Annotated in this window: 57 protein-coding genes and 1 tRNA gene (1 of these 58 cut by a window edge); 21 read left to right on the forward strand and 37 right to left on the reverse strand. The window is 62.9% G+C overall.

Features of this window, described 5'->3' with window-relative positions; translation table 11 throughout:
- Positions 1 to 608 precede the first annotated feature (608 nt).
- From C0Z19_RS20550 to C0Z19_RS20565, 4 genes are all read left to right on the forward strand, one after another.
- Complete coding sequence (locus C0Z19_RS20550) at positions 609 to 1,814, forward strand: DUF2863 family protein (protein WP_102611684.1); 1,206 nt, start codon at positions 609 to 611, stop codon at positions 1,812 to 1,814.
- Positions 1,815 to 2,001: 187 nt separating this feature from the next.
- Positions 2,002 to 2,847, forward strand: coding sequence for a helix-turn-helix transcriptional regulator (locus tag C0Z19_RS20555; RefSeq protein WP_102611685.1), 846 nt, complete (start codon positions 2,002 to 2,004; stop codon positions 2,845 to 2,847).
- A gap of 108 nt (positions 2,848 to 2,955) precedes the next feature.
- Positions 2,956 to 3,630, forward strand: coding sequence for an energy-coupling factor ABC transporter permease (locus C0Z19_RS20560; protein ID WP_102611686.1), 675 nt, complete (start codon positions 2,956 to 2,958; stop codon positions 3,628 to 3,630).
- A 222-nt stretch (positions 3,631 to 3,852) separates the two neighbouring features.
- Positions 3,853 to 4,434, forward strand: coding sequence for a BspC domain-containing protein (locus tag C0Z19_RS20565; RefSeq protein ID WP_102611687.1), 582 nt, complete (start codon positions 3,853 to 3,855; stop codon positions 4,432 to 4,434).
- Positions 4,435 to 4,507: 73 nt separating this feature from the next.
- Here the strand turns inward: C0Z19_RS20565 and C0Z19_RS20570 are convergent, their stop codons facing one another.
- Positions 4,508 to 5,665, reverse strand: coding sequence for a M14 family metallopeptidase (locus tag C0Z19_RS20570; protein WP_102611688.1), 1,158 nt, complete (start codon positions 5,663 to 5,665; stop codon positions 4,508 to 4,510).
- Between the two features lie 32 nt (positions 5,666 to 5,697).
- Positions 5,698 to 6,480, reverse strand: coding sequence for a peroxide stress protein YaaA (gene yaaA, locus C0Z19_RS20575; RefSeq protein ID WP_102611689.1), 783 nt, complete (start codon positions 6,478 to 6,480; stop codon positions 5,698 to 5,700).
- 81 nt (positions 6,481 to 6,561) lie between these two features.
- On the opposite strand from yaaA, the gene C0Z19_RS20580 reads away from it, so the two are divergent.
- The 7 genes from C0Z19_RS20580 (at position 6,562) to C0Z19_RS20610 (ending at position 13,226) form a co-directional block, all read left to right on the forward strand.
- The gene (locus C0Z19_RS20580; protein WP_425330272.1) at positions 6,562 to 7,071 is read left to right on the forward strand and encodes a putative toxin-antitoxin system toxin component, PIN family; all 510 of its coding nucleotides are present in this window, start codon (positions 6,562 to 6,564) and stop codon (positions 7,069 to 7,071) included.
- 19 nt (positions 7,072 to 7,090) lie between these two features.
- Complete coding sequence (locus tag C0Z19_RS20585; protein ID WP_102611691.1) at positions 7,091 to 8,269, forward strand: pyridoxal phosphate-dependent aminotransferase; 1,179 nt, start codon at positions 7,091 to 7,093, stop codon at positions 8,267 to 8,269.
- Positions 8,270 to 8,304: 35 nt separating this feature from the next.
- Entirely contained in the window at positions 8,305 to 9,093 is a 789-nt protein-coding gene (locus C0Z19_RS20590; RefSeq protein ID WP_102611692.1) for an oxepin-CoA hydrolase, alternative type, read from the forward strand.
- A gap of 8 nt (positions 9,094 to 9,101) precedes the next feature.
- Positions 9,102 to 9,818: a histidine phosphatase family protein gene (locus tag C0Z19_RS20595; protein ID WP_102611693.1), complete on the forward strand. Its 717-nt coding sequence runs from the start codon at positions 9,102 to 9,104 to the stop codon at positions 9,816 to 9,818.
- 86 nt (positions 9,819 to 9,904) lie between these two features.
- Positions 9,905 to 11,020, forward strand: coding sequence for a phosphotransferase (locus C0Z19_RS20600; protein ID WP_102611694.1), 1,116 nt, complete (start codon positions 9,905 to 9,907; stop codon positions 11,018 to 11,020).
- A 105-nt stretch (positions 11,021 to 11,125) separates the two neighbouring features.
- Complete coding sequence (locus tag C0Z19_RS20605) at positions 11,126 to 12,352, forward strand: acyl-CoA dehydrogenase family protein (protein WP_102611695.1); 1,227 nt, start codon at positions 11,126 to 11,128, stop codon at positions 12,350 to 12,352.
- A 181-nt stretch (positions 12,353 to 12,533) separates the two neighbouring features.
- Positions 12,534 to 13,226: a glutathione binding-like protein gene (locus C0Z19_RS20610; RefSeq protein ID WP_102611696.1), complete on the forward strand. Its 693-nt coding sequence runs from the start codon at positions 12,534 to 12,536 to the stop codon at positions 13,224 to 13,226.
- A 112-nt stretch (positions 13,227 to 13,338) separates the two neighbouring features.
- On the opposite strand, the gene C0Z19_RS20615 is transcribed toward C0Z19_RS20610, so the two are convergent.
- The 29 genes from C0Z19_RS20615 to C0Z19_RS20755 form a co-directional block, all read right to left on the reverse strand.
- Positions 13,339 to 14,406 carry a hypothetical protein gene (locus C0Z19_RS20615; protein WP_102611697.1) on the reverse strand — a complete coding sequence of 356 codons (1,068 nt, stop codon included), beginning with the start codon at positions 14,404 to 14,406 and terminating at the stop codon, positions 13,339 to 13,341.
- A gap of 390 nt (positions 14,407 to 14,796) precedes the next feature.
- Complete coding sequence (locus C0Z19_RS20620) at positions 14,797 to 15,291, reverse strand: MaoC family dehydratase (protein ID WP_425330271.1); 495 nt, start codon at positions 15,289 to 15,291, stop codon at positions 14,797 to 14,799.
- Complete coding sequence (locus C0Z19_RS20625) at positions 15,288 to 15,761, reverse strand: MaoC family dehydratase (protein ID WP_102611698.1); 474 nt, start codon at positions 15,759 to 15,761, stop codon at positions 15,288 to 15,290. Before C0Z19_RS20625 ends, C0Z19_RS20620 begins: the two co-directional genes overlap by 4 nt.
- Before the next feature lie 123 nt (positions 15,762 to 15,884).
- Positions 15,885 to 16,385 (reverse strand): DUF1178 family protein, encoded by a 501-nt coding sequence (locus C0Z19_RS20630; protein ID WP_102611699.1) that lies wholly within the window; start codon positions 16,383 to 16,385, stop codon positions 15,885 to 15,887.
- 89 nt (positions 16,386 to 16,474) lie between these two features.
- On the reverse strand, positions 16,475 to 17,107 hold the full coding sequence (locus C0Z19_RS20635) for an NUDIX domain-containing protein (protein WP_102611700.1): 633 nt from the start codon (positions 17,105 to 17,107) through the stop codon (positions 16,475 to 16,477).
- Between the two features lie 58 nt (positions 17,108 to 17,165).
- Complete coding sequence (locus C0Z19_RS20640) at positions 17,166 to 17,462, reverse strand: DUF2818 family protein (protein ID WP_102611701.1); 297 nt, start codon at positions 17,460 to 17,462, stop codon at positions 17,166 to 17,168.
- A gap of 7 nt (positions 17,463 to 17,469) precedes the next feature.
- Entirely contained in the window at positions 17,470 to 18,948 is a 1,479-nt protein-coding gene (nuoN, locus tag C0Z19_RS20645; RefSeq protein WP_102611702.1) for an NADH-quinone oxidoreductase subunit NuoN, read from the reverse strand.
- 24 nt (positions 18,949 to 18,972) lie between these two features.
- Positions 18,973 to 20,463 carry an NADH-quinone oxidoreductase subunit M gene (locus C0Z19_RS20650; RefSeq protein WP_102611703.1) on the reverse strand — a complete coding sequence of 497 codons (1,491 nt, stop codon included), beginning with the start codon at positions 20,461 to 20,463 and terminating at the stop codon, positions 18,973 to 18,975.
- A gap of 15 nt (positions 20,464 to 20,478) precedes the next feature.
- The gene (gene nuoL / locus C0Z19_RS20655; RefSeq protein WP_102611704.1) at positions 20,479 to 22,551 is read right to left on the reverse strand and encodes an NADH-quinone oxidoreductase subunit L; all 2,073 of its coding nucleotides are present in this window, start codon (positions 22,549 to 22,551) and stop codon (positions 20,479 to 20,481) included.
- A 17-nt stretch (positions 22,552 to 22,568) separates the two neighbouring features.
- Entirely contained in the window at positions 22,569 to 22,874 is a 306-nt protein-coding gene (gene nuoK, locus C0Z19_RS20660) for an NADH-quinone oxidoreductase subunit NuoK (protein WP_102611705.1), read from the reverse strand.
- 17 nt (positions 22,875 to 22,891) lie between these two features.
- Entirely contained in the window at positions 22,892 to 23,578 is a 687-nt protein-coding gene (locus C0Z19_RS20665) for an NADH-quinone oxidoreductase subunit J (protein ID WP_102611706.1), read from the reverse strand.
- Positions 23,579 to 23,711: 133 nt separating this feature from the next.
- A complete protein-coding gene (gene nuoI / locus C0Z19_RS20670; RefSeq protein ID WP_102611707.1) occupies positions 23,712 to 24,200 on the reverse strand; it encodes an NADH-quinone oxidoreductase subunit NuoI in 489 nt (162 codons plus the stop codon).
- A 12-nt stretch (positions 24,201 to 24,212) separates the two neighbouring features.
- Positions 24,213 to 25,277 (reverse strand): NADH-quinone oxidoreductase subunit NuoH, encoded by a 1,065-nt coding sequence (nuoH, locus tag C0Z19_RS20675; protein WP_102611708.1) that lies wholly within the window; start codon positions 25,275 to 25,277, stop codon positions 24,213 to 24,215.
- Positions 25,278 to 27,608, reverse strand: coding sequence for an NADH-quinone oxidoreductase subunit NuoG (gene nuoG, locus C0Z19_RS20680; RefSeq protein ID WP_102611709.1), 2,331 nt, complete (start codon positions 27,606 to 27,608; stop codon positions 25,278 to 25,280). It lies immediately after the preceding gene.
- Positions 27,609 to 27,743: 135 nt separating this feature from the next.
- Entirely contained in the window at positions 27,744 to 29,072 is a 1,329-nt protein-coding gene (nuoF, locus tag C0Z19_RS20685; protein ID WP_102611710.1) for an NADH-quinone oxidoreductase subunit NuoF, read from the reverse strand.
- Complete coding sequence (gene nuoE, locus C0Z19_RS20690) at positions 29,069 to 29,554, reverse strand: NADH-quinone oxidoreductase subunit NuoE (protein WP_102611711.1); 486 nt, start codon at positions 29,552 to 29,554, stop codon at positions 29,069 to 29,071. Before nuoE ends, nuoF begins: the two co-directional genes overlap by 4 nt.
- Before the next feature lie 122 nt (positions 29,555 to 29,676).
- Positions 29,677 to 30,930 (reverse strand): NADH-quinone oxidoreductase subunit D, encoded by a 1,254-nt coding sequence (locus tag C0Z19_RS20695; protein ID WP_102611712.1) that lies wholly within the window; start codon positions 30,928 to 30,930, stop codon positions 29,677 to 29,679.
- A gap of 9 nt (positions 30,931 to 30,939) precedes the next feature.
- The gene (locus tag C0Z19_RS20700; protein ID WP_102611713.1) at positions 30,940 to 31,542 is read right to left on the reverse strand and encodes an NADH-quinone oxidoreductase subunit C; all 603 of its coding nucleotides are present in this window, start codon (positions 31,540 to 31,542) and stop codon (positions 30,940 to 30,942) included.
- A gap of 19 nt (positions 31,543 to 31,561) precedes the next feature.
- The gene (locus C0Z19_RS20705; protein ID WP_006052903.1) at positions 31,562 to 32,041 is read right to left on the reverse strand and encodes a NuoB/complex I 20 kDa subunit family protein; all 480 of its coding nucleotides are present in this window, start codon (positions 32,039 to 32,041) and stop codon (positions 31,562 to 31,564) included.
- Between the two features lie 65 nt (positions 32,042 to 32,106).
- Positions 32,107 to 32,466: an NADH-quinone oxidoreductase subunit A gene (locus tag C0Z19_RS20710; RefSeq protein WP_102611714.1), complete on the reverse strand. Its 360-nt coding sequence runs from the start codon at positions 32,464 to 32,466 to the stop codon at positions 32,107 to 32,109.
- 171 nt (positions 32,467 to 32,637) lie between these two features.
- Positions 32,638 to 32,722, reverse strand: a tRNA-Leu gene (locus tag C0Z19_RS20715).
- Positions 32,723 to 32,838: 116 nt separating this feature from the next.
- On the reverse strand, positions 32,839 to 33,216 hold the full coding sequence (gene secG, locus C0Z19_RS20720) for a preprotein translocase subunit SecG (RefSeq protein WP_102611715.1): 378 nt from the start codon (positions 33,214 to 33,216) through the stop codon (positions 32,839 to 32,841).
- Between the two features lie 73 nt (positions 33,217 to 33,289).
- Positions 33,290 to 34,069: a triose-phosphate isomerase gene (tpiA, locus tag C0Z19_RS20725; RefSeq protein ID WP_102611773.1), complete on the reverse strand. Its 780-nt coding sequence runs from the start codon at positions 34,067 to 34,069 to the stop codon at positions 33,290 to 33,292.
- A gap of 355 nt (positions 34,070 to 34,424) precedes the next feature.
- Positions 34,425 to 34,637 carry a DUF1059 domain-containing protein gene (locus C0Z19_RS20730; protein ID WP_102611716.1) on the reverse strand — a complete coding sequence of 71 codons (213 nt, stop codon included), beginning with the start codon at positions 34,635 to 34,637 and terminating at the stop codon, positions 34,425 to 34,427.
- Between the two features lie 52 nt (positions 34,638 to 34,689).
- Positions 34,690 to 36,081 (reverse strand): FAD-binding oxidoreductase, encoded by a 1,392-nt coding sequence (locus C0Z19_RS20735; protein ID WP_102611717.1) that lies wholly within the window; start codon positions 36,079 to 36,081, stop codon positions 34,690 to 34,692.
- Between the two features lie 273 nt (positions 36,082 to 36,354).
- Positions 36,355 to 37,374, reverse strand: coding sequence for an NAD(P)H-quinone oxidoreductase (locus C0Z19_RS20740; RefSeq protein ID WP_102611718.1), 1,020 nt, complete (start codon positions 37,372 to 37,374; stop codon positions 36,355 to 36,357).
- A 127-nt stretch (positions 37,375 to 37,501) separates the two neighbouring features.
- Complete coding sequence (gene pnp, locus C0Z19_RS20745) at positions 37,502 to 39,652, reverse strand: polyribonucleotide nucleotidyltransferase (protein WP_102611719.1); 2,151 nt, start codon at positions 39,650 to 39,652, stop codon at positions 37,502 to 37,504.
- Positions 39,653 to 40,139: 487 nt separating this feature from the next.
- Positions 40,140 to 40,409, reverse strand: coding sequence for a 30S ribosomal protein S15 (gene rpsO / locus C0Z19_RS20750; RefSeq protein ID WP_102611720.1), 270 nt, complete (start codon positions 40,407 to 40,409; stop codon positions 40,140 to 40,142).
- A gap of 140 nt (positions 40,410 to 40,549) precedes the next feature.
- Positions 40,550 to 41,872 (reverse strand): branched-chain amino acid ABC transporter substrate-binding protein, encoded by a 1,323-nt coding sequence (locus C0Z19_RS20755; RefSeq protein ID WP_175084025.1) that lies wholly within the window; start codon positions 41,870 to 41,872, stop codon positions 40,550 to 40,552.
- 242 nt (positions 41,873 to 42,114) lie between these two features.
- Between C0Z19_RS20755 and C0Z19_RS20760 the strand changes: the two genes are divergently transcribed.
- Positions 42,115 to 42,621, forward strand: coding sequence for a hypothetical protein (locus tag C0Z19_RS20760; protein ID WP_102611721.1), 507 nt, complete (start codon positions 42,115 to 42,117; stop codon positions 42,619 to 42,621).
- A gap of 142 nt (positions 42,622 to 42,763) precedes the next feature.
- Here C0Z19_RS20760 and C0Z19_RS20765 read toward each other — a convergent pair whose 3' ends face one another.
- The 6 genes from C0Z19_RS20765 to C0Z19_RS20790 all read right to left on the reverse strand — a co-directional run bounded on the left by C0Z19_RS20765 (position 42,764) and on the right by C0Z19_RS20790 (position 49,828).
- Positions 42,764 to 44,308 (reverse strand): 2-isopropylmalate synthase, encoded by a 1,545-nt coding sequence (locus C0Z19_RS20765; RefSeq protein ID WP_102611722.1) that lies wholly within the window; start codon positions 44,306 to 44,308, stop codon positions 42,764 to 42,766.
- 334 nt (positions 44,309 to 44,642) lie between these two features.
- The gene (gene pssA / locus C0Z19_RS20770; RefSeq protein WP_102611723.1) at positions 44,643 to 45,530 is read right to left on the reverse strand and encodes a CDP-diacylglycerol--serine O-phosphatidyltransferase; all 888 of its coding nucleotides are present in this window, start codon (positions 45,528 to 45,530) and stop codon (positions 44,643 to 44,645) included.
- Positions 45,531 to 45,551: 21 nt separating this feature from the next.
- Positions 45,552 to 46,190, reverse strand: coding sequence for a phosphatidylserine decarboxylase (locus C0Z19_RS20775; RefSeq protein ID WP_102611724.1), 639 nt, complete (start codon positions 46,188 to 46,190; stop codon positions 45,552 to 45,554).
- A gap of 141 nt (positions 46,191 to 46,331) precedes the next feature.
- Positions 46,332 to 47,348, reverse strand: a complete 1,017-nt coding sequence (ilvC, locus tag C0Z19_RS20780; protein ID WP_102611775.1) for a ketol-acid reductoisomerase — start codon at positions 47,346 to 47,348, stop codon at positions 46,332 to 46,334.
- 94 nt (positions 47,349 to 47,442) lie between these two features.
- Positions 47,443 to 47,934, reverse strand: a complete 492-nt coding sequence (gene ilvN / locus C0Z19_RS20785) for an acetolactate synthase small subunit (RefSeq protein WP_102611725.1) — start codon at positions 47,932 to 47,934, stop codon at positions 47,443 to 47,445.
- A 130-nt stretch (positions 47,935 to 48,064) separates the two neighbouring features.
- Complete coding sequence (locus tag C0Z19_RS20790; protein ID WP_102611726.1) at positions 48,065 to 49,828, reverse strand: acetolactate synthase 3 catalytic subunit; 1,764 nt, start codon at positions 49,826 to 49,828, stop codon at positions 48,065 to 48,067.
- Positions 49,829 to 50,193: 365 nt separating this feature from the next.
- Here C0Z19_RS20790 and C0Z19_RS20795 point away from each other — a divergent pair, with 365 nt between their 5' ends.
- The 9 genes from C0Z19_RS20795 to C0Z19_RS20835 all read left to right on the forward strand — a co-directional run.
- Positions 50,194 to 50,757: an RNA polymerase sigma factor gene (locus C0Z19_RS20795; RefSeq protein ID WP_102611727.1), complete on the forward strand. Its 564-nt coding sequence runs from the start codon at positions 50,194 to 50,196 to the stop codon at positions 50,755 to 50,757.
- Positions 50,754 to 51,182: a DUF3619 family protein gene (locus C0Z19_RS20800; RefSeq protein ID WP_102611728.1), complete on the forward strand. Its 429-nt coding sequence runs from the start codon at positions 50,754 to 50,756 to the stop codon at positions 51,180 to 51,182. Before C0Z19_RS20795 ends, C0Z19_RS20800 begins: the two co-directional genes overlap by 4 nt.
- A gap of 21 nt (positions 51,183 to 51,203) precedes the next feature.
- Complete coding sequence (locus C0Z19_RS20805; RefSeq protein ID WP_102611729.1) at positions 51,204 to 51,980, forward strand: DUF3106 domain-containing protein; 777 nt, start codon at positions 51,204 to 51,206, stop codon at positions 51,978 to 51,980.
- Positions 51,981 to 52,011: 31 nt separating this feature from the next.
- The gene (locus C0Z19_RS20810) at positions 52,012 to 52,563 is read left to right on the forward strand and encodes an RDD family protein (protein ID WP_102611730.1); all 552 of its coding nucleotides are present in this window, start codon (positions 52,012 to 52,014) and stop codon (positions 52,561 to 52,563) included.
- 143 nt (positions 52,564 to 52,706) lie between these two features.
- Positions 52,707 to 53,645 (forward strand): UDP-2,3-diacylglucosamine diphosphatase, encoded by a 939-nt coding sequence (locus C0Z19_RS20815; RefSeq protein WP_102611731.1) that lies wholly within the window; start codon positions 52,707 to 52,709, stop codon positions 53,643 to 53,645.
- 34 nt (positions 53,646 to 53,679) lie between these two features.
- Positions 53,680 to 54,711 carry a glycosyltransferase family 4 protein gene (locus tag C0Z19_RS20820; protein WP_102611732.1) on the forward strand — a complete coding sequence of 344 codons (1,032 nt, stop codon included), beginning with the start codon at positions 53,680 to 53,682 and terminating at the stop codon, positions 54,709 to 54,711.
- Positions 54,708 to 55,205 (forward strand): diacylglycerol kinase, encoded by a 498-nt coding sequence (locus C0Z19_RS20825; RefSeq protein WP_102611733.1) that lies wholly within the window; start codon positions 54,708 to 54,710, stop codon positions 55,203 to 55,205. The genes C0Z19_RS20820 and C0Z19_RS20825 overlap by 4 nt, the downstream gene beginning before the upstream one ends.
- Positions 55,206 to 55,448: 243 nt before the next feature.
- A complete protein-coding gene (locus C0Z19_RS20830) occupies positions 55,449 to 56,177 on the forward strand; it encodes a TetR/AcrR family transcriptional regulator (protein WP_102611734.1) in 729 nt (242 codons plus the stop codon).
- A protein-coding gene (locus C0Z19_RS20835; RefSeq protein WP_102611735.1) for an LOG family protein crosses the window boundary here: on the forward strand, positions 56,174 to 56,308 show its beginning. Its footprint extends 450 nt past the window's final position; 135 of the gene's 585 nt are visible here — the first part of the coding sequence; its start codon is at positions 56,174 to 56,176; its stop codon lies beyond the right edge, outside the window. The genes C0Z19_RS20830 and C0Z19_RS20835 overlap by 4 nt, the downstream gene beginning before the upstream one ends.

A 56,308-nucleotide genomic window follows, 5' to 3' on the forward strand; every position in this document is an offset into this window, starting at 1 on the left:
CCCTACCTCAATACTAGTGTGAGACTTGATACTTTCGCTATCGGCCAGATCCGAAGACCCAACCTCGCGTTCGCTATCAAGCGCCCACACTTATCGGCTGTAAATTTTTAAAGATCGCGTCGCTTGACCGCCGGCAGCACCTGAAGAATCTTCCCTTCCGGCACCGCCCGTCTTGCGTTGCTGCGTCAGCAGCAGAGAAACGAGATTATGCAGAGTGTTTCGCATCGCGTCAACTGTTTTTTAGCGTCGCCTGCATCTGACTGCTATCAAAACATTGCCACCGAAGCCTCGCGCAAACCGCCGCGCAACAAGCCCCCTGCTTCCTTCCCGCTTCGTTCCAACTTCTTCGCGCCGTCACCAGCACTGCGCGAAAGGGCGCAATTCTAGGCGCGTTCCGCCAACGCCGCAAGCGGAAATTTTGCCGTCGCGGATTCATCGCTCCTCAATACAAACAGGACGACAAATAACGCGATCGAATGTCTCGCCACCCCCCGCTGTCGCACGACCTCATCGGCCGCGCCCGCGGCAACGACGCAGCTCGACTTCCTGTGTAGCGGATGCGACTAGAATGGAGGGTTCATCGAATCCAACCAACCAAGTCAGCCCCTATGCGCTCGCGAATCGCCAAACGCCTTCCTCCCGATGCCGACAAACTCGTCGGCCTTTCCCTCGCACTGTTCGCGTCGGGCAGCCGCATCGAAGACCGCTTCTGGGAAGCCAAGCTCGACACCCTACTCGCGAAAATCGTCCGCAACGGCAATCAGACGACGCTCGACGCGGCGTTGGACCATCTGCAGCAAAATCATCCCGACGCATACGGTGCGCTCGCCGATATGGCCGAAACGCATAGCGAGTCTTTTGTCATCGAGCACGAGGGGACGCCCTACGAAGCGCTGCTGATCGCAGCGCCCGTATTGGCATGGACGCGCTACATGATTCCCTCGGGCCCCCTCAAGGCAGATGCCGTCGACGCGCTGCGCGCTCATCTGCATGCACACGTGCTGGCCGGCGGCACGCGCGTGGCGCTGGCGCCGTTCCTCTACAGCATCGATCAATTGCCGCGGCACCACGTCGAAACGTATCGTGTCGCGCAGCAGCTGATCCAAGCTGCCGTCACGGGCGCCGCGGCGAAGATGAGTTTTGGCGATCTGCCCGAAACCTCGCCGATTCTCGCCGATCCTCGCTTCCTGCTGGCCGTCGTCGCCGCGCCCGTCGGGGCGCCGCTCTTTCGCTGGCAGGAAGAAGAGAACGGCATGCGCATCGAGCGCGGGCAATGCCTCGAACAATGGACCACGCAAGGCGGTGCAAATCTCGCACTGGTCCTGCCCGGCTGCGAGTTCGAATGCCTGCTGCCCGACGCCTACTATTCGGCCTGCCGCGACGCCGATGAGCGCGTGCGGCCGCACACTGTCCGCACCGCGATCCGCTACCTGTTCGACACGATCGGCGCAACGCCGCAAGACTTGCGCGCCGTAGTCGCCGGCTTCGGCGAACGTCGGATCGACGAATATCGCGTCGGTTTCACGCGCCGCGGTAGCAACGACGTGATTTACGGCGTCGTTTGGCCACTGTACGGCCGCGAAAACGGCGAGTTGGCGATCGACGAGGATGCAGAAGACACCGGCGGCCCGCTCGAGGAAATCATTGCGCTGCTCAAGGAAGCGGGCGTCACCGACGTCCGTCGCCACGCCGGGCGCTTCGAGCCCGAATACTGCGACGACTGCGGCGTTCCGCTATACGCCGATCCGCTCGGCGAAATCGTCCACGCCGAAATGCCGGAAGACGCCGAACCGGCCCAACCTCACTTTCACTAAGCGAACCGCCCGCCTTTTACCCCTGCCCCGTCGCCGCGCGCGACGGCGCGGGTGCGTCCTATGCCATCAGGCTAGCCGCTTCTCTGTAAGGAATTTGTCATGATTGTGCGCCAGCGCAACGTGGCGGCAGGCCCGCCCCCGGCGGTCGGCCACGGCGCTGCCCGTACCGACTACAGGAGGCAAAAATATGCGGTTTGCAGTTCTCAGTTCGGACGCTGAACGGCGCGATGGCCTTAAGGCGCTCTTGCGGCAGATCGACCGGCAGGCCCGCTTTTACGAGGCGCGCGATTGGGCGCAGGCAAGCCGCGTAATGCGGCGATTGCCGCCCGAGCTACTCGTCGCCGATTGGCAAGACTCCATGCGCGCGAGTGCAGTGCGCGCGGTGCTGACCGAATACCCCCACATGCGTATCGCTGCATTTGTCGACGACGTCACGCCAGCGCGCGTGCGTGCGCTCGTCGATGCGGGCGTTCACGGCGTCGTTCCGCGCACGACCAATCCTCGCTTGATCGTGCGTTTGCTTGAGTTAGTGCTTGCCGGAGGCCATTACGCGCCGTTTCTACCCGATGGCGCGCACCATCCCGTGCCGGCCGTCCCGATGGTCGCACCGCGGCGTGACGCGAGCGGCGACCCGCCTCGGCGCAAGCGCTTCGCGCTGGCGCTTTCGCCGCGGCAAGAGCAGATCATGCGCTGCGTCCACATGGGCAGCACGAACAAAATGATCGCGCGCACCCTCGGCATCAGCGAAGGGACCGTCAAAATCCACCTGGCCAGCATATTTCAACAATTGGGCGCGCCGAACCGCGCGGCAGCCGTTGCAATCTACAACGGCTGGCTCACGCCGCAACTCGAGGTCCTGCGTGGCGAAGGTCGCAGTGCGCCAAAACCCGTCCTCGGTCAAGGCGGTCCCGTGCCGCTGCGCCGCGCGGCGTCGTTCAAATACTCCCTGTCACGCCGGGATTGCCCGCTTGACCTCCCGCTCGCCGCGGAGCCGGACGTTCCGTTCGGCGGCATCCCGCCGGCCGCAAGCTGACACACAGAGCAAGTCGGCGCGGCGCTTGCTATAACGTTGGTAACAGGAGTCGCGTCCGCCACGCGGCAGGCTCCCACCTTTCGCAGCCCAACGAGTAATATGGACCCCATGGGCTTCCTGTACACGCCGCTTCCGCTATGGATCGCCGTTGGTGGCTGGGCCGCCGCGGCGCTCGTGCTCGCGCTCGCCTTCGCGCAAAGGCCGTTCCGGCGTCTTCAGGACGGCACGCTGCAGCACGTCTGGCTTGCGGTCATCACGGCCATTTCGGTGCTGTGGGCCACGAACGCCTGGCTCGACGATGGGCCGGTCATGCACCTGCTCGGCGCGACGCTTCTCGTCACGCTGTTCGACTGGGCGCTGGCGCTCGTCGCGATGGCGGCGGTTTCAGGCATCGCAGGGCTCGTATTCGATGCCGCATGGCAAGGCGTCGCGCTGACATTTCTCATCTACGGCGCGATGCCGGTCGGCGTCTCGGCGTTGATACAGCGCGCCTGCACCGCGTGGTTGCCGCGCAATCTATTCGTCTTCATCTGCGCGCAGGGATTCGTTTCGCCGGCGATCGCCGTGGCCGTCGCCGGCATCGCGGCCGCAGCGATGCATATCGCGCTGGCGCACGGGTCGCCTGCCGTGGTCCCGATCGGCTACGCGTTCAGCGTGTTCCTGCTCGCGGCCGGAGAGTCTTGGTTTACGGGCATGTCGACGGCGCTCATCGCCATTTACAAGCCGACGTGGGTCACGACGAACGATGTGCGCCGCTATCGGCTCGGCGGCCCGCGTACCTGACTGCGTGGTATCCGCCGCCCTCTCACGCAGACATGAGATTCGGCAGCTTGCCGTCCGAAGCCGGGTCTTGACGTCTCCCGTCTGCCTGCACCCATGAACGGCGCGGCTCCCCGCGCGTCGAAGCCGCCGCGGGCTCATTTGTCAAAATATATTCATCTCGACATTGAACTCCGTCTCCGACTGGGGCATCTTACGTGCCTGTGTCTCGATACTGCTTACCGGATGGACAGCTCCAAGAAGATTTCACGCCGCATGCGACAGCTCGCGCATCGGCTTACCGCAGCAGCCGCCCTGCTCTTGCCGTTGATCGCCGCCACCCCGGCCCGCGCCGACCTCATCGATCAGCGCAACGACATGATCGCCCACTTCGTGAACGACATGCATGCCGACCCGCTCGTCGCCGATTGCGCGGCCCACGGCAATTTCGTTGCGAGCACGTCCACGGCCATCGACCACGTCGACTTTCCGCCGGCGGCGTTCGACCCGGCGCATGCCGAGATCACGCCGTGGAATCAGCCGTTCGATGAAGGCAAGCAACGCGTAACGGTCGAAAACATCGTCACGGTCGAAGGTCAGGGAATCCCGCGCAAAACGTCGCACGAGCCCTATCCGCTGAAGTTTCGTTGCGGCTATGTCGGCAAGCAGATGCTTGCATTCAGTTGGAACGACCCTGTGCCCGCGTTGAAGCCTCACAAAGAGCGTTCGACAAAGAAAAAGCGCAAAGTCCATCATACGAGCAAGCGCGTCGGCAAGACTTCGACGAGCAAGAGAAAATCGCCGGCCAAGGCAAGCTCAAGCCACTGATCGCATTCGCCAAACGCGCGCCGCTCTCGCTCGAGCGGTCGCGCGCTTCATTCGCTGCCATGCAGCACGCCGGTCAGGCACAGGTCTCGAAGTGGCGCAACACCGCGCCCAGCATCGCCGCACCGAGCGCCGCACTGCGCTCGCCGCTCCAGCCAACCCGCTCGTCGGGCAGGTTCGCATTGTCCTTGAACGGCATTTCAAGGGTCAGCGACAAGGACCCGAAAGTATGGCCGATGTACTTCGAGGCGAGCTTGAGCGCATCCTCCTGGTACTTCGACGCCTCGTAGCCGTGGACGTCCTGAAAGTCGGGGCTCGCCTGTTTGAAGGCCTCGATGAACGCGCGCTGCTCCTGCAATTGCCGCTCGGTGAAATTCGGCAACATTTCACTGCCCGCAACGAAGACATAAGGCAGCGCTTCGTCGCCGTGTATGTCGAAGAACATGTCGCAGCCGTTGGCGTGAATCGCCTGGCGCACGCACTGCACTTCGGGGCTGCGCACATCGTCGGGCTGCAGCCATTCGCGATTAAGGTTGGCGCCCGCCGCGTTCGTGCGCAGATTGCCGCGCACGCTGCCGTCGGGGTTCATGTTCGGCACGATGTAGAACACCGCGTGTTCGTAGAGTTTGCGCGCAACCGCGTCGCCGGCCCAATCACCCCACCCCGCCAAGCGCTTGACAAGTCCCTCGACGAACCATTCGGCCATCGTTTCGCCCGGATGTTGACGCGCGATGATCCATACTTTCTTTTTTGCACGCGCGTCGCTCGCGCCCGGCGTGCCCAGCACCAGCAGCGACATCGGACGATCCTCGACGGTGCGTCCGAGTTCGACGAGCGTGGCCTGCGGCATTTGCTGCACGGCCCCCAGGAATTGCGCGTGCCGCTCTTCGCTGTATGGCTCGAAGTAGGCGTAGTAAATCGAATCGAAATCGGGCGTATGGTCGATCGTCAGGACCTGTCCATCGTATGACGTCGGCACGCGGAACCAGTTGACGCCGTCATAGCTCGCGACGGCTCGATACCCATGCCAGCCCTGCGCAAATACGCATTGCGCGGCGTTTTCGAGCGTCATGACGCAGCGCTCACCGCGCGCGCCCGAGAGCCGGAAGTAAAACCACTGCGTCAGATCGGCGCGATTGTCGGGGCGAAAACGCAGACGAATGTCTTCGGCTTGCTCGCACGACACGACTTCGATCGCGCCCGCGTCGAAGTTGCTGGTGATCGAAAGGCTCATCGAGGTTCCTCGGGAAAAGGGTCGCACGCGGCTCAGTCGCCGACGCGGCGCCGAAATACGAAGGTCGATTCGTTCGATGCTGCGGCATCGAATGCGTAGCCTTCGGCGGCGAAGTCCTTCAGCTTTTCAGGCTCGTCGATCCGTTGCTCGACTGCGAACCGCGCCATCAAGCCGCGCGCCCGTTTCGCGTGAAAGCTGATGATCTTATAGCGGCCGCCCTTCCAATCCTCGAACACCGGCGTCACCACGGGGCCCTCGAGTTGCCGCGGCCGGACCGATTTGAAATACTCGTTCGATGCGCAATTGACGATCACGCGCGCGCCGTTCCTGTTGCGACGCAGCTGCGCGTTCAGCGCGTCCGTAATACGCTCGCCCCAAAATGCGTAGAGATCTTTGCCGCGCCCGTTCGGCAGACGCGTCCCCATCTCCAGACGGTACGGCTGCAGCAGATCGAGCGGGCGCAGCACGCCGTAAAGCCCTGACAAGACGCGCACATGCTTCTGCGCGTAATCGAGATCGGCGGCAGAAAGCGTCTTCGCGTCGAAGCCTTCGTAGACATCTCCATTGAAAGCAAGCACGGCTTGTTTCGCATTCTGCGGACTGAATTGCGGCGACCAATCGGCGTAGCGTTGAAAGTTCAGATGGGCGAGCGCATCCGAAATATCCATCAGCGATGCGATGCGCTGCGGGGAATACCGGCGCAATTCTTCGATGAGCTGCGCTGCGTCTTCGACGAAATCGGGAATGGTATGTTTAGAGACGTGGGCAGGCGTCTGGTAGTCGAGCGACTTGGCCGGAGACAAAACAATTATCATGGAGGCTCGCCGGCACGCCGTGCCGAACGGTAAAGACGAAAAGCCATATTTTAGCGAATGCCCCATAACGATGCCGAAGCGATGACAAGCGCGCCGCGCGTGGTGCTCGATTCGAATGTCTGGATCGACATCCTCGTGTTCGACGATCCGGCGACGCGCCCGATACACGCCGCGCTCCAACGCGGACTCCTTTGCGCCGTCATTGACCGGCGCTGCCTGGGCGAACTCGCGCGCGTGCTCGACTATCCGCAGTTCGTTGCGCGCGACGTCGACAAGGCGGCCGCACTCGCGTCGGTGGCACAGCTGAGCACGCTTGAAGAATCGGCACCCGTGCCCGCCGATAGCGCTCCGCTGCCCAAGTGCAAGGATCGCGACGATCAGAAATTCCTCGAGCTCGCCCATGCGGTCAACGCCGCATGGCTGGTGTCCAAAGATCGAGCGCTACTCAGGCTCAACAAACGCACCGCGCGCGATTTCGGGATTCGAATCGTCGAACCGGCACCGTTCGTGGCAGCTTGTCTGTCCGGGCTGCCGGGGCTGCCGGGGCTGCCTGTCGCAACTGCCGTTGCCCCTGCTATCGCTATCGCCTGACGCAGACATCGATCGCACCATGAACGCACCTCAAGAACCGACGAACCAACCGCCCTTTGCTCTCGCCTCGCGCCTGCCGTCCGTCGGCACGACGATCTTCACGGTCATGAGCGCACTCGCCGCCGAGCGCGGCGCCGTCAACCTCGGTCAAGGCTTTCCCGATTTCGACTGCGACGAGCGGATCGTCGAAGCCGTCTCGTGCGCCATGCGCGAGGGTCACAATCAGTACCCGCCGATGGCCGGTGTCGCGCCGCTGCGCGAGGCGATCGCGCGCAAAATCGAGGCGATTCACGGCCGCGCCTACGATCCGAACACTGAGATCACCGTCACGGCCGGCGCGACGCAGGCACTGTTGACGACGATTCTGGCCACGGTCCACCCGGGCGATGAGGTCATCGTGCTGGAGCCGACCTACGACAGCTACGTGCCGTCGATCGAACTGGCCGGCGGCAAGCCCGTTTTCGTGACGCTCGAGGCGCCCGACTACGCGATCGATTTCGATCGGCTCGCGAGCGCGATCACGCCGCGCACCCGGCTCTTGCTGATCAACACGCCACACAACCCGAGCGGCACGATCTGGCACGCGGACGACATGCGGCGGCTGGAAGACATCGTGCGCGGAACGAACGTGCTGATTCTCTCGGACGAGGTCTACGAGCATATGGTCTACGACGGCGCGCCCCATGAAAGCGTCGCGCGCTATCACGAACTCGCGCGACGCAGCTTCGTCGTCTCGAGCTTCGGCAAGACTTTCCACGTGACGGGATGGAAAGTCGGCTACGTCGCTGCACCGGCCGCACTGACGGCGGAGTTCCGCAAGGTTCATCAATTCAACGTCTTCACCGTCAATACGCCGATGCAGGTGGGCCTTGCGCAGTACCTGCGCGATCCGGCGCCGTATCTCGGGTTGCCCGCCTTCTATCAAAAGAAACGTGACTTCTTCCGAGCGGGGCTGGCCGGTACGCGTTTCAAGCTGCTGCCCTGCGAAGGCGCGTATTTCCAATGCGTCGACTATTCGGCGATCAGCGATCTGCCCGAAGCGGAGTTCGCGAAGTGGCTCACGAGCGAGATCGGCGTGGCGGCCATACCGGTGTCGGCGTTCTATCACGAGCCGCATGAATCGGGCGTCGTGCGGTTTTGCTTCGCCAAACGCGAAGCTACGCTCGCTACGGCACTCGAGCGGCTCGCGCGTCTCTGAAGCACGGCGATTGTCAAACCAGCAAAGGAAACATCATGAGCGCTGAGCTGCTCGCGTCGCGACCGCCCGAGAGCGAGTCGACCCTCGTGTTGACGTTGTCCAATCCGGGGGCGCGCAATGCGCTCCATCCCGACATGTATGCGGCAGGCATTCAGGCGCTCGAAACGGCCGAGCGCGATGCGTCGATTCGCGCCATCGTCGTAACGGGCGCCGATGATTTCTTCTGCGCAGGCGGCAATCTGAATCGCCTGCTCGAGAACCGCGCCAAAGACCCTTCGGTGCAAGCGCAGAGCATCGATATGCTCGCGCAATGGATTCTGGCGTTGCGCACGTCGCGCAAGCCCGTGATCGCCGCGGTGGCGGGCGCCGCGGCCGGCGCCGGCTTTTCGCTTGCGCTCGCGTGCGATCTGATCATCGCGGCCGATGACGCGAAGTTCGTCATGTCTTACGCGCGCGTCGGCCTGACGCCGGACGGCGGCGGCTCGTGGTTTCTCGCCCAGGCGCTGCCGCGTGCGTTGGCGACGGAGATCCTGCTCGAAGGCAAACCCGTCCCGGCCGAGCGACTGCATGCGCTCGGCGTCGTCAATCGGCTCGTCAAGACAGCGCAATTGAAGCAAGCCGCCATCGCCTGGGCCGACGAACTCGGGCGCGGCTCGCCGAACGCGCAGGCACGCATCAAAGCGCTGGTCGCCGCGGCGGGCAGCCAGCCGCTCACAGATCATCTATCGGCTGAGCGCGACGATTTCGTCGCTTCGCTTCATCACGCGGACGCGTTGGAGGGCATCACCGCCTTCCTCGAAAAACGTGCTCCCGACTATCGCTGAGCGCGCCCATGAGCGAATTTACAATGCCCGCTCGGCGACGCATTTTCCTCATGCGCCACGGCGACGTGACCTATTTCGACGATAGCGGCCGAGCGATCGATCCCGAGACGGTGCCGCTCAATGAGCACGGCCTCGCGCAAGCAAGCGCCGCCGGTGCGGCCTTCGCAGCCGACGCCGTGCGGTTCGATCGCGTCATTGTCAGCGGTCTGCCGCGCACGATCGAAACCGCGCAGCGCGTGCTGGCCGCGACGGGACAGGACATCGAGCTCGAAGTGTGGCGGGAGTGGCAGGAAATCAGCGCCGGCCGGTTGGCCGATTTGCCGCCGTACCAGATCGAAGCGGCGTTTCTTGCCGCGTTCGACGGCGTCGTAGCGGAGACGACGCGCTTTCTCGGCGGCGAGACGATCGGCGAACTGCTCAATCGCGTGCTGCCGCCGCTTGCACGTTTGCGCGAAGATCCATCGTGGGACACGGTGCTGCTCGTCCTGCACGGCGGCGTCAATCGCGCGCTGCTCTCCCATGCGATCACGGCCGGCTCGCGCGCGTTCTTCGGCCATCTCGCGCAGTCGACGGGCTGCATCAATGCGCTCGACGTCGGCGCACGCCACGGCGACTGGGTCGTGCGCGCACTGAACTACTCGCCGCCGACGCCGCTCTTTCGCGATGTCCGGCACACGACGATGGAAATGCTCTACTCGCAATATCTTCGCTATCGGCGCGAGTGACGCGTCGCGCGGCTCGCGGCGTCGAGACTGCAGCCGCTGCATCTTCGCGATCAGTCATCGGGACAACCCCCAATGGGAGTCGTTACATGGCAACCAACGAATCGGCAGTTCCCCCGAACCGGCAGCAGGACTATTCGGCGTTCGTCGGCACGCGCGCCGTATCCGAGCAGCAACGATTCGATGCCGGGGTATTGGCGGCGTGGCTGCGCGAACACGTCGACGGGTTCGCCGGGCCGTTGACGGTCGAACAGTTCGCTGGCGGGCAGTCGAATCCGACCTTCAGGCTCGTTACGCCATCGCGCAGTTACGTGATGCGTGCGAAGCCCGCCCCCGCCGCGAAGCTGTTGGCTTCGGCACATGCGATCGAGCGCGAATACCGCGTGATGGCGGCGCTCGCCGATACCGATGTGCCCGTCGCGACGATGCTCGCGCTCTGCGAAGACGAGGCGGTGATCGGCCGGGCATTTTATGTCATGGAGTACGTCGAGGGACGGGTGCTGTGGGACCCGTCGCTGCCCGGCATGACGAGCGCGCAGCGCGCAGCGATCTATGACGAGACCAATCGCGTGATCGCCGCGCTGCACTGCGTCGATCCGGCTTCGGTGGGCCTCGCCGACTACGGCAAGCCGGGCAACTACCTTGCGCGCCAAATCGCACGTTGGAGCAAGCAGTACGAGGCGTCGGAAACGGAGCCGATCGAGGCGATGCATCGCTTGATCGATTGGCTGCCGGCGCACATGCCACAGGAACAGTCCGGTGCAAATGCGCGCACGGCGATCGTCCATGGCGACTATCGGCTCGACAACCTCATCTTTCATCCGAGCGAGCCGCGCATTCTCGCCGTGCTCGATTGGGAACTCTCCACACTCGGCGATCCGATCGTCGATTTCGCGTATCACTGCATGGCGTGGCACGTCGATCCGGTGCAGTTCCGCGGTATCGCGGGGCTGAACTGGGCCACGCTGGGCATCCCCGACGAACGCAGCTACGTCGATCGTTATTGCGATCGCACAGGCTTCTCCATTCCGGGCGATTGGAACTTTTATCTGGCCTTCAACATGTTCCGCATCGCCGCGATCCTGCAAGGGATCATGAAACGCGTGGCGGTCGGTACTGCCGCGAGCGCACAGGCGCTCGATGCCGGTCGCCGCGCACGGCCGATGGCGGAGCTCGCCTGGTCGTACGCGCAGAAAATGCGATAGCGGCAGGGACGTTCCGTCCTCACGGGACAGCCGCACGCATAAGCCAGAACACACGTTAAGACCTGGGCGCATCGGCAACGACACCGCCCTCACTGCGAGGCCGCCATGTATTTCGATTACTCAGAAAAAGTGGAAACCCTGCGTTCGAAGCTGTTCGAATTTTTCGACACGCATATCTATCCGAACGAGCGTGCATTCCTCGATGAAGTCGCGCGCAACCGGGCAGCCGGCAACGCCTGGCTTCCGACCGAACTCGTCGAAACGCTCAAGATTCGCGCACGCGAAGCCGGACTCTGGAATCTGTTCCTGCCCGGCTCGTCGCACGGCGCGGGACTGACCAATCTCGAATATGCGCCGCTCGCCGAGATCATGGGCCGCGTGCCCTGGGCGCCCGAAGTCTTCAATTGCAACGCGCCCGATACGGGCAACATGGAGACGCTCGAACGCTATGGCAGCGAAGAACACAAACGCGCCTGGCTCGAGCCGCTGCTGGACGGCCGAATCCGTTCGGCATTCTTGATGACCGAGCCCGACGTCGCATCGTCGGATGCGACGAACATCGAGACGCGCATCGAGCGTGAGGGCGACACCTACGTCATCAATGGCCGCAAGTGGTGGTCGTCGGGCGCCGGCGACCCGCGCTGCCAGATCTATATCGTGATGGGCAAGACCGATCCCGATGCGCCGAAACACGCGCAGCAGTCGATGATTCTGGTGCCGGCCGGCTCGCCCGGCATCACCGTCCATCGTCCACTCAGCGTGTTCGGCTACGATGATGCGCCGCACGGCCATATGGAAATCACGCTCGAAAACGTGCGCGTACCGGCCTCGAACATCCTGCTCGGCGAAGGGCGCGGCTTCGAGATTGCTCAAGGGCGGCTTGGACCCGGCCGCATTCATCACTGCATGCGACTCATCGGTCTCGCGGAGCGTGCGCTCGAACTCATGTGCAAACGCACCTCGACGCGGATTGCGTTCGGCAAGCCCATCGCCGCGCAATCGGTCACTCAGGAGCGAATCGCCGAAGCGCGTTGCATGATCGAACAGGCGCGGCTCTTGACGCTGAAGACGGCCTACATGATGGATACGGTCGGCAATAAAGGCGCGCGCGGCGAGATAGCGATGATCAAGGTCGTCGCACCGAACATGGCGTGTCAGGTGATCGACTGGGCCATTCAGGCACACGGCGGCGGCGGCATGTGCGACGACTTCCCGCTTGCCTACGCGTATACATGTGCGCGTTGGCTGCGCTTTGCCGATGGTCCCGACGAAGTCCATCGCAATGCGATCGCGAAGCTCGAGTTGGCACGACATGCGGCAGCCCAGAGCTAGGCAACGCCGCTCCGGCAGCAGCGCCTTATCGGCAAGCGGCGGCCGCGCATGGGTCGCGTGGGATGCCCGCGCGCGCACAAGGGCCTTGCGCTGCCCGTCAGCGAGGCGAATCGATCTATGCTAATTTCCGCGTGGATCGGCGCTGCCTGTCGCGGCGCCGACCAGCCTACGAGGAGCAGCGATGATCGACGTCTACAGCTGGGCCACGCCGAACGGCCACAAAGTTCACATCATGCTCGAGGAAACCGGACTCGAGTACCGCGTTCACCCAATCGATATCGGCGCGGGCGATCAGTTCGATCCAGCGTTCCTGGCGATCAGTCCGAACAACAAGATTCCGGCGATCGTCGATTCCGACGGGCCCGGCGGTAAGCCGCTGTCGTTGTTCGAATCCGGTGCGATTCTGATTTATCTGGCCGAGAAAACGGGCCGATTCTTGCCGACCGATCCTGCGGCCCGCTATGCGACGCTGCAATGGCTGATGTTCCAAATGGGCGGTCTCGGACCGATGCTCGGCCAGACGCACCACTTCCGCATCTACGCGCCGCAGCAGATCGACTATGCGGTGAATCGCTACACGAACGAAGCGAAGCGTTTATACGGCGTCATGGATAAGCAACTCGGCAAGACCGCCTATCTGGCCGGCAACGACTACACCATTGCCGACATTGCGGCCTTCCCCTGGACGCGTTCGTGGCAAAACCAAGGCGTCGAGTTGGCCGATTACCCGAACGTCAAGCGCTGGCACGAGGCCATCGCGGCGCGTGCCGCGGTGCAGCGCGGTGTCGAAGTGCTTGCGTCGGCGCGCCGCGCACTCACCGACGACAAAGCCAGGGATATTCTGTTCGGTGCGACGCAGTACGCCAAACACTGATACGCGCTTGTCGCAAACGCGCGGATGCGGCGAGGCGTGAGGGTTGTCTGGCCATCGGCGTCGGCATCGAGATGCGCGGTTGGCGCAGCGGCATGATGGTAAGCACCGCGCGTTAGCGGCTCAGTTGGCGGCTCAGTTGGCGGTCATGCTCGATCCTGAAGGGCACATAGAATTCCCACATTTCGTCGAGCGTCGTGTCGATCTCGTCTAAAAGCGACGGGCCAGCGTTTAATGAGCCTTCTTCGCGCATCCTTCGCTCGGCCAACTGACGCATTCGGCCGAAATATTGGTCCAGGAGTTCGCCTTGCCGTTCGAGGCGCACTGATCGCACGAAGCGCAGCTCATTGCGTCGCCACCGAGGGAGAAATGCGCGCGCCCTGAATCCACGCACCCGCGGAAGAGGCACCGAAAACTCGAGATTCAGTTCGGCTCGCATGCTGGCATAGAGATGGATCGCCTCCAGGAGGAGGGCTTCGCCCTGCGTCTTTCCCCATCGATGGAGGGGGATGTCTCCGTCCTGCAAGGAAGCCCTCTGCGCGCTGTCGTCGCTATGGCGTGCGAGACGTTGATGCTCGCTCTCGAAGAATCCATAGCTCTCCAGGGCGCTGGCGTACACACTGTCCAGCCGGTCCATGATTCGGGGATCGGCGTCCAGCTGTCTGAGCCGTTGCAGTCGTTGAGGCAGTCGAGCCAGTTCGCGCTGATGCATCTGTAAAAGCTCAGCCTGGCGCGCCAGCCTGGTGCTTCGCACGAGCGCCATCGCGCGCCCCCGGTCCGTACGAGATCCTCCGGCCACCGAGACATCCGCCTCGCTTGGAAAAGGAAGCAAACATTCTTTTGCCAGTCCGGTGCGCATGTTTCTGACATAGCGATCAACTTCTTGTTCAAGGGTGCTGGACATTGCGGCGATCGCTTGCGGGTAGGTCGGGAGGGGTTGCAGTTGCGGGTCTGCCTCTCTTTCTCTGTCCGCGTCGTGGGGATACTCAGGGGCAGGAGGGATCGGCGTTCCGTCGCGCTCTACTCTCTCGGGATAGCGATAGGGCCAATCGTTGACCACCGTTTGATAAGCGGGCGGCTCAGACGGCAATGGCGCAGCCGCCAACGCCTCTTCGTAACGGGTAGGGTACTTCGCGTAACTGATCGGGTACTCCGCAGGCAGGCGGCGCCATGCCGCCGCCATTGTCTCTTCGTAGCCGGCGTACCGCGGCCCGGCACCCGGCCCGCTCAACTGACCTGCGGGACCCGGCGAGCTCGCGGAAGGCGCTCGCCTGCCTCGCCTCGTCTGGCTCGCCGGGCTTGCCTGGCCCGACGCGCTCGTCTGCGGTCCGGCCGATCGGCGTCGGGACAACCAATTGAATAAGGCAGGCATGGTCTCGATAGCGGTCGTCGTGCGCTGATCAAGCAAAATCGCGGGGAGGCGGGGCGAATGCCCTGAGCTTAGAGGGAAACTTGACCGGCCGTCACGACGGCGCCCGCTGGTAGGGCCCAAAGCCTTACACGGTACTAGATGATGGGACATCGTCCGTCGATGGCCGCATAGCGTACGCGGCGGCTGAACGCCTCAGGCGGATCAGAAATAATGCCGCGTGACGAATTGCGCGATGCAAGCGGGCTTGGCGCCGCCCTCGGCTTCGATCGTGACATCCCAGGTGACCTGCAGTGCGCCGTCAGATACATCGGCCACGTCGGCCACGACAAACACGGCGCGCAAGCGCGCGCCCACTACCACCGGCGCCATGAACCGGACCCGGTTCAGCCCGTAATTCAGACCCATGCGTTGTTCGATCCGCACGGTATCCATCAACAGCGATGGAATCAAAGACAACGTGAGAAACCCGTGCGCGATGGCGCTGCCGAACGGCGATTCGCGGCGTGCGCGTTCGGGATCGACGTGAATCCATTGATGATCGCCCGTCGCGTCGGCGAATCGATCGACGCGCGCCTGATCGATGTCGATCCAATCGCCGACCAGCGGCTCACCTTTGATCCGCGCACGCAGATCGGCCGCGTCGACGATTCTCGTGAGGGCATCGCCCCCGCGCGTGGACGCCGTGTCGAGCGTCACGCCGGCGCCCCGCCGCTGGCCGCTTGCGGATGCCGCATTCCGAACAGCACGTTCGAGCGCACCGTAACGACAGTCTCGTCCGCTTGATTGACGCCTTCCCAGAGGGTCGTGACGATCCCGCGATCGGGACGACTCGCAGAAACGCGCTTGGCCAGCACCGCGTTGAACATGCGCAACGTATCGCCTGCGCGCACGGGCTTCAGCCAGCGAATTTCCTCGATACCGGGCGAGCCCAGCGACGTCGAACCACCGAGCACGTTGCGAACAAGCATGCCCATCATGACCGAGCATGTGTGCCAGCCGCTCGCAATCAAGCCGCCGAACGGGGACGCTTGGGCGGCTGCTTCGTCAATATGAAACGGCTGCGGATCGAATCGCTCGGCGAATTCGACGATCTCTTGCGCCGTGAACGTATGCGTACCGACCTCGATACGGGAGCCAACCTCCCAATCTTCGTAGCTGAACCCCATCCCTGCACTTCCCTCGGTATGCCGGCTCGCGCGAAACGCGCCCGGCGTTTTTCTCACGTGGCGCGCGGCGGGTACGGCCTGCGGTCGCCCCCGCTCGCGTGCGGTGATCCACCGCACAGCGACCTATTGCAGCGATTCTTTCGGCACGCAGACGCCGGGCAGCGCCATGACTTCGATCCCTTCTTCAACCAGGGCGCGAGCGTCTTCGGGTGTCGTTACGCCGCGAATGCTGCGTGCCGGCGCTTCGTTGTAGTGCATGCGGCGCGCTTCTTCGGCGAAACGGTCACCGACGTTTTCAGCCTTGCCGACGACTTCCCGCAACATCCGAAGCGCCGTCGCTTCGAATTCTTTCGCCCGCTCCGTCGCGCTGGCCTGAGCGGGGGCAGGCTGCGCGTTGCCCTCGCCCGTGCGTTGCGATTCGCGCGGCTGCTCGCTGTCCTGCCCTGCCCTGGTCGCCCCCGATAAATTCAGGCGCGGCGCGGACGGCATACGGCTGACCTCGGTCTGCGCGCAAATCGGGCATGCGATCAATTTGCGCGATAACTGAGAGTCGAAATCATCGGCCGAGGCGAACCAGCCTTCGAACCGGTGACCGTGCGGACATTGCAGATCGAGAACCTTCATGATGAAACGCAGCGGATGTGCGCGTAAGTGTAGCGCAAATGGATAGAACGATCGTTCGCCGAAAAATCCGATTCTACGCCTCTCGGCGCTCAGGCTGTCGAGCCGGGAGTCGGTGGCAACGGCGGCTCCTTGCGATCGGGCTGCCAAGCGCCCGACAGCACCTTTTCAAGCCAGAAGTGGCCGATGATCGTCTTGACGTCGGTGATTTCGCCGGCGCGGATCCACTCGCCCACCTGCGCGACGTCGGCCGTAAAGACTTCCAGGAATTCGCCATCGTCGAGCTTGCGCTCGCCCGCGGTCAGGCCCCGCGCGAGGAAGATGTCGATGAATTCGGTCGAATAGGAAATGATCGGGTGAATGCGCGTCAGGAACGTGTATTCGCGTGCTGAATATCCCGTTTCCTCCCGCAACTCGCGTTCGGCGCAAGCGAGCGCGCCTTCGTTCGGATCGAGCTTGCCCGCCGGAAACTCGGTCATCACCCGGCAAATCGGATAGCGGTATTGCCGCTCGAGCAGCACGCGACCGTCGTCGAACAATGGAATGACCATGACGGCGCCCGAATGGAGGACGTATTCGCGCGTCGTGTGCTTGCCGTCTGGCAAACGCACCGTATCGCGTTTGACCTTGAGGAAATTGCCTTCGTAGGCGGATTCGCCGTCGATGCGCGTCTCGGTCAACGACGCATGGTGATGCGGATGATTGGGATCGGACGGTTGGGTCATCTGCACTCTCCTGCAGTCTTCCGGTAACGGACGGGGACCCTGGCAGCCGACAGGGCCGTCAGCGACGTTTGACGAGATATTGGAACGTAAAGCCGGGAAACGCGCACACGACGAACAAACTGAACGTGATCGCGTAAAACTGCCAGCCCTGCTCGAAGCGATTCCCGGCGCGCGCTTCGAGGTAAAAGCCGATGAGGCCGACCGCAAAGTACAGCACGATCAGTTCGGCGATACGAATCCACGCGCTCTTTTTCGCCGCGGGCAACGGCGCCACGGCGAACAACCGCTGATTGAAAAACGGCAGGTTGGCGCCGACCAGCGCCAACAACACGATGAACCAGCCGGCGGCGGACATGGTGCGCTTACAGTGCGACCGGCAGCGTATGCGCCATCGCGTTCAGGCAGAACGTCATGAGCGGGCCCGGCACGATCCCGAGCGCCACCACGGCAACGCCGTTCAGCACCAGCAGCCAACGGCCCGATGCATCGCTCGCCAGCGGCGACGAATCTTGCGGCGCATCGAAGTACATCAGCTTGACGATGCGCAGGTAGTAGAACGCGCCGAACAACGACGTGATCACCGCCAGCACGGCCAGCCAGGTCAGACCGGCGTTGACCGTGGCTTCGAGCACGGCGAGCTTCGCATAGAACCCGACGGTCGGCGGAATGCCGGCCAGCGAGAACATCATCGCCATCATGACGAACGCGAACACCGGGCTGCGTTTGTTCAAGCCCTTGAAGTCGTCGAGCGTATCGGCTTCGAAATCGCGGCGCGCCAGCAACATGACGATGCCGAAGGAGCCGAGCGTCGTCAGCAGATAAATGATGCTGTAGAACATCGCCGAGCTATATGCGCTTGCCATGCCGTCAGCCTTGCCGTCGACCACGCCCGAGAGCAGACCGAGCAACACGAAGCCCATGTTCGAGATGGCCGAGTAAGCGAGCATACGCTTGACGTTGCGCTGCACGATACCGGTGAGGTTGCCGACGATCAGCGAGAGCGCCGCCAGGATCGTCAACATCTGTTGCCAATCGCCGGCCAGCGGCAGCACGCCCATCACGAGCAGACGCAGACCCCAGGCGAACGCCGCCACCTTCGGGCCGCCGCCGACGAGCAGCGTCATGGCTGTCGGCGCGCCGTGGTAGACGTCGGGCACCCACATATGGAACGGCACCGCACCCATCTTGAATGCGACGCCGGCCACGATGAAGATCACGCCGAACAGCAGCACGACATTGTTGATGTGGCCCGACGCCACGGCTTTGAGGACTTCGTTCAGATCGAGCGAGCCCGTCGCGCCGTAAAGCATCGACATACCGTAGAGCAGGAAGCCCGAAGCCAATGCGCCCAGCACGTAGTACTTCATCGCCGCTTCGTTCGACTGCGAGGCATCGCGACGCAGTGCAATTGCCGCGTAGAGCGACAGCGACATCAGTTCGAGCCCCAGGTACAGCGTCAGGAAGTTCGTGCCCGAGATCATGACGAGCTGGCCGAGCAGCGCGAACATGCCGAGCAGGAAATAATCCCCGCGGAACAGATTGCGATCTTCGAGGTACTTGCGCGAGTAGATCATCGTCACCGCATAACCGAGCGACACGACGGCCTTCATCGCACTCGCAAAGCCGTCGACGACGTACATGTGCGAGAAGAAGTAATGCGGCTGCGGATCGAACACGAGGGTGACGAACCAGACGCCCGAGACGATCGACGCCAGCACGGCGATCAGATACGTCAGGCGCCGGCTCTGCTCGCCGCCGAACGTTTCGTTCAGCCACGCGAGGACGGCGGCCGCCATCAGCAGCCCATCGGGCAACAAGAGAGACATAGGGGCGTTTTGCATGATCTTTTGTTCCTCCGCTCAGTGTTACTGCGACACCGGCAGTTTCGACTGCGCGACGTGGGAGAGGAGGTTTTCCACGGAGACGTGCATCACATCGGTGAAGGGCTTCGGATAGACGCCCATGAACAGCGTGAAAAAGGCCAGCACGCCGAGGATCAGGTACTCGCGAGAGTTGATGTCCTTCAGTTCCTTCACGTGCTCGTTCGTCACCGCGCCGAAGTACACGCGCTTGTACATCCACAGCGTGTAGGCCGCGCCGAGAATCAGCGTGAACGCTGCGCCGAAAGCAATCCAGAAGTTGAACTGAACCGCGGCGAGAATCACCATGAACTCGCCGACGAAACCGGACGTGCCCGGCAAGCCGCAGTTCGCCATCGAGAACAGCATCACGAGCGCGGCGAACTTCGGCATGACGTTGACGACGCCACCGTAGTCGGCGATCTGACGCGAGTGCATGCGGTCATAAAGCACGCCGATGCACAGGAACATCGCGCCCGATACGAAGCCGTGCGAGATCATCTGCACGATCGCGCCTTCGACGCCGAGCTGGTTGAAGATGAAAAAGCCGAGCGTGACGAAACCCATGTGCGCGATCGACGAATACGCGACGAGCTTCTTCATGTCGGCCTGCACCATCGCGACGAGGCCGATGTAAATCACGGCGATCAGCGACAGCGTGATGATGACCGGGGCGAGCGTATGGCTTGCATCGGGTGCGATCGGCAGCGAAAAACGCAGGAAACCGTATGCGCCGAGCTTCAGCATGATCGCGGCCAGCACGACCGAGCCGCCCGTCGGCGCTTCCACGTGCGCGTCAGGCAACCACGTGTGGACCGGCCACATCGGCACTTTCACCGCGAACGCCAGGAAGAACGCTATGAACAGCAACACCTGCGGCGTCATCGCGAGTTGGGTGTTCTGCCACGTCGCCAGATCGAACGTACCCGTTTGGACGTAGAGGTAGATCAGCGCGACCAGCATCAACAGCGAGCCGGCCAGCGTATAGAGGAAGAACTTGAACGCGGCGTAAATCCGGTTCGGGCCGCCCCACACGCCGATGATCAGATACATCGGGATCAGCGTCGCTTCGAAGAACACGTAGAACAACAGGCCGTCAGCCGCCGAGAACACGCCGATCATGATCCCCGAGAGGATCAGGAACGCGGCCATGTACTGCGACACGTGTTCGGTAATGACTTCCCAACCGGCGATCACGACGATGACCGTGATCAACGCCGTCAGGACGACGAACCACATCGAGATGCCGTCGACGCCGAGGTGATACGTGATGTGGAAGCGTTCGATCCAATTCGCCTGTTCGACGAACTGCAACGCGGCGCTCGACGAATCGAAGCCGGTAATCAGCGGCAGCGTCACGAGCAGGCCGAGGATCGAGCCGATCAACGCCAGCCAGCGCGCGGGACCCGGGTTCTTGTCGGAACCGACAGCAAGAACGGCCAGACCGAAGACGATCGGCAGCCAGATCGCGGTACTTAGAATCGGAAAAGAGTGCATTAAGTGTCCCCCGCCTTATTTGCCGCCGAGCGTTACAAACAGGGTAAGGAGCCCCAGCATGCCGATAATCATGGCGAACGCGTAGTGGTAGATGTAACCGGATTGCAGGAAGCGGATCACGCTCGCGAACCAACCGATGAAGCGTGCGCTGCCGTTGACGAGACCGTCGATGACCACGACGTCGCCTTCCTTCCAGAGGCCGCGGCCGATGGCCACCGCACCGCGTGCGAAGACGACTTCGTTGATCTTGTCCATGTAGTACTTGTTGTCGAGCAACGTGTAGATCGGGCCGAACGCACGGCGGATGACCGCCGGCAGATCCGGGCGAATCAGATACAGGAACCACGCCGTCACGAAGCCCGCAATGGCCAGCCACAGCGGCAGCGACTGCACCGAGTGCAACGCCATCGGCAACCAGCCGTGGAATTCCTTACCCATCTCTTCGAGCGCGGTGTGATTCTCGCCGATGAAGACGACCTTATCGAACGCCACGCCGTGTGCGAAAAAGTTGCCGTAGAGCATCGGGCCGATGGCGATCGCGCCGATGATGACCGACGGAATCGCAAGCAGAACGAGCGGCACCCAGACGACCCAGGGCGTTTCGTGCGGTTCGTGTGCATGGCCGTGGTCGTCATGGCCGTGCCCGTGGCCGTGATCATCGTGACCATTGCCGCCGTGCGCCGCCGATTCTGCGCCGTGACCGTTGCCGTAATCCTTCGGATGACGGAAGCGCTCTTCCCCATGGAAGACCATGAAGTACATACGGAACGAGTACAGCGCCGTCACGAACACGCTGGCGACCACCGCGAAGTAGGCGAAGCCCGCGCCCGGCAGATGCGAAAGGCCGACGGCGTCGATGATCGAATCCTTCGAGTAGAAGCCGGCAAAGAACGGGGTGCCGCACAGCGCGAGCGTGCCCATCAGCGACGTGAACCACGTGATCGGCATGTACTTGCGCAGGCCGCCCATGTTGCGCATGTCTTGATCGTGATGCATCCCGATGATGACTGAACCTGCGCCAAGGAACAGCAGCGCCTTGAAGAACGCGTGCGTCATCAGGTGGAACACCGACACCGAATACGCCGAGGCGCCCAGTGCGACCGTCATGTAGCCGAGCTGCGAGAGCGTCGAGTAAGCGACGACGCGCTTGATGTCGTTTTGGACGATGCCGAGCAAGCCCATGAACAATGTCGTGATCGCGCCGATCACCATGATGAACGACAGCGCCGTATCCGACAGTTCGAACAGCGGCGACATGCGCGTCACCATGAAGATACCGGCCGTCACCATCGTCGCCGCGTGAATCAGCGCCGAGATCGGCGTCGGGCCTTCCATCGAGTCGGGCAGCCAGACGTGCAGCGGGAACTGCGCCGACTTACCCATCGCGCCGATGAACAGGCAAATGCAGGCGACGGTCAGCAAGCCCCACTGCGTGCCCGGGAAGGTCAGGGCTGCGAGGGCTTCGCGCTTGGCGAAGACTTCGCCGTAGTTCATCGAACCGGCGTAGGCGAGAATCAAGCCGATGCCGAGCAGGAAGCCGAAGTCGCCCACGCGGTTCACGAGGAACGCCTTCATGTTGGCGTAGATCGCGCTCTCACGCGTGAAGTAGAAACCGATCAGCAGATACGACACGAGGCCCACCGCTTCCCAGCCGAAGAACAGCTGCAGGAAGTTGTTGCTCATGACGAGCATCAGCATCGAGAACGTGAACAACGAGATATACGAGAAGAAGCGCTCGTAGCCGTCGTCTTCCGCCATATAACCGATGGTGTAGATGTGGACCATCAGCGAGACGAAGGTGACGACGCACATCATCATCGCGGTGAGCGAATCGACGAGGAAGCCGACTTCGAACTTCAGCGAGCCGACCTTCATCCATTCATAGACGGTCGCGTTGTAGCTCGCGCCTTGCATGACGTCGGCGAACACTATCGCCGACAGGATGAAAGAAATCAGCACGCCGAGGATCGTGATCCGGTGGCTGCCCTTGCGCCCTACCACCTTCCCGCCAAGACCTGCAATCAGCGAGCCGGCGAGCGGTGCGAGCGGAACCGCCAGCAGCAGGTTTTCATTGAGTGTCATGGACATAACCGCAGTGCCTGAATTTAACCTTTGAGCTGATCGAGATCCTCGACGTTGATCGTGTCGAGAGTACGGAACAGGGTCACGAGAATCGCGAGACCGATCGCCGCTTCTGCCGCGGCCACCGTCAGCACGAAGAACACGAAGATCTGCCCGTGTATGTCGCCGAGGTAGTGCGAGAACGCGACGAAGTTCGTGTTCACCGCGAGCAGGATCAGTTCGATCGCCATCAGGATGATGATGACGTTGCGACGATTCAGGAAAATGCCGACGACGCCGATCGCAAACAGGATCGCGCCGAGAACGAGGTAATGAGCCAGGGACAACATGTTTTTCTCCTCGACGCTCAACGATTGCTGTCGACCGCGCCCGCGCCGACATTCGCATTGGGCTCGCCGGCTGCGCCTTCGGCCGAAGCCGGCAGCGTCGACCTCTCGGCCGGCATCTTCACGATGCGCACGCGGTCCTGCGCGCGCACCTTCACTTGGTCCGACACGCGCTGGCGCTTGCTGTCCTTGCCCTTGCGCGCCGTCAGCGCGATCGCCGCGATGATCGCAACGAGCAGCACGAGGCCGGCCACTTCGAACGCGAATACGTAATCGGTGTAGATGACCTTGCCGATCAGGTACGTGTTCGACATGGTGCCCGCACCGGCCGCGACGGCCTCGCGTACCGGCGTGGTCGTGGCGCCGTAGCCGTGCCAGAGGATCAGCGCCGTTTCGACGATGATGATCGCGCCCACGACCGTGGCCATCGGCACGAAGCGCTTGAAGTCTTTGCGCAGCACGTCGAGATTGATGTCGAGCATCATCACGACGAACAGGAACAGGACCATCACCGCGCCGACGTAGAGCAGCACGAGCAGAATCGCGAGGAATTCGGCCTCGAGCAGCATCCAGATGGCCGCCGCGTTGAAGAACGCGAGCACGAGAAAGAGCGCGGACCCGACCGGGTTGCGCGACGTGATCACCTTCAGCGCCGACACAGTCAGCAGCAGCGCGAAGATGTAAAACAGTACGGTCGTGAATTCCATGATTACCGGTTCATCGTTAGCTCATCAATCAGGCGTGGTAGCCGGCGGCGGCATGCCGCGGCCGGCCGTGGCGGTCGACACCGCCACGTCGTCCCAACTACGCGTCGAGCAAAAGCAACTGCGTTACTGCTTATCAACGATACGGCGCGTCGGCCGCTTTCGACGCCGCAATCTCGGCCTCGTAGCGATCGCCCACCGCGAGCAGCATGTCCTTCGTGAAGTACAGATCGCCGCGCTTTTCGCCGTGATACTCGAGGATGCTCGTCTCGACGATCGAATCGACGGGGCAGCTTTCCTCGCAGAAACCGCAGAAGATGCACTTGGTCAGATCGATGTCGTAGCGCGTCGTACGGCGCGTGTTGTCCGCGCGCACTTCCGACTCGATCGTGATGGCAAGCGCCGGGCACACCGCTTCGCACAGCTTGCAGGCGATGCAGCGCTCTTCGCCGTTTTCATAGCGGCGCAGCGCGTGCAGACCGCGAAAGCGCGGCGACAGCGGCGTCTTTTCCTCGGGGAACTGCACCGTGAACTTGCGCTTGAACGTGTATTTACCCGTCAGCGCCAGGCCCTTGAGGAGCTCGGTCAGGAAAAACGTCTTGAAGAAATTTTGAATAGCGTTCATTTCGCTCGCCCTTTATTTCCAGATGTTCAGCGGCGACATGATCCAGAAGCCGACCACCACCACCCAGACGATGCACACGGGCAGGAACACCTTCCAGCCCAGACGCATGATCTGGTCATAGCGATAGCGCGGGAACGTCGCACGGGCCCAGATGAACACCGACAACAGCAGGAATACCTTCAGCATGAGCCAGAAGATGCCGGGGATGAACGACAGGAAGCCGAACGGCGCGCTCCAGCCACCGAGGAACATCGTCGCGGCCAACGCCGAGATCACGATCATGTTGATGTACTCGGCGAGGAAGAACAGCGCAAACGCCATCCCCGAGTAATCGATCATGTGACCGGCCACGATTTCCGACTCCCCTTCCACCACGTCGAACGGGTGGCGGTTCGTTTCGGCGATGCCCGAGATGAAGTAGACGACAAACACGGGCAACAACGGCAGCCAGTTCCACGAGAGGAACGTGATGCCATGCGAGGCAAAGAAGCCGCGCATTTGCGAGCCGACGATATCCGACAGGTTCAGGCTGCCCGAAGTCATCAGCACGACGACGAGCGCGAAGCCCATCGACACTTCGTACGAGACCATCTGCGCCGCGGCGCGCATCGCGCCGAGAAACGCATACTTCGAGTTCGAGGCCCAGCCGGCCAGAATCACACCGTACACACCGATCGACGAAATCGCGATGACGTAGAGCAGCCCGGCGTTGATGTCGCCGAGCACCGCCCGCGCCTGGAACGGAATCACGGCCCAGACCGCGAAGGCGGGCACCACCGTCATGATCGGCGCGATCAGATAGAGCGAGCGGCTTGCCGCCGTCGGCTGAATCACTTCCTTGAGCAACAGCTTCAGCACGTCGGCGATCGGCTGCAGCAGACCGGCGGGTCCGACGCGGTTCGGCCCGAGACGCACGTGCATCCAGCCGATGAGCTTACGTTCCCAGAGAATCAGGTAGGCGACGCACAGCAGAATTGCGACGGAGACGACGACGATGCGCACGAGCGCCCACACCGTGGGCCATGCTGCACCGAGCGCCTGCGCGCCCCCCGCGTTGATCGTATCGAACAAGCTCATTTACGCCTTCTCCACCACGAGTGTTCCGAACAGGCCGCCCAGCGCCGCGCCCAACTGCGTGCCGGCCGAGACGCGCACCGCCGTCGGAGCGAGCATCGCATCGCGCGTCGCGCCGGCCTCGACCGAGCGGTCGCCCTGGCGCACGCGCACCTTGTCGCCTTCCTTCAAGCCAAGCTGGTCGAACAGCGCAGCAGGCAGGCCGACCTGGGCCGCCACGCGGCTCGCCGCCGTCAGATGCAGCGACGGCGCGCGGCGCACGAGCGCATCGGCGTGATAGATCGGCACGTCGGCGATGCGCTCGAGCGCACCGTTCGTTGCCGTCTGCGCGCCGCGTGCGATCGGGGCCTGCGTGCGGTTGGACAGGCGCGTCGTATCGACGCCCTGCGGCAGCGCCGCGTTGCGCACTTCTTCGACCGTGTCGTAATCGAAACCGGCCAGGCCGAGCACGTTGCCGATCACGCGCAGCACCTTCCAGCCCGGGCGTGTTTCGCCGAGCGGACGCACAACGCCGTTGAACGCCTGCAACGTGCCTTCCGCGTTGACGAACGCACCGGCCGTTTCCGTGAACGGCGCGATCGGCAGCAGCACGTCGGCGTAATCGAGGCCCGTCTTGAACGGCGACAGTACGACGACCGTTTCCGCCTGACCCAGTGCGGCAAGCGCCTGGGTCGGATCGGCCGTATCGAATTGCGGTTCGAGGTTCAGCAGCACATAGCCCTTGCGCGGCTTTGCGAATGCTTCGCGTGCGTTCGCACCCTGTGCGCCCGGCAGTGCGCCGACGAGATGCGCGCCGACCGTGTTCGCCGCTTCCGTCAGGAAGCCGAGCGTGGCGCCGGTTTGCTCGGCGATCCACTGCGCGAGCGCGTGAATGCGCGAGAACTCGGGATGCTGTACGGCGCTGTTGCCGAGCAGCACGGCGCGCTTTTCACCGTTTGCGAGCGCGGCGGCCACTTCTTGCGCGGCTGCCGACGCTTGCGCGCCCGCGACGCCTTCGGGCAACGCGACACCGCGTGCTTGCGAGACGGCGGAGGCGATACCGGCCAACGCGTCGACCCAGGCCGACGGCGCGGCGACGATCGTCTTCGCCGTCGGAATCAGCGAGTTGTCGCCCGTGGCGTGCAGCAGATGCAGCTTCGCGCCCGTGCGCGCCGCCTGACGCAGACGCGCGGCCATCAGCGGATGATCGCGACGCAGGAACGAACCGATGACGAAGGCGCTATCGAGCGTCGACAAATCGGCGAGCGGCATGCCGAGCCACGGTGCGCCCGCGGTCGATGCCGGGAAATCGGATTGACGCAGGCGGAAGTCGACGTTCGACGTGCCGAGCCCTTGCGCCAGTTGCTTGAGCAGGAACAGCTCTTCGACCGTGCTGTGCGCGCTGCCGAGCACGGCGAGCGCATCGGCGCCGTGATCGGCCGCCACGCCCTTCAGGCTCTTCGCGACGTACTCCAGCGCCGTCTGCCAATCGGTTTCGATCCATTGGCCGCCTTGCTTGATCATCGGCTGCGTCAGGCGATCTTCGCTGTACAGGCCTTCGTACGAGAAGCGGTCCTTATCGGAGATCCAGCATTCGTTGATCGCTTCGTTCTCGAGCGGCAAGGCGCGCATGACGCGATTGTTCTTGCTCTGCACGACGAGGTTCGCGCCGACGGAATCGTGCGGGCTGACCGACTTGCGGCGCGACAGCTCCCATGTGCGGGCGCTATAGCGGAACGGCTTGCTCGTGAGCGCGCCGACCGGGCACAGATCGATCATGTTGCCCGACAGTTCCGAGTCGACGGTCTTGCCGACGAACGTCGTGATTTCCGAGTGCTCGCCGCGGCCGAGCATGCCGAGCTCCATGACGCCGGCGATTTCCTGGCCGAAGCGAACGCAGCGCGTGCAGTGAATGCAGCGCGTCATCTCTTCCATCGAAATCAGCGGCCCCACGTTCTTGTGGAAGACCACGCGCTTCTCTTCCGCATAGCGCGAAGCCGACTTGCCGTAGCCGACGGCCAGGTCTTGCAGCTGACACTCGCCGCCCTGATCGCAGATCGGGCAATCGAGCGGGTGATTGATGAGCAGAAATTCCATCACCGATTGCTGTGCCTTGACGGCCTTGTCGGACGTCGTGCGCACGACCATGCCGGCCGACACGGGGGTCGCACACGCGGGCACGGCCTTCGGCATCTTCTCGACTTCGACGAGACACATGCGGCAGTTGGCCGCGATCGAAAGCTTCTTGTGATAGCAGAAGTGAGGAATGTACGTGTCGACCTTATGCGCAGCCTGGATGACCATGCTGCCTTCCGGCACCTCGACCTTCTTCCCGTCTATTTCAAGTTCAACCATGATGGTGAATGGTCCTTAACCTATTTACCGCTCAATCTTTTGCTCGCTGAACCGCCCCGCCGAAGGTCGTTCGGCGGGCGGCCGGAATGAAGCGATGATTCCGTGCGACGTACCGCGACGCTCACGGCCGAGCCGTTATGCAGTCACCGCGTCGGCAGCATGCGACACACCCGCGTGGCCGCCTACGAGGCAACGCTTGTGCTCCACGTGATATGCGAATTCGTCCCAGTAATGCTTCAGCATGCCGCGCACGGGCATTGCCGCCGCATCGCCGAGGGCGCAAATCGTACGGCCCATGATGTTCTCGGCCACCGAATTGAGCAGATCGAGATCTTCCTGGCGCCCCTGACCGTGCTCGATGCGATTGACGACGCGATAGAGCCAGCCCGTCCCTTCGCGGCACGGCGTGCATTGGCCGCACGACTCTTCATAGTAGAAGTACGACAGACGCAGCAGCGAGCGCACCATGCAACGCGTTTCGTCCATGACGATCACGGCGCCCGAGCCCAGCATCGAGCCGGCCTTCGCGATCGAATCGTAATCCATGTCCGTCTGCATCATCAGGTCGCCCGGCACGACAGGCGCCGACGAGCCCCCCGGAATAACGGCTTTCAGCTTCTTGCCGCCGCGCATGCCGCCAGCCAATTCCATCAACGTCGCGAACGGCGTACCGAGCGGAATTTCGTAGTTGCCCGGACGTTCGACGTCGCCCGACACCGAGAAGATCTTCGTTCCGCCGTTGTTCGGCTTGCCGAGTTCGAGATAGGCCTGCGGCCCGATCTCGAGCAGGAACGGCACCGCGGCGAACGTCTCGGTGTTGTTGATCGTCGTAGGCTTGCCATAGACGCCGAAGCTGGCCGGGAACGGCGGCTTGAAGCGCGGCTGGCCTTTCTTGCCTTCGAGCGATTCGAGCAACGCGGTTTCTTCGCCGCAAATATAGGCGCCGTAGCCGTGATGCGCGTAGAGCTCGAACGAGAATCCCGAACCGAGGATGTTATCGCCGAGGAAACCGGCACGACGCGCCTCGTCGAGCGCCTCTTCGAAGCGTTTGTACACTTCAAAGATTTCGCCGTGAATGTAGTTGTAGCCGACCGTGATGCCCATTGCGTAGGCGCCGATCGCCATCCCTTCGATGAGCGAATGCGGATTCCAGCGCAGGATGTCGCGGTCCTTGAACGTGCCCGGTTCGCCTTCGTCCGAATTGCAGACGAGGTACTTTTGCCCCGGGAACTGACGCGGCATGAAGCTCCACTTCAAGCCCGTCGGAAAGCCCGCGCCGCCACGACCGCGCAGGCCCGAAGCCTTGACGTCGGCAATGACCTGCTCGGGCGGAATTTTCTCTTCGAGGATACGGCGCAGCTGCTTGTAGCCGCCGCGCGCGACGTAATCGTCGAGATGCCAGTTCTCGCCGTTCAGGCCGGCGAGAATCAGCGGTTTGATGTGACGGTCGTGCAAAGACGTCATTTCGAAAGCTCCTCGAGCAAAGCGTCGATCTTCTCGCGGCTCATGAAGCTGCACATGCGATGATTGTTCACGAGCAGCACCGGTGCGTCGCCGCACGAGCCGAAGCATTCGCCTTCCTTGAGCGTGAACCTGCCGTCGGGCGTCGTTTCGCCGAAGTCGATGCCGAGCTTCTGTTTCAAATAATCGGCCGTGGCCTCGGCCCCGCCATGGGGCCCGAGCTGGCACGGCAGGTTCGTGCAGAGCGTGATCTTGTGCTTACCGACGGGCGAGGTCTCGTACATCGTGTAGAAGGTCGCGACCTCCTGCACGGCAACGGCCGGCATGCCCAGGTAATCGGCCACGAACTGCATCAGTTCGGGCGACAGCCAGCCGTGCTCCTCTTGAGCCACGGCCAACGCCGACATCACGGCGGACTGTTTCTGATCGGCGGGATACTTCGCCACCGCGCGATCGATTTCTTTCAGGCCTTCAGCTGAGATCATTTTGTGAACACGAACTCTTTCAATTCCTACCGAACGAAAACCTGCCGCCTTTGCTCGTTGCGACAGACCCGGCGCGGCTGGCGGGGAGCGATGCCCCTCGCCCACTGCGCGCCGTGCGGCGCTTACCGGTCGATTTCGCCGAACACGATGTCCTGCGTACCGATGATGGTGACGGCATCCGCGATCATGTGACCGCGCGCCATCTCGTCGAGCGCAGCCAAGTGGGCATAACCGGGCGCGCGAATCTTGAGGCGATACGGCTTGTTCGCGCCGTCCGACACCAGATAGATGCCGAATTCGCCCTTCGGGTGCTCGACCGCGGCGTACGCCTCGCCTTCCGGCACGTGAAACCCTTCCGTGAAGAGCTTGAAGTGGTGGATCAGCTCTTCCATGTTCGACTTCATGCCCACGCGCGAAGGCGGTGCGACCTTATGGTTGTCGGTCATCACCGGGCCCGGATTCTTGCGCAGCCACTCGATACATTGCTTGGCGATACGCGTGGACTGACGCATTTCTTCGACGCGCACGAGGTAGCGGTCGTAGCAATCGCCGTTCACGCCGACGGGGATGTCGAAGTCGAGCTGATCGTACACCTCGTACGGCTGCTTCTTGCGCAAATCCCACTCTATCCCCGACCCACGCAGCATCGGGCCCGTCAGACCCATCTGGAAAGCGCGCTCGGGGCTCACGACACCGATACCGACCAGACGTTGCTTCCAGATCCGGTTATCGGTGAGCAGCGTTTCGTACTCGTCGACACAACCGGGGAAACGCGCGAAGAAATCGTCGATGAAATCGAGCAGCGAACCTTGCCGCGCTTCGTTCATCCGCTCGAGCGCCTTCGCATTGCGAATCTTGGACGCCTTGTATTGCGGCATCGCGTCGGGCAGATCGCGATAGACGCCACCCGGACGATAGTAGGCCGCATGCATACGCGCACCCGACACGGCCTCATAGACGTCCATCAAATCTTCGCGCTCGCGGAACGCATAGAGGAAGACGGCCATCGCGCCGACGTCGAGCGCATGCGCGCCGATCCACATCAGGTGGTTCAGCACGCGCGTGATTTCGTCGAAGAGCACGCGGATGTACTTGGCCCGCAGCGGCACATCGATGCCGAGCAGTTTTTCGATCGCCAGCACGTAGCCGTGCTCGTTGACCATCATCGACACGTAGTCGAGACGATCCATGTACGGCACGGATTGAATGAAGGTCTTGTTCTCGGCCAGCTTTTCGGTAGCACGATGCAGCAAGCCGATATGCGGATCGGCGCGCTGGATCACTTCGCCGTCGAGCTCGAGCACGAGGCGCAGCACGCCGTGCGCTGCCGGGTGCTGGGGGCCGAAATTGAGCGTGTAGTTCTTGATCTCTGCCATGGCGACCTCTTAGTGTTTCAGACCGCCGTAGCGATCCTCGCGAATCACGCGCGGCGTGATTTCGCGCGGCTCGATCGTCACCGGCTGGTAGACGACGCGCTTCTCTTCCGGGTCGTAGCGCATTTCGACGTAACCCGATACCGGGAAGTCCTTGCGGAACGGGTGGCCGATGAAGCCGTAATCGGTCAGGATGCGGCGCAGGTCGGGGTGACCGTCGAAGACGATGCCGTACAGGTCGAACGCTTCGCGCTCGTACCAGTTGGCCGAATTCCAGATCTCCACCAAAGACGGCACGATCGGCAGTTCGTCGTCAGGCGCGAACACGCGCAGACGCAAACGCCAGTTGTTCGACACCGACAGCAGATGCGATACCGCCGCGAAGCGCGGGCCATCGTAAGCGCCGTCGCCGTAGGTTTGATAGTCGACGCCGGCCAGATCGATCAGCTGCTCGAAACCGAGCGTGCGGTCATCGCGCAGACGCTTGGCGACATCGAGGTAATCACCGGCCTTCACGACGATGGTCAGTTCGCCGACCGATTCGGTGATGCTCGTCAGACGGCCGCCAAAGGCCGCCTCGAGGGTCGCTTTGAGAGTCTCGAGTTTGCTTGCCATATTGTGGGAAAGCTTGCGCTTATTGACGGGCGATGGTGTTGGTGCGCCGGATCTTCGCCTGCAGCTGGATCACGCCGTAGACGAGCGCTTCCGCCGTCGGCGGGCAACCGGGCACATAGACGTCGACCGGCACGATGCGATCGCAACCGCGCACGACCGAATACGAATAGTGGTAGTAGCCGCCGCCGTTCGCGCACGAGCCCATCGAGATCACCCAACGCGGCTCGGCCATCTGGTCGTAGACCTTGCGCAGCGCGGGCGCCATCTTGTTGCAGAGCGTACCGGCCACGATCATCACGTCGGACTGACGCGGGCTGGGACGGAACACGACCCCGAAACGGTCGAGGTCGTAGCGGGCCGCCCCCGCATGCATCATCTCGACCGCGCAGCAGGCGAGCCCGAACGTCATGGGCCAGAGTGAACCCGTACGCGTCCAGTTGATCAGCTTGTCAGCCGTGGTGGTGACAAACCCTTCCTTCAAGACCCCTTCGATACTCATTTGCTGTGTACTCCAGACGGGACGGCGCGCTTCGCGTCGCCCGCGAGAAACCGGCGATTAACCCATCACTCCCAATCGAGCCCGCCCTTGCGCCAGATGTAGGCAAAACCAAGCAAGAGTTCGAGCAAGAAAATCATCATCGCCATGAAGCCGAGCCAGCCGATGTCGCGCAGGGCGACGCCCCACGGAAACAGGAACGCGGTCTCGAGATCGAAAATGATGAACAGGATGGCGACGAGGTAGTAGCGCACATCGAACTTCATGCGCGCGTCTTCGAACGCTTCGAAGCCGCACTCGTACGGCGAATTCTTGGAATTGTCGGGACGACTGGGGGCGAGGATCTTGCCGATACTGACAAGTGCAATGCCTAAACCGGCGCCCACAAGGAGGAAGAGCAATACGGGGAAGTAGGCTGCGAGGTTCAAGACTATCCTCTTTCGGTTGGTTCTGAGTACCGTAGGGATCGGTCCCACCCCTACAGAAAATCACTTCGTTCTACCGGTCCTGCAAGATACACTGCATGCAAGACGTAAGCATGACCCCAGAAGTGACAATGCCAGCCGAAGCGGAAGCATGCGGCTGGCATTGGATAACTTTGGTGCCGACGGCGAGACTCGAACTCGCACAGCTTTCGCCACTACCCCCTCAAGATAGCGTGTCTACCAATTTCACCACGTCGGCACTGTCTGCAATCCGGGACACAACTCGTTGGAAACCCGCGAATCGCTTCAAGACTTAAATTCTAACGTGCTTCCAGGAATTGTTCAACGCACAAGTGCAACTTTATGCGAAATTTACTATTTCGGAACGGCGTTGCTCGACGGCGCAGCCGCCGCCGCCGGTAGCGAAGCGGGAACCGATGCAGCCGATGCGGAGAGCGCAGCAGAAGCGGCCGGAGCCGTTGCCGCACCGAGCACACCCGCGGAGGGCTTGGACTTGTACGACCCGAGGTAGGTCAGCGTCAGCGTCGTCGCAAAGAAAATAGCTGCGAGGATTGCGGTCGTACGCGACAGAAAATTCGCAGAGCCGGTCGCGCCGAACAAGCTGCCCGAGGCTCCGCTACCGAACGCCGCACCCATGTCCGCGCCCTTGCCATGCTGCAACAGCACAAGGCCGATTACGCCCAGCGCCGACAACAATTGCACGACGATGATCAACGTTTTAAAAAACAGCATCTGACTCACCTGGTTTGAGGTTTGAGCATCCGGCTCGAATCGCCGGACACCGCTTCGCACTTGCGCCCGACTGTCAGCGAGCTTCGCCCGCCGCTTTCGCCGCCGCGCAAATCGCGAGGAAATCCTGACTCTTGAGCGACGCGCCGCCAATAAGGCCGCCGTCGATATCCGCTTGACCGAACAGCGCCAACGCATTCTCGGGCTTCACGCTGCCGCCGTACAACAACGCCACGCCGGCCAACGACGCGTCCTTTTTCGCGAGACGCGCACGCAGGAACGCATGCACTTCCTGCGCCTGTTCGGCCGTCGCGCTGCGGCCCGTGCCGATGGCCCAGACGGGCTCATAGGCAACCACCATGCGAGCCGCCTCGCCCACCGACAACAATTCCAGCACCGCATCGAGCTGGGCGCCCACGACAGCTTCGGTCGTACCCGCCTCGCGCTCGGCCAGCGTTTCGCCGACACAGACGATCGGCGTGAGGCCGGCTTCGAGCGCACGCCGCGCCTTCGCCGCGACGAGCTCCGAGCTTTCCGCGTGATAAGCGCGACGCTCCGAGTGGCCGACAATCGCGAGCGTGGCGCCGAATTCCGCTGCCATCTCGGCGGCGACTTCGCCGGTATACGCCCCGTGCGCGTGGGTCGAAATATCCTGCACGCCCCACGCGATCGCGGTGCCTGCGAGTTGTGCCTGCACCTGCGCGAGGTAAGGCGTAGGCACGCACACACCCATGCGAACCGCTTCCGCAACGGCGCCTGCGCCTTCGGCAACCGCTTGCAAGAGCGTTGCATTGTCCGCAAGCCGCCCATGCATCTTCCAGTTACCGATCACCCACTTCACACGCTGTTCCGCCATGCCTTGCCCTTGTGTTTGCCCGTCGTGCCTGCCGCCCACGGTCAAAGACCGGCGGCGCGTCATCCGACACCGGTTTCGCCTGACCGCTTTTTAGCGCCGCTTGTGGTCCCGCTTGGTCCCGCGCTTGGTCCCGTATCGGCGCCGAAGGCGCACGCAAAACGCTCAATTTTACTGTGCCTGGGCAGAGCCGGTCAAACCGTGAGCGCAAACGGCGCGCAGAGCCGCCGGGGGCGGCCTCTGTGCCGGTAGTGGCGCACTGGAAGAACAGACACATGCAAGCGCAACCCGGTACGGGCATCGCACCGGGCGCGCAAAGGGGGATGGAACGAAACGGCCGACGATGGATGGTGAATGCTCACTTCGCGCGCGGCGACTCGAGCGGCGGCGTGCCGTCATGAAAGAGCGTCAGCAGTTGCGAACGCAACTCGGGCGAATCGACATGGCGATGCACGCTGACCGCGTGCTGCACGGCGGCCTCGATCAACTCCTTCTCACTGTCCGCGGCCAACGCGACCGTGCAGTTCATTTCGCTGGGAAACTCCCGGCAGTCGATGTATTTACGAGTCATGATGTCGCTCCTTGATCGAAATGATTAGCCCCCCGTTCAAGGCACAGCGCCCTTACGCGGCCGATGGTTTGATGTTCTGGTTATGTCGAAACACGTTGCCCGGGTCAAAACGCGACTTGACCGCGACGAGGCGTTCGTAATTCGGTCCATACGCGGCCCCTACGCGTGCGCCTTCCTCCTGCGTCAAAAAGTTGACGTAGACGCTGCCGAGGGCAAACGGTGCGGACGCCGCGAAAAAAGCACGCGCCCATTCGGTGCAACGCGTGTCGTCATTGGGATCGTCCCAGCGGGCATGGACATTCATCACGTATTTGGCATCGCGGCTGCAGTAAGCCGTCGCGTCGCGCGGGACGCGGCAGGTGGCCCCGCCGAGCTGCCCGAAAAAAATTTCGCATTGGCCGGTTGGCAGGCGCGCAATGGCGTCCATCGCAGCATCGAGCAACCCTTGCGGCAGTTCGGAGAAGTTATGCGACTTCCAATAATTTCGACAGCCGGGCGCAAGCAGCGGATCGAATGTCTTTTGCCACGCCGTGTAGGGCATGGGGCCCAGATGCGTTCCACAAGGCGCACCAAACTCACGGACGATATTTGTCGCTCGCTCGCCCTCTTCCACCGGCCCCGTATAGCAGAGTGCAAACACGAGAACCGGCTTGCCATGCATGTCGACCGGAAGAAACGGCAGCGGCGGCGCAAGCCGCATGACCGCCCATATCGACAGTTCATCAGGCATTGCGTCGATGGCGGCATCGTATTTTCGCAAGGCATCGGGCGCCTGCTCGAGCGGCAGCACGAACAATCCGCCATAGATTTGCGGCCCTACCTGATGCAACGCAAATTCGAACATGGTCACGACGCCGAAATTGCCGCCGCCGCCGCGAATCGCCCAAAGCAGATCCGGCTCGTTCTGCGCGTGCGCATGCACGAGCGCACCGTCCGCCGTGACGATGTCGGCCGCCACGAGATTGTCGACCGACATGCCGTACTTGCGACTCAGCCAGCCGAAACCGCCGCCAAGCGTCAAGCCTGCCACGCCGGTCGTCGAGTTGATGCCGAGCGGCGTCGCAAGGCCAAACGCCTGCGCCTCGTGGTCGAATTCGCCAAGGGTGACGCCTGGCTCGACGTAGGCGCGCAATCCGACAGGATCGATACGCACCGATTTCATCGGCGTCAAATCGATCATGAGGCCGCCGACGCATACGGCGCTGCCCGCGATGTTGTGCCCGCCGCCCCGCACCGCAAGCAGCAAATCGTGTTCGCGCGCGAAGCGGACCGCCTCGCGCACGTCGGCCACGCCGGCGCAACGAACAATGACGCCGGGCCGGCGATCGATCGCGGCATTCCAGATTCGTCGGGCTTCGTCGTAGCCGGGCTCGCCGCTTTGCAATACCTGGCCTCGGATCGCCCCTTTCAAAGTTTCTATCGCACTGCTCGCAAGCTCGGCCACGGCAACCTCCGCGCATCTTTTACTACGCGCTCAAAGAACTTTCATCGCTTTCAGGCAACTCCACGCCATGAAAGCCCGATGAAAGATCTCACCGTAACCAGTGATAGGTCGTCAGCCGCGATCACAAAAGAACAATACGGAAATGTGCGGTGAGTGTGGACATATGCGTGCAGCGTGACGCGCTGGCACCATTCCTGCCCGGCCGAAGGCAAAATAAAAAGCCGCTGGCAAATCAACGGCTTAAAACGTCGGACGGATACGACCCCGCGCCGCCTATGCCGCCTCGGTGCTCCAGTCGAGAACGATCTTGCCGATATGCTCGCCGCTTTCCATCAGCGCGTGCGCATCCTTGGCATCGCGCGCGGGCAGCACCCGGTAGATGATCGGCTTGATACTTCCCGCTTCAATGAGCGGCCAGACGCGCGCTTTAAGCTGTGCGGCGATCCTGGCCTTGAAGTCGATCGAACGAGGGCGCAGCGTCGAGCCCGTCACGGTCAAGCGCCGACGCAGCACCTCGCTGAGATTCACCTCAGCTTTCGCGCCGCCCAGCAACGCGATGATGACGAGCCGGCCGCCGTCGGCCAGCGCCGAAAGCTCCCGCGGCACGTAGCCACCGGCCACCATATCGAGAATCACGTCGACCCCGCGGTCGTTCGTCAACGATTTCACGACTTCGACGAAATCCTCCGATTTGTAATTGACCGCCCGCTCCGCGCCGAGCGCCTCGCACGCTTTACATTTCTCGGCCGTCCCTGCGGTCGCGAACACGCGGAAGCCGAGCGCATGCGCAATCTGAATCGCTGCGACACCGATACCGCTCGAACCGCCTTGCACGAGCAGTGTCTCATTGGCTCCGCCCTCGCCCGCGCCGAGTAGCCCGCGATCGAACACATTGCTCCATACGGTGAAGAACGTTTCCGGTAGCGCCGCGGCCTCGAGATCGGTCAGCCCGGCCGGCACGGGCAGGCATTGCGCGAGCGGCACGCTGGCGAATTGCGCATAACCGCCGCCCGCTACGAGCGCGCACACGCGATCGCCCATCTTGAGCCCGAACGGATTGTGCTTTTCGTCGATGTTGCCGCCGACGATTTCTCCGGCAATCTCGAGCCCCGGCAAATCGGACACGCCCGGCGGCGGTGCATAGGCGCCCTTGCGCTGAAAAACGTCGGGACGATTCACGCCCGACGCCGATACCTTGACGAGCACCTCACCATTGCCGGGCACCGGCTTCGGTCGCTTCGCCAGCGCGAGCACTTCAGGCCCGCCGAATTCGGTAATCTCGATCGCTTTCACGTCACCTCCGTGGCAGTCGCACAAGGACACGCGCTATTCTGATGAAAAAACGGCCGGCGCGCTTGAGAAGCGGCCGGCCGTTTCATGAGACCCGCCATTGGCATAGGCAGGCCCGAAGTATGAAGCGTTACTGCTGGGGCGCGGAATCGGACGACGATGCAGCCGCACCGCCTTCGTTCAGCAGCGCCTTCGACGACAGACGTACGCGACCCTTTTCATCCGTTTGGATAACCTTGACCTTGACGTGTTGGCCTTCGGTCAGGTAGTCCTTGATGTCCTTGATGCGCTCGTTCGCGATCTCGGAGATGTGGAGCAAGCCGTCCTTGCCCGGCAGGATGTTCACGATCGCGCCGAACTCGAGCAGCTTGAGGACGGTGCCCTCGTAAACCTGACCGACTTCGATTTCGGCCGTAATGGCTTCGATGCGACGCTTGGCTTCGGCCATGCCTTCGCTGCTCGTGCTCGCGATCGTGACAACGCCGTCGTCGGAGATATCGATCGTCGTGCCGGTTTCTTCCGTCAGCGCGCGGATGACCGAGCCGCCCTTGCCGATCACGTCGCGGATCTTCTCGGGGTTGATCTTGATCGTGATCATGCGCGGTGCGAACGCCGACAGCTCCGTGCTGGCGCCGGACACGGCATCCTTCATCTTGCCGAGGATGTGCATGCGGCCTTCCTTCGCCTGCGCGAGCGCGACCTGCATGATTTCCTTCGTGATCCCCTGGATCTTGATGTCCATCTGCAGCGCCGTCACGCCCTCAGCCGTGCCGGCCACCTTGAAGTCCATGTCGCCGAGGTGATCTTCGTCGCCGAGAATGTCGGTCAGCACTGCGAACTTGTTGCCTTCGAGGATCAGACCCATCGCGATGCCGGCGACATGCGCCTTCATCGGCACGCCAGCGTCCATCAGCGCGAGGCAGCCGCCGCACACCGACGCCATCGACGACGAACCGTTCGACTCGGTGATTTCCGACACGACGCGGATCGAGTAGCCGAATTCTTCGGCGCTCGGCAGGCATGCGACGAGCGCACGCTTGGCGAGGCGGCCGTGGCCGATTTCGCGGCGCTTGGGCGTACCGACGCGGCCCGTTTCGCCCGTGGCGAACGGAGGCATGTTGTAGTGAAGCATGAAGCGCTCGCGGTATTCGCCTTCGAGCGCATCGATGATCTGCTCATCGCCCCTCGTGCCGAGCGTGGCGACGACGAGTGCTTGCGTTTCGCCGCGCGTGAACAGCGCCGAGCCGTGCGTACGCGGCAGCACGCCGGTGCGGATTTCGATCGGGCGCACCGTACGCGTGTCGCGGCCGTCGATACGCGGCTCGCCGTTCAGGATCTGGCTGCGGACGATCTTCGCTTCGATGTCGAACAGGACGTTGCCCACGGTGGCCTTGTCGACCGGCATGCGGCCGGCAGCCACCGCCTCTTCGTCGAGCTTCGCACCCGTTTGCGCGTAGATTTCCTTGAGCTTCGTCGAACGTTGCTGCTTGTTGCGCAATTGGTAAGCGGCGACGAGTTCGCCGTGTGCGATCTCGGTGACGCGGGCGATCAGCGCTTCGTCCTTCGGCGCCGGCTGCCAATCCCATTCGGGCTTGCCGCCTTCGCGCACGAGCTCATGGATTGCGTCGATGGCCGTTTGCATTTGCTCATGGCCGAACACGACGGCGCCGAGCATGACGTCTTCGGGCAGTTGTTCGGCTTCCGACTCGACCATCAGCACGGCACGCTCGGTCCCGGCAACGACGAGATCCAGACGCGATTCCTTCTGCTGCGCACGCGTCGGGTTCAACACGTACTCGTTGTTGATGTAGGCAACACGGGCGGCGCCGACCGGGCCGTTGAACGGCAGGCCCGAGACGGCCAGCGCGGCCGACGCGCCGATCAGCGCGGGGATGTCGGCCGGCACTTCCGGGTTGATCGACAGGACGTGAATGACCACCTGGACTTCGTTGTAGAAGCCTTCCGGGAACAGCGGACGCAGCGGACGATCGATCAGGCGCGACGTAAGCGTTTCGTGCTCCGAAGGACGGCCTTCGCGACGGAAGAAGCCACCCGGGATCTTGCCGGCGGAGTACGTTTTTTCGATGTAGTCGACGGTCAGCGGGAAGAAGTCCTGGCCCGGCTTGGCCGACTTCGCGCCGACGACGGTGGCCAGCACGACGGTGTCTTCGACGTCGACGATGACGGCGCCCGATGCCTGGCGTGCGATCTCGCCCGTTTCGAGGCGAACGTTATGCTGCCCCCATTTGAATTCTTTGACCACTTTATTGAACATGGACATAGTCACTCCTTCTCTTTTTTCATCTGTTTGGATTCGCCGCCGCGATGCGCGAGGCATCGTCAAGCGGCGCCGACAGCCGGCGCACCTGCGGGAAGAGTAGTGTTATGCCATTCCAGCGCCGCGCTCAGCGGTTGAGCGGCCTGCTCGCCGCGCTGGAATGACACAAAGCTCCGCCCGCCTTTGCCGGCCGCTTTGAATCGGCCCGGCACGCAAACGACGCGAACCGGGTTGAACCTCACCGACACGCACGACGCGTGCCGTCCGGCCTTGCATGGACCGCAAGTTACTGCCGAGGTTACTGCAATAGCGCCAAGTGCATTCGCACGCCCTGCGCGGGGTTCTACCGGGTACTGAAGCACCAGGTAGAACCGACTGCACTCTGTGTGAGATAGCGCTAAGCGCTGAAGCGCCAAGCGCCATCGCAAAAAACAAAATGCCTGTATCAGCGCACTGACACAGGCATCTTGCACAAAGCGGTAGCGGCCGATTACTTGCGCAGACCCAGCTTTTCGATCAGCGAACGGTAACGGTCGGCGTCCTTGCCCTTCAGGTAGTCGAGCAGCTTACGACGACGGCTGACCATGCGCAGCAAACCGCGGCGGCTGTGGTGATCCTTCGTGTGCGACTTGAAGTGCGAGGTCAGTTCGTTGATGCGCGACGTGAGCAGCGCAACCTGAACTTCGGGCGAGCCCGTATCGTTCGTGCCGCGTGCGAATTGCGCGACGATTTCGGACTTGTTGATATCAGCAATAGACATGTGATTTCCTATGGAACAAACAAGCGGTCACGGAAGAAAGGCCGTGCCGTGGGTTTACGACGAAGCGCGCATTGTAGCACAACCGACGAGCGGGACCGCTACTCCAGGGCCGCCCCGCCTGGAGCCGGCTGCCACTGCCATCAGGGCCGTTTCATCCGGCACTCGCCCGCGCCGCCTTCAGTCTGACTCGGCGACAACGCCAACACCGTGCGGAAGCCGTAGCCGGAACCCTCATTGTCGAACCGCACGCCGGGCGCGCCGACCTTGTCCATCTCGATGACATAAAGGGGTTGGATCAATTGATGGTCGTCGGCACGCATCGTGGCCTGGACGAAGCCGTTTTCGTAATGCATCCCTTCGAGCGCCTTCGCCACCGCTGCGGCGTCGGTGCCGTGCGCGCGCGTGATGGCGTCGGCCAGCATCTCGATCATGACGTCGATGCGCAGCAGCGCGTAGTCGTCACGCGCCGCCGGGAAGCGGGCGCGAAACGCGGCGTAGTAGGCGTCGGAGGCCGAGGCATCGGCATGCGGCAGCCGCTGCGCGGGCACGGCGGCCGTCCCTGCGTTCGGGTGCCAGTCGGCCACGGCCACCACGCGCCCCACGCCGGCCTCGCCGATCGCGGCCGGCGCGTCGAGGCTGTTGCCGTAGAACGTATAGAACCTGCCGGCGAAGCCCTGCTCGCGCGCGGCTTTGACGAGCAGCGCGAGATCGTTGCCCCAGTTGCCGGTCACGACCGCATCGGCGCGGCTCGCACGCAACTTGGCGATGTACGGCGTGAAATCCTTGACGCGGCCGATCGGGTGGAACTCGTCGCCGACGATCGTCACGTCGGGGCGTTTCGCCGCGAGCGCCGCGCGGGCGAGCGTGCTGACGTCATGCCCGAAACTGTAGTCCTGGTTGAGCAGATAGACGCGCTTGACCGACTTGTCGCGCGCAATCACGTCCGCCAGTGCGTTCATGCGCATGCCGGCATGCGCGTCGAAGCGGAAATGCCAGAAGCTGCAAGATGCGCCCGTCAGTGCGGGGTCGTCGGCCGAGTAGTTCAGAAACAACTCGCGATTGTCGGGCTCGCGGGCATTTTGCTTGTCGATCGCGGCGACGAGCGCCGCGGCGACCGCCGAACCGTTGCCCTGCAGCACGAACGGGATATGTCGATCGGCCGCGGCGCGCAGCTGCACGAGGGCCTGCTCGGCACTGCCTTGACTGTCGAGTACGACGAGTTTCAGCGCGTGGGGGCCGTCGGGCAGCTTGACGCCGCCGCGCGCATTGACGCGCTCGATGGCGAAGCGGATGTTTCGCTCGACAGCGGCGCCGGCGTCCGCGAACGGCCCCGACATGCCTTCGATCAGCGCGAGCTGGATTGGCGCGGGCGCCTCGCCCGCCCGGGCCGTGCCCGCCATCGGCACCGCCAGCACCCATATTGCGCCGGCGATCGCCGCCCACTTCGTCCATTTACCCATGATTGCTTGTCCTTGCGGCATTCGTAATGCCGCGGATCATAGGCCGACGGCGCGCCGATTCGCAAGCATGTACCTGCGTCGCGCTTTCAAATCGGGACGACATGTTACGTCATCGCCCCGCGGCCGCGCTTGCGACGGTGACCCCGCCGCACCTTTGAGCCAGCGGCGAATCTTCGCTCTCGCCCTCTGTCCAAAGACGGCGGGCCCGTGGTAAAACGCCGCTCTGGGAGTTATCGGAGGAATTCATGTCCAAACGTCTTTCGGTCGCGTTCGTTTGCGCCGCCGCTTTGGTGCTCGCGGGGTGCGCTCAACCGTGGCAGGGTTTTTCGCGCGGTGAAGATCAATCGGCACTCGTCGCACGTCTGGGTCCGCCGCGGGAGGTTTACGATCTTCCCGACGGCAGCAAACGGCTCATGTGGCCCACGCAACCTATGGGCGAAGAGACGACGGCCGCCGACGTCGATTCTGCGGGAAAGATCATCTCGGTGCGGCAAGTACTGCAGCCAAGCGAGTTCTACAAGGCTCAAATCGGCACGTGGACGAAACAGGACGTGCTTGTCAATTTCGGGCGGCCCGTCGAGACGGCGTATTTTCCGCTGATGAAGCGCGAAGTCTGGACCTACCGTTATCTCGAAGACAACGTGTGGTACCAGCTTTATCACTTCTATTTCGATCCGCAGGGCATCTTGCGGCTCACGCAAAAGACGCCGGACCCGCTGCACGAGCCGGATCGGAATCGGTTCGGTCTCTGACGCCGAACGCTCGCGCGGGAAACACGCGCGCGTCATGAACCGTGAGCGCGGCTGATTCACTGCGTTGTAAAGCAAAAGCAAAAGCAAAAAACCCTCGCCGGCGTTCACCGCGCGAGGGTTTTTGCATCAAGCGGCGGGAAGATCAAACGCCTTGCGGATTAACCTTCTCCACGTTCGCATTGAGCTTGTTCAGCGCCGAAATATAAGCCTTCGCCGAAGCCGCGACGATATCAGGGTCGGTGCCGACGCCATTCACGATACGCCCGCTCTTGGACAGCCGCACCGTCACTTCGCCCTGCGCCTGCGTCCCCGTCGTGATCGCGTTGACCGAGTACAGCAGCAACTCCGATCCGCTGCCCACCTCGCCCTCGATCGCGTTCAGCGTGGCGTCGACAGGCCCGTTGCCGCGCGCCTCGCCCACCGTCTCCTTGCCGTCGACGGAGAACACCACGCGCGCGTGCGGGCGCTCGCCCGTCTCGGAATGCTGAGCGAGCGAGATGAACTTGAAGTGCTCACGTTCCTGCGCCGCGGCCGACTCTTCCGTGACGATCGCGATGATGTCTTCGTCGAAGATCTCGGCCTTGCGATCGGCCAGCTCCTTGAAGCGCGCGAACGCCTGGTTCAACTCGGCCTCGCTCTCGAGCTGGATGCCAAGCTCCTGCAGGCGCTGCTTGAATGCATTGCGGCCCGACAGCTTGCCCAGCACGATCTTGTTGGCGCTCCAGCCCACGTCTTCGGCGCGCATGATTTCGTACGTATCGCGCGCCTTGAGCACGCCGTCCTGGTGAATCCCGGACGCATGCGCGAACGCATTGGCCCCGACGACAGCCTTGTTCGGCTGGACGACGAAGCCCGTCGTCTGCGAAACGAGCTTCGAGGCAGGTACGATCTGCGTCGTGTCGATGCCGACGTCGAGACCGAAGTAGTCTCGACGCGTCTTGACCGCCATCACGATCTCTTCGAGCGCCGTGTTGCCCGCGCGCTCGCCCAGGCCGTTGATCGTGCATTCCACTTGCCGCGCGCCGCCGATCTTCACCCCGGCCAGCGAGTTCGCCACGGCCATGCCCAAATCGTTATGGCAATGCACCGAGAAAATGGCCTTGTCCGAGTTCGGAATCCGCTCGCGCAGCGTCTTGACGAGGTTGCCGTAGAGCTCGGGGACGCCATAGCCCACCGTATCGGCAATATTGATCGTCGTCGCGCCTTCGTCGATCACGGCCTCGAGCACGCGGCACAGGAAATCCATATCGGAACGGCTGCCGTCCTCAGGCGAGAACTCGACATCGTTCGTGAACTTGCGCGCGAAGCGCACCGCAAGGCGCGCCTGTTCGTACACCTGGTCGGGCGTCATGCGCAGCTTCTTCTCCATATGCAGCGGAGACGTCGCAATGAACGTGTGGATGCGGAAGTGATCTGCCGGCGCGAGCGCATCGGCGGCCCGTTGGATGTCCTTGTCGTTCGCGCGCGCGAGCGAGCAGACGGTGCTGTCCTTGATCAACGAAGCAATCGTGTTGATGGCGTCGAAATCGCCGTTCGAACTGGCCGCGAAACCGGCCTCGATCACGTCGACCTTCATCCGTTCGAGCTGTTTCGCGATACGGATCTTCTCTTCTTTCGTCATCGACGCGCCCGGCGATTGCTCGCCGTCACGCAACGTCGTGTCGAAAATAATCAGCTTGTCTGCCATGTCATGTCTCCAGGGGGACGTTTGCTTTGCAAATATCAAATACGAATTGGGGGCGGAATACGGAATTCGGGTGTCACCACCGCTGGCGACGCCGGACAACGAACGAGGCAGACGGGGCGAAAACGATCAGCGCGGTAGGCGCGCTAGCGCTAGCGCGCATAGAGGCGCACCGGCGAAGAGGGGGAGGCGGGGGAAGGTCAAAATCGACATGTCGCCGACTATAGCGGCATTCGGGCGTTCGCGCAATCGGCGACGCGCCGAAGGCCGTGCCGCGCCGGACCGGTGGCGCAATCGCCCTCTCCGGCTCCGGCAGCATGCGCGACATGGCCCTTTCTCAATGCTCGTGCGGGGCGGAACGCGCCGGATTGTCGCGTCCGCGAACGGCCATATAGGCCCAGAACGCGTAGCCCGAGAGCCCATAGAGCACGAACAGGCCGAACAGCATCAGCGGCGGATCGGACGAGACGAGCACGAAAGCGACGACGACGAGCAGGATCGCCGCGAACGGCACGCGATGCCGTACGTCGAGCGCCTTGCCGCTGTAGAACGGCGCGTTCGACACCATCGTCACGCCCGCATAGACGGTCAACGCAAAGGCGACCCACGGCAGCCACACGAGCTTGAGCGGCACGCGGTTATCGGTGGCAAGCCAGACGAAGCCCGCAATGAGCGCCGCCGCGGCCGGGCTCGGCAAGCCCTGGAAGAATCGCTTATCGACTACGCCGATGTTCGTATTGAAGCGCGCGAGCCGCAGCGCCGCGCCGGAACAGTAGACGAACGCGGCAAGCCAGCCCCACCGGCCAAGATCCTTGAGCACCCACTCGTACATGACGAGCGCCGGCGCGACACCAAACGAAACCATGTCGGACAAGCTGTCGAACTGCTCGCCGAACGCGCTCTGCGTGTGCGTCATGCGGGCGACGCGGCCGTCCATGCCGTCGAGCACCATCGCGACGAAAATCGCAATGGCCGCAATCTCGAACCGCACGTTCATTGCCTGCACGACGGCGAAAAAGCCGCAAAACAGCGCGGCCGTGGTGAACGCGTTCGGCAACAGGTAGATGCCGCGCGTGCGCAGGAACTGCTGGCGCGCGGCGCGCCGGCTTTCGGCCGGCGCCGAATCGGCGCCCAGTGTCTTGTTGCGGCGAAACGGGTTGCGCCGGAACGGACGCGGCATCGGCGTGGTGCCGGCACGGGGGCGGCGCGGTTTGAAAGCAGCCATCGAACCCTCCTCGGCGCCGCGTCAGAGTTCGGCGAGAATCGTCGACGAGGCGAAGACCTTTTCGCCGATCGACACCTTCGCCCGGCTGCCGAGCGGCAGATAGACGTCCACGCGCGAGCCGAAGCGGATGAAGCCGTAGCGCTGGCCGCGCGCCAGCGGCTCTCCCGTGCGCACGTAGCAAAGAATACGCCGCGCGATGAGGCCTGCGATCTGCACTGACGTCACCGTATGGCCGCTCGCCGTCTGGATCACGATCGCGTTGCGTTCGTTTTCCAGCGACGCTTTATCGACCGCGGCGTTCAGATAAGCGCCCGGGAAGTATTCGACCTTCGTAATCGCGCCGTCCACGGGCGAGCGTTGCGAATGGACGTTGAAGACATTCATGAACACACTGATCTTGAGCGCCTCGCGATCCGCGTAGGGATCGCGCGTGGTTTCCACTGCGACGATGCGGCCGTCGGCCGGGCACAGCACGGCATTCGCCTCGGTGGGAATGGCGCGCGGCGGATCGCGGAAGAACTGCACGACGAAGATCAGCACCAGCCAGAACGGCCAGGCGAAACCAAACCCCGCGACCGCATGGATCAACAACGCAACGACGGCGGCGATCGCGATAAACGGCCAGCCTTCGCGCGCGATGATCGGATGTGGGTAATTCATGGATTGTTTCGGACTTTTTGTAAAACCACTAGGATAGCAAAAGCCGCCCCGTACGAGACGCACGGGACGGCTTCAGAGAGGAATTCCCGACGGCCGGCCGCGGCGCGCAAGGCGCCTGAGCCGGCCTGATCGGTTCGATTCTCAGTTCTTCGACTGGTCGACGAGCTTGTTCTTCGCGATCCAGGGCATCATGGCGCGCAGCTTGCCGCCCACCTGCTCGATCTGGTGCTCGGCCATCAGGCGACGGCGCGATTGCAGCGTCGGTGCGCCGGCGCGGTTTTCGAGGATGAAGCTCTTCGCATACTCGCCCGTCTGGATGTCCTTGAGGACGTCCTTCATGACCTTCTTCGTCTCTTCCGTCACGACGCGCGGGCCCGTCACATACTCGCCATACTCGGCATTGTTCGAGATCGAGTAGTTCATGTTCGCGATGCCGCCTTCGTAGATCAGGTCCACGATGAGCTTGAGTTCGTGCAGGCACTCGAAGTAGGCCATTTCCGGTGCATAACCCGCTTCGACGAGCGTCTCGAAACCGGCCTTGATCAGTTCGACGGTACCGCCGCAGAGCACGGCTTGTTCGCCGAACAAGTCCGTTTCGGTCTCTTCACGGAAGTTCGTTTCGATGATGCCGGCGCGGCCGCCGCCGTTGGCCGCCGCGTACGACAGCGCGACATCGCGCGCTGCGCCCGACTTGTCTTGCGCCACGGCGATCAGGTGCGGCACGCCGCCGCCTTGCGAGTACGTGCCGCGCACCGTGTGGCCCGGGGCCTTCGGCGCGATCATGATGACGTCGAGGTCGGCACGCGGAATAACCTGGCCGTAGTGGACGTTGAAGCCGTGCGCGAAGGCGAGCGCGGCACCTTCCTTGATGTTGGCATGCACTTCGTTCTTGTACACGTCGGCGATCTGCTCGTCGGGCAGCAGCATCATCACGACGTCGGCGCCCTTCACTGCCTCGGCCACTTCCTTGACCGTCAAGCCAGCGCCTTCGGCCTTCTTCCACGATGCGCCGCCCTTGCGCAGACCCACCGTGACGCGCACGCCGCTGTCCTTCAGGTTCAGAGCGTGAGCATGGCCTTGCGAGCCATAGCCGATGATCGTGACATCCTTGCCTTTGATGAGGGACAGGTCGGCGTCTTTATCGTAGAAAACTTTCATGTCGGTTCCTTCGCGTTGAATCGTGTTCGTCAAAATTCGTTAGAGGCGCGCGCGTCATGGGCGCGCGCCGATCGGTTGCTGCGTTGTGCCTGCGTCAAACCTTCAAAATGCGCTCCCCGCGCCCGATACCCGAGCTGCCCGTGCGGACCGTCTCGAGAATCACGGCGGCGTCGAGCGCTTCGATGAAGGCGTCGAGTTTGTCGCTCGCCCCCGTCAGCTCGATCGTGTAGGTCTTTTCGGTTACGTCGATGATACGGCCGCGGAAGATGTCCGCCATCCGTTTCATTTCTTCGCGTTCCTTGCCGACCGCACGGACCTTGATCAGCATCAGCTCGCGCTCGATGTGGGCGCCTTCGGTCAAGTCGACCACCTTCACCACCTCGATCAGGCGGTTCAAGTGCTTCGTGATCTGTTCGATCACGTCGTCCGAGCCAATGGAGACAATGGTCAGGCGCGACAGCGAATGGTCTTCCGTCGGCGCGACCGTCAAGGTTTCGATGTTGTAGCCGCGAGCCGAAAAAAGACCGACCACGCGCGAGAGCGCACCCGGTTCGTTCTCCAGCAAGACGGAGATGATATGTCTCATGTTGCTTTCCCGTTTATCCAGATGTCGATTGCCTGCGGCGCCGGCCCGCTTTCCCTCGCTCGCGATGCACGCGCTTCGTGAGCGCGCGTGCGACGCGAGGGCGGTTCGAGCGACGCCCCGTTAGTCTTGGTCAGAGGTCTTCGGCGCCCAGCAGCATCTCGGTGATGCCCTTGCCGGCCTGGACCATCGGCCAGACGTTTTCGGTCGGGTCGGTCTGGAAATCGAGAAACACGGTGCGATCCTTCAAGCGCAACGCCTCCTTCAGCGCCGGCTCGACTTCGGAAGTCTTTTCAACCCGGATCCCGACATGACCGTACGCCTCGGCGAGCTTCACGAAATCGGGCAGCGCGTCCATGTACGAATGCGAGTAGCGCTTGCTGTATTCGATCTGCTGCCACTGGCGCACCATGCCCAGATAGCGGTTGTTCAGCGAAATGATCTTGATGGGCGTGTCGTACTGCTTGCAGGTCGACAGCTCCTGAATGCACATCTGGATCGAGCCTTCGCCCGTGATGCAGACGACTTCCGAATCGGGGTGCGCCATCTTCACGCCCATCGCGGCCGGCAGGCCGAAGCCCATCGTGCCGAGGCCGCCCGAATTGATCCAGCGGCGCGGCTTGTCGAAACGGTAGAACTGCGCGGCCCACATCTGATGCTGGCCGACGTCGGAGCACACATACGCGTTGCCGTCGGTCAGCTCCCAGAGCTTCTCGACAACGTATTGCGGCTTGATGATCTCGCTCTTGCGGTCGTACTTGAGGCAGTCCTTCGCGCGCCAGCCTTCGATGTCCTTCCACCATTCGCGCAGCGCTTCGGTATCGGGGCCGTGCTCGGCGTGTTGAAGTTGCTCGATCAGTTCCTTGAGCACTTCTTTCACGTCGCCGACGATCGGAATGTCGACCTTCACGCGCTTGCTGATCGACGAAGGATCGATGTCGATATGGATGATCTTGCGCGGACGCGACGAGAAATGCTGCGGATCGCCGATCACGCGATCGTCGAAGCGCGCGCCGATGGCGATCAGGACGTCGCAATTCTGCATCGCCATGTTCGCTTCGTACGTGCCGTGCATGCCGAGCATGCCGAGGAATTTCTTGTCGCTGGCGCGGTAACCGCCCAGCCCCATCAGCGTATTCGTGACGGGATAGCCGAGCAGGTCGGCAAATTGGTTCAGCTCGCGCGAGGCGTCCGCCAGGATGATGCCGCCGCCCGTGTAGATATAGGGGCGCTTGGCCGAGAGCAGCAGCGAAACGGCTTTGCGGATCTGGCCCGAATGGCCTTTCGTCACCGGGTTGTACGAACGCAGCGAAACCGTCTTGACCGGTTCGTACTGGCACGGCGTCTTCGAAATGTCCTTCGGAATGTCGATCAACACCGGGCCCGGACGCCCGGTGCGCGCGATGAAGAAGGCTTTCTTGACAGTGGCGGCCAGGTCGCGCACATCCTTCACGAGGAAGTTGTGCTTCACGCACGGACGCGTGATGCCGACGGTGTCGCATTCCTGGAAGGCGTCCTGACCGATCGCGGCGGTCGGCACCTGTCCGCTGATGATCACCATCGGAATCGAATCCATGTACGCCGTGGCGATGCCGGTGACGGCGTTGGTCACTCCGGGGCCGGACGTCACGAGGCAAACGCCGACCTTGCCTGTCGAGCGCGAGTAAGCGTCGGCAGCATGCACGGCAGCCTGTTCGTGGCGCACGAGCACGTGCTGGACTTTGTCCTGCTTATAGAGTTCGTCGTAGATATACAGTACCGCGCCGCCGGGATAGCCCCACAGCACCTCGACGCCTTCGTCCGCCAGCGCGCGCATGAGCACGGTCGCGCCAATCGAATCGGCTTCGTGGGAAGGAGTGGTATCCGACGTGGAGAATTCCGCGCTGGGCATGTTCATCGTTCACCTTTCGAATTTTCGGCAAAAAATTGATCGGGTGCTCTCTGCCGGGCTTGTGGCTCGGGTTCAAGCGGCGCGTCCACTTTGACAGGCGAGCTTCATGGGCCCACCCAAAAAGAGACAAGTCACTTATGTTGCGAACCGGAAACCTTATCGGTTGTACGGACTCAGGTCAAGTGAAAATTCGTCAGACGGTCGCCCCCGTTGGCCCGAAACCCGTCGTTTTCCGCTCGAAAACAACGCGCCGCGCGCCAATCGACGCCCCAAACGTCCCAACTATCTCGAAAGTTTGCTAGCATCCGCGGGTTTTACGATATTTTTTCAATCGATTACGGCTCAGGTGGATACTCACTCCGCCCCCTCGGATGGCATCAGACAAGGAACTCGCCGATTTTCTGGCGGGCGCCGAAAGGCGCGCGTTCAAGCACACCGTCTACGCCGTGCGCGACGACGATGCCGCCCTCGACATCGTCCAGGACGCAATGATCAAGCTCGCCGAAAAATACGGCGACCGCCCCCCTGCCGAGCTTCCGCTACTATTTCAGCGTATCTTGCAGAATGTGACGCACGATTATTTTCGCCGGCAGAAAGTGCGCAATACGTGGGTCAGCCTGTTTTCGTCGTTCGGCGGCGGCGATGACGAGGACTTCGACCCGCTCGAGACGATCGAAGCCGATGAGGGCTCGCGCGCCGGCCAAAGCAGCGAGCAGCAACTCGAGCGCGAGCAGGTGCTGGCGCTGATCGACGGAGAAATCCAAAAATTGCCGGCGCGTCAACGGGAGGCGTTTCTCATGCGTTATTGGGAAGATATGGATGTCGCCGAGACCGCCGCCGCGATGGGCTGCTCCGAGGGCAGCGTAAAAACGCACTGCTCGCGAGCAACGCACACGCTCGCAGCCGCGCTCAAGGCCAAAGGAATTACGCTATGAGCTCCGCTCCCGATAAAGAAATCGAGTTCGCGAGCAGCATCCGGCGTGCGCTCGATGAAAGCACGGCCGGATTGCCCGCTGCGACGCTCGACCGGCTCGCCGTCGCGCGCCGCCTCGCGCTCGCACGCAAGAAGCCTGAACCCGCCACTGCGCCGGCCTTTGCGCCGGTGCTTGCGCACGCCGGTGCGGCGCCCGACGCGCCGCTTCGCGGCGGCGGCGAGCGCCGGCTGTCGCCGCTCGGCCGTCTGCTGCGCGTATGGCCCGTCGTCGCCCTTGTCGGCGGCGTCGCACTGATCGCCTATTGGGAAAACGCACAACGCGCCGCCGAGCTTGCCGATATCGACGCCGCCATGCTCAACGACGACTTGCCGCTCAATGCGTATCTTGATCATGGCTTCAACGCCTACTTGTCGCGTGCGCGCTGAGGCAGGCAGGAGATCGATCGGGTGACCTACAAGCGCGGCCTGGCCGTCCTGTTCGGATGCACGATCGCGGTAGCGGTCGCGTTCGCGGCCACATACCCTCGATTCTTCGGACGCTCAAGTGCAGCGCAGCCCGCGGGCGCGCCGGGCGCCGCGTCGTCGTCGACGCAGGCGCCGCTTTCCGTCGTCGAATTTCCACCGCTCGCCGTCGACAACAATCCGCTGTCGTGGGCGCACCTGAGCGCCGCCCAGCATGAGGCGCTCGCGCCGTTCGCCGCCGAATGGGATACCTTCGGCGAAGAACGGAAGCGCAAATGGATCAAGATCGCGGCGCGTTTCGCGAAGATGTCGCCTGAAGCGCAAAAGCGGTTGCACGAGCGCATGGCCCAGTGGGTGGGCATGACGCCCGACCAACGGCGCGTCGCGCGCGAAAACTACCAGGTCTCGAAAGCGCTGCCGCCGCAAGCGCGGCAGAAGGCGTGGCAGGCATACCAGCAGCTGTCGCCCGAGCAGAAAGCCAAACTCGCCGCCCTCGAACGCAAGCGCCGGCCGACCGTCGTCAGCGCACCGCCCTCGGGCCAACGCAGCGAGGTCCGGGGCCTGAATCGGCTCGTGAACCGGTCACATGGCGCCAGCGCCGCGGCCGCTGCGTCGGCGCCCGGCGGCGCTAGCGCGGTTGCCGTCGCGCCCGGGTCCACCTCTGACGCCGCGGCGGCATCGGCGCCCGTCAACACGACCGTGCCGGTGCCCGCGACGCCCATGTCGCCCTCGGACGCGCCGTCCGTCTTCCGCGGCGCTTGAGCGGCGCGCGAGCCACCGGGGAACGACCGCCATGTCCGCCCAAGCACCGCAGACCGAGCCCGCCACCGGCAGCGCCACGGTGACCCCCGAACCCGCACCGGCCACCTGCAGCCCGACGATTCGTCGCCGCCTCGCCGCGCTCGTCTACGAAAGCGTCCTGTTGTTCGGCATCGTCTTCTTGGCGGGCTATCTGTTCGGCACGCTGACCCAGCAGCGTAACGGGCTCACCCATCACAATCTGCTTGCCGCGTGGATCGCCCTCGTCGTCGGCGTCTACTTCGTTTGGTGCTGGACGCGCGGTGGCCAAACGCTGCCGATGAAAACGTGGCGGCTCAGACTCGTCGCCACCGGCAGCGATCGCCCTCCCACGCCAGCCCGCGCGCTTGCCCGCTATCTTGCCGCCTGGCTCTGGTTCTTGCCGCCGCTCGCGTTGCACCCGCTGCTTCACCTGTCGGTCCCCGTGACCCTCGCGCTCGCCGCCGTCTGGTTCGTACTGTGGGCCGCGGCCGCGCGGTTGGACGGCGCCCGCCAGTTCCCGCACGACCGCCTCGCCGGCACGCGCATCGTCCTCGTGCGCGGCTGACCGCGCCCGATCTCCGATTGCGAGCGGCCGTGATCCTGTGCCGCCCACACGCCAAGCCGTAATAAGAAGTTCTCGTGACTGTCATGTTGCAGTCACAGCCGCGTGGCGCAATGAGCGCCATGATCAACTCGACGCGAGAAGCCATGGACCGCAAGACGTCCGCGACTTCCCTCCTCCGGCAACTCGGCGCTAGCGTCGATTCCGTCTCCTTTCAACCCGTCCTGCCGAGCGGCGGCCCCGCGCTTCCCGCCGACGCGCCGAACTTCGAAGCGGCGGGACACCAGCACGACGATGGCGTGGGCGAGCCGCTGCGCTACCGCACGATCTGGCTGTCGGACATCCATCTCGGGTCGAGCGGCTGCCAGGCGCCCTATCTGCTCGATTTCCTGCGACACAACGAGTCGGAGTACCTGTACCTCGTCGGCGACATCATCGACGGCTGGCAACTGAAAAAGGGTTGGTACTGGCCGCAGGCGCACAACGACGTCGTGCAAAAGATCCTGCGCAAAGCGCGCAAGGGCACGCAGGTCATCTACATCCCCGGCAACCACGACGAAGGCGCGCGCCAGTTCTGCGATCTCGCATTCGGCGACATCCACGTGCGCGGCGAGGCCTTCCACACGACGCTGGCGGGCAAGCGCCTGTGGATCGTTCACGGCGATCTGTTCGACGGCGTCATCCAACACGCGAAGTGGCTCGCTTATCTCGGCGATACGGCCTACACGGCGATCCTGGTTCTGAATCGCTGGTTCAATCGGCTGCGCAGCCGGTTCGGGCTGCACTACTGGTCGCTTTCGCAATACCTCAAACATCAGGTCAAGAACGCCGTCAGCTTCATCTCCTCGTTCGAGCATGTGATGGTCGAAGAAGCGCGCCGGCGCGGCTGTGACGGCGTTGTCTGCGGCCACATCCACAAGGCCGAAATTCGCGACGTCGACGGCCTGCTCTACTGCAACGACGGCGATTGGGTAGAAAGCCTATCGGCGCTCGTCGAAACGCTCGACGGCGAACTCAAGGTGGTCTACTGGACCGTCATGCGCTCGCCAGACGTTCAAACGCGCAAAGCCAAAGCAACGGCTTAGCGCTCCATTCGCTCTTCGACACGGACCCGACCGCATGAAAATCATGATCGTCACCGATGCCTGGGAACCTCAGGTCAACGGCGTCGTGCGCACCCTCAAGAACACGACGCGCGAACTGACCGCACTCGGGCATCGCGTCGAGCTGATGACGCCGCTCGAATTCCGCACGATTCCGTGTCCGACCTATCCCGAGATCCGTCTCTCGCTGATGCCGCGCCGGCGCGTGCATGCCCGCATCGACGGGTTCGCGCCCGACGCCTTGCATATCGCCACCGAAGGCCCGCTCGGCATGGCTGCGCGTGCCTACGCGATCCGCCATGGCCTGCCTTTCACGACGGCCTACCACACGCGCTTTCCCGAATACGTGCAGGCGCGCTTCGGCATTCCGACGTCGGCCACCTATCGCTTCCTGCGCTGGTTCCATGGCCCCTCTCTGGCCGTCATGGCGCCCACGCCCGTCGTCAAGCACGACCTCGAACAGCATGGCTTCGGCAATGTCGTGCTATGGACCCGCGGCGTCGACCTCGACATCTTTCATCCGATGGATTCGAAGGTGCTCAACACGGCGCGACCGATCTTCCTCTACGTCGGCCGCGTCGCCATCGAGAAGAACGTCGAGGCGTTCCTGAAGCTCGATCTGCCGGGCTCGAAGTGGGTGGCCGGCGAAGGTCCCGCGCTGGCCGAATTGAAGTCGCGCTACCCCGAGGCGAACTACCTCGGCGTGCTGAGCCAGTCCGAGCTCGCGAAAGTCTATGCGGCCGCCGACGTCTTCGTGTTCCCGAGCCGGACCGATACGTTCGGCCTCGTATTGCTCGAAGCGCTGGCCTGCGGCACGCCCGTCGCGGCTTATCCCGTCACCGGCCCGATCGACGTGCTCGGCGACGGCGATGCCGGCGCGATGAACGAGGACTTGCGCGAAGCCTGCCTCGACGCGCTCAAGATCGACCGCGCCCGCGCCCGCGCATGGGCCGAGCGATTTTCGTGGCAAGCGGCGTCGGAGCAATTCGCAGCCCATCTGAAACCGCTGACGCGCGCCGGCGCGAACGAGGAAAGCGCGGCCGCATGAAACGCGACGAGCCGCTCGCACACGACGAGCATCCGCCATTCGATCCGCATGAGGGCGTCTCGCACGAGCCGCTCTCGACCGACGACCCGCTCACGCCGCTGCCGTTCAACCCGTACAAGGGCAATCGCGGCTTCACGCGCGCCTGGCATGCGCTGAAAAATTCGATCGCCGGCTTTCGTGTCGCGATCAAGGAAGAAAGCGCATTTCGGCAGGAATTGACGCTCGCAGCCGTGCTCGTGCCGTGCGGCGCGCTCGTTTCTGTCGATGCGGTCTCGCACGTGTTGCTGATCGGCTCGGTGCTGCTCGTGCTGATCGTCGAGTTGCTCAATTCGAGTGTCGAAGCGGCCATCGATCGCATTTCGCTCGAACGCCACGAATTGTCGCGCCGCGCCAAGGACCTCGGCAGCGCCGCCGTGACCGTCGCGCTGTCGGCGTGTGTGCTGACGTGGGCGCTCATCGTCGGTCCGCTCGCCGTTCGCTGGATCGGCCTTTAGCGGTGGAACCGCGAAGCCTGGCGGGGCGTCTCGATATGGGCGCACGTCGAAAATTCCTACGACGAAGCGGCGCTCGAGCCCGCCGGCCATGGCGCTCCGGGAAAAACCTGTTTCATTCTTCGGGGAACAGAACGACCGGTTTATAATCGCCCGACGCAGTGCAATAGATACCAACCGAGCCGGGCGCAGCAACGCAGTGTCGCGCGAGCGCCGCGCGTGCCTGGCAGCACAGGGCCGGACGACATGGAAGCCAAAACTCCCCGCCGCACCCGCGAACGGATCCTCGAATTGTCGTTGAAGCTTTTCAACGAAATCGGCGAACCGAACGTGACTACCACGACGATTGCGGAGGAAATGGAGATCAGCCCAGGCAATCTCTATTACCACTTCCGCAACAAAGACGACATCATCAACAGCATCTTCGCCCAGTTCGAGCAGGCGATAGAGAAGCGGCTGCGGTTTCCCGAGGATCATCGTCCGACGATCGACGAGACATGGTCGTACCTGCAGTACATGGCCGATTTCATGTGGACCTATCGGTTCCTCTATCGTGACCTCAACGATCTGCTCGCGCGTAACCGCACGCTTGAGACGCACTTCAAGCAGATCATCAGCCATAAGGTGCGCTTCGCCAAAGAGATGTGCGAGCTGCTCGTCGCCGACGAGGAAATGGTCGCCACCCCGGACGAAATCCAGGTCATCGCGACGAACATGGGCGTGATCGCCACATACTGGCTCTCGTATCAGTTCGTCATGCATCCGCGCAAATACAACGATCAGGAAGCGATTCGCGCAGAGCTGCACCAGGTCAGCGTGCACGTGATTTCAATCATGGCGCCGTACCTGCGCGGCCGCTCGCGCCAGCTATTCGACGATCTCGTTTCAGGCAGACTGCCGAAACGCCAATTCCACGACTACCTGCCCCCGCGCGATACGGCCGGTCGCGCGAACGGCAGCAAGGACAGCGAATGAAATCCGTCTGCGTTTACTGCGGCTCGTCGATCGGAGCCCAACCCTTCTATGCGCAAGCCGCACAAGCATTCGGCCGCGCACTGGTCGAGTCCGGCTGCTCGCTGGTGTATGGCGGCGGGCGAGTCGGGCTC

It is taken from the genome of Trinickia soli, assembly GCF_002879855.1.
Lineage (GTDB): Bacteria > Pseudomonadota > Gammaproteobacteria > Burkholderiales > Burkholderiaceae > Trinickia > Trinickia soli.

Bases quoted from the DNA above. Each gene is read 5' to 3' on its own strand.
- C0Z19_RS20550 (WP_102611684.1), top strand. From the start codon at position 609: ATGCGCTCGCGAATCGCCAAACGCCTTCCTCCCGATGCCGACAAACTC.
- C0Z19_RS20555 (WP_102611685.1), top strand. From the start codon at position 2,002: ATGCGGTTTGCAGTTCTCAGTTCGGACGCTGAACGGCGCGATGGCCTT.
- C0Z19_RS20560 (WP_102611686.1), top strand. From the start codon at position 2,956: ATGGGCTTCCTGTACACGCCGCTTCCGCTATGGATCGCCGTTGGTGGC.
- C0Z19_RS20565 (WP_102611687.1), top strand. From the start codon at position 3,853: ATGGACAGCTCCAAGAAGATTTCACGCCGCATGCGACAGCTCGCGCAT.
- C0Z19_RS20570 (WP_102611688.1), bottom strand. From the start codon at position 5,665: ATGAGCCTTTCGATCACCAGCAACTTCGACGCGGGCGCGATCGAAGTC.
- yaaA (WP_102611689.1), bottom strand. From the start codon at position 6,480: ATGATAATTGTTTTGTCTCCGGCCAAGTCGCTCGACTACCAGACGCCT.
- C0Z19_RS20580 (WP_425330272.1), top strand. From the start codon at position 6,562: ATGACAAGCGCGCCGCGCGTGGTGCTCGATTCGAATGTCTGGATCGAC.
- C0Z19_RS20585 (WP_102611691.1), top strand. From the start codon at position 7,091: ATGAACGCACCTCAAGAACCGACGAACCAACCGCCCTTTGCTCTCGCC.
- C0Z19_RS20590 (WP_102611692.1), top strand. From the start codon at position 8,305: ATGAGCGCTGAGCTGCTCGCGTCGCGACCGCCCGAGAGCGAGTCGACC.
- C0Z19_RS20595 (WP_102611693.1), top strand. From the start codon at position 9,102: ATGAGCGAATTTACAATGCCCGCTCGGCGACGCATTTTCCTCATGCGC.
- C0Z19_RS20600 (WP_102611694.1), top strand. From the start codon at position 9,905: ATGGCAACCAACGAATCGGCAGTTCCCCCGAACCGGCAGCAGGACTAT.
- C0Z19_RS20605 (WP_102611695.1), top strand. From the start codon at position 11,126: ATGTATTTCGATTACTCAGAAAAAGTGGAAACCCTGCGTTCGAAGCTG.
- C0Z19_RS20610 (WP_102611696.1), top strand. From the start codon at position 12,534: ATGATCGACGTCTACAGCTGGGCCACGCCGAACGGCCACAAAGTTCAC.
- C0Z19_RS20615 (WP_102611697.1), bottom strand. From the start codon at position 14,406: ATGGCGGCGGCATGGCGCCGCCTGCCTGCGGAGTACCCGATCAGTTAC.
- C0Z19_RS20625 (WP_102611698.1), bottom strand. From the start codon at position 15,761: ATGGGGTTCAGCTACGAAGATTGGGAGGTTGGCTCCCGTATCGAGGTC.
- C0Z19_RS20630 (WP_102611699.1), bottom strand. From the start codon at position 16,385: ATGAAGGTTCTCGATCTGCAATGTCCGCACGGTCACCGGTTCGAAGGC.
- C0Z19_RS20635 (WP_102611700.1), bottom strand. From the start codon at position 17,107: ATGACCCAACCGTCCGATCCCAATCATCCGCATCACCATGCGTCGTTG.
- C0Z19_RS20640 (WP_102611701.1), bottom strand. From the start codon at position 17,462: ATGTCCGCCGCCGGCTGGTTCATCGTGTTGTTGGCGCTGGTCGGCGCC.
- nuoN (WP_102611702.1), bottom strand. From the start codon at position 18,948: ATGCAAAACGCCCCTATGTCTCTCTTGTTGCCCGATGGGCTGCTGATG.
- C0Z19_RS20650 (WP_102611703.1), bottom strand. From the start codon at position 20,463: ATGCACTCTTTTCCGATTCTAAGTACCGCGATCTGGCTGCCGATCGTC.
- nuoL (WP_102611704.1), bottom strand. From the start codon at position 22,551: ATGTCCATGACACTCAATGAAAACCTGCTGCTGGCGGTTCCGCTCGCA.
- nuoK (WP_102611705.1), bottom strand. From the start codon at position 22,874: ATGTTGTCCCTGGCTCATTACCTCGTTCTCGGCGCGATCCTGTTTGCG.
- C0Z19_RS20665 (WP_102611706.1), bottom strand. From the start codon at position 23,578: ATGGAATTCACGACCGTACTGTTTTACATCTTCGCGCTGCTGCTGACT.
- nuoI (WP_102611707.1), bottom strand. From the start codon at position 24,200: ATGAACGCTATTCAAAATTTCTTCAAGACGTTTTTCCTGACCGAGCTC.
- nuoH (WP_102611708.1), bottom strand. From the start codon at position 25,277: ATGAGCTTGTTCGATACGATCAACGCGGGGGGCGCGCAGGCGCTCGGT.
- nuoG (WP_102611709.1), bottom strand. From the start codon at position 27,608: ATGGTTGAACTTGAAATAGACGGGAAGAAGGTCGAGGTGCCGGAAGGC.
- nuoF (WP_102611710.1), bottom strand. From the start codon at position 29,072: ATGACGTCTTTGCACGACCGTCACATCAAACCGCTGATTCTCGCCGGC.
- nuoE (WP_102611711.1), bottom strand. From the start codon at position 29,554: ATGATCTCAGCTGAAGGCCTGAAAGAAATCGATCGCGCGGTGGCGAAG.
- C0Z19_RS20695 (WP_102611712.1), bottom strand. From the start codon at position 30,930: ATGGCAGAGATCAAGAACTACACGCTCAATTTCGGCCCCCAGCACCCG.
- C0Z19_RS20700 (WP_102611713.1), bottom strand. From the start codon at position 31,542: ATGGCAAGCAAACTCGAGACTCTCAAAGCGACCCTCGAGGCGGCCTTT.
- C0Z19_RS20705 (WP_006052903.1), bottom strand. From the start codon at position 32,041: ATGAGTATCGAAGGGGTCTTGAAGGAAGGGTTTGTCACCACCACGGCT.
- secG (WP_102611715.1), bottom strand. From the start codon at position 33,216: ATGCTGTTTTTTAAAACGTTGATCATCGTCGTGCAATTGTTGTCGGCG.
- tpiA (WP_102611773.1), bottom strand. From the start codon at position 34,069: ATGGCGGAACAGCGTGTGAAGTGGGTGATCGGTAACTGGAAGATGCAT.
- C0Z19_RS20730 (WP_102611716.1), bottom strand. From the start codon at position 34,637: ATGACTCGTAAATACATCGACTGCCGGGAGTTTCCCAGCGAAATGAAC.
- pnp (WP_102611719.1), bottom strand. From the start codon at position 39,652: ATGTCCATGTTCAATAAAGTGGTCAAAGAATTCAAATGGGGGCAGCAT.
- rpsO (WP_102611720.1), bottom strand. From the start codon at position 40,409: ATGTCTATTGCTGATATCAACAAGTCCGAAATCGTCGCGCAATTCGCA.
- C0Z19_RS20760 (WP_102611721.1), top strand. From the start codon at position 42,115: ATGTCCAAACGTCTTTCGGTCGCGTTCGTTTGCGCCGCCGCTTTGGTG.
- C0Z19_RS20765 (WP_102611722.1), bottom strand. From the start codon at position 44,308: ATGGCAGACAAGCTGATTATTTTCGACACGACGTTGCGTGACGGCGAG.
- pssA (WP_102611723.1), bottom strand. From the start codon at position 45,530: ATGGCTGCTTTCAAACCGCGCCGCCCCCGTGCCGGCACCACGCCGATG.
- C0Z19_RS20775 (WP_102611724.1), bottom strand. From the start codon at position 46,190: ATGAATTACCCACATCCGATCATCGCGCGCGAAGGCTGGCCGTTTATC.
- ilvC (WP_102611775.1), bottom strand. From the start codon at position 47,348: ATGAAAGTTTTCTACGATAAAGACGCCGACCTGTCCCTCATCAAAGGC.
- ilvN (WP_102611725.1), bottom strand. From the start codon at position 47,934: ATGAGACATATCATCTCCGTCTTGCTGGAGAACGAACCGGGTGCGCTC.
- C0Z19_RS20790 (WP_102611726.1), bottom strand. From the start codon at position 49,828: ATGAACATGCCCAGCGCGGAATTCTCCACGTCGGATACCACTCCTTCC.
- C0Z19_RS20795 (WP_102611727.1), top strand. From the start codon at position 50,194: ATGGCATCAGACAAGGAACTCGCCGATTTTCTGGCGGGCGCCGAAAGG.
- C0Z19_RS20800 (WP_102611728.1), top strand. From the start codon at position 50,754: ATGAGCTCCGCTCCCGATAAAGAAATCGAGTTCGCGAGCAGCATCCGG.
- C0Z19_RS20810 (WP_102611730.1), top strand. From the start codon at position 52,012: ATGTCCGCCCAAGCACCGCAGACCGAGCCCGCCACCGGCAGCGCCACG.
- C0Z19_RS20815 (WP_102611731.1), top strand. From the start codon at position 52,707: ATGGACCGCAAGACGTCCGCGACTTCCCTCCTCCGGCAACTCGGCGCT.
- C0Z19_RS20820 (WP_102611732.1), top strand. From the start codon at position 53,680: ATGAAAATCATGATCGTCACCGATGCCTGGGAACCTCAGGTCAACGGC.
- C0Z19_RS20825 (WP_102611733.1), top strand. From the start codon at position 54,708: ATGAAACGCGACGAGCCGCTCGCACACGACGAGCATCCGCCATTCGAT.
- C0Z19_RS20830 (WP_102611734.1), top strand. From the start codon at position 55,449: ATGGAAGCCAAAACTCCCCGCCGCACCCGCGAACGGATCCTCGAATTG.